The following is a 55,359-nucleotide window of genomic DNA, read 5'->3' on the forward strand; positions in this document are numbered from 1 at the left end:
CATGGACGATGTCATCGCGGCCGCCGAGGCTCCCGTCCACGTCGTGGAGCCGGCCCTCGCCGAGCAGGTCACGGGTTACCACGTGCATCGCGGTGCGCTCGCGTCGATGGAGCGCAAGCCGCTCCCGGAGGCGGCGGAGGTGCTGGCCGGGGCGCGTCGGGTGGCGGTGCTGGAGGGGCTGGTCGACCACACCAATCTCGGTGCGATCTTCCGTTCGGCGGCGGCGCTCGGGATGGATGCGGTCCTGCTCTCCCCGGACTGCGCCGATCCGCTGTACCGCCGGGCGGTGAAGACGTCGATGGGCGCCGTGTTCTCGGTCCCGTACGCGCGGTTGGAGCCGTGGCCGGCGGCTCTGGCGACGGTTCGGGAGGCGGGGTTCGAGCTGCTGGCGTTGACGCCGTCGGGCGCCGACGACCTGGCGGTGGCGGAGCCGCACCTGCTGCCCCGGGCGGCGCTGATGCTCGGCGCGGAGGGGGACGGCCTGACCGCGAAGGCGCTCGCCGCCGCGGACCGCCGGGTCCGGATCCCGATGGCGCACGGCATCGACTCGCTGAACGTCGGCGCGGCCGCAGCCGTCGCGTTCTACGCGGTCAACGCGGCCGGCCAGTAGAGACTCCCGCCCCTGCGCCCGTCAGATGTGTTCGACCACCATCACGGCGGAGGTGTCCGGCGCCAGGGCGGTGAAGATGTGCGGGGCGTCGCCGGGGTAGCTGACGTAGTCGCCGGGGCCGACCTCGACGGGTTCCTCGACGGGTCCGACCAGGGCGCGGCCGCTGCCGAGGACGACGTGCTCGGTGGTGCCGGGCATGTGCGGGTCGGAGAGCCGGGAGTCGCCGGGCTGGGCGTCGATCCGGTACACGTCGCGGCGGGCGCCGGGCGGGCAGGAGGCGAGCAGGGTGGCGGAGTAGGTCGCCTGCTCGGAGTGCATCACGGGGCCCTCGCCGAACCGGATGATTCGGACGTTCGGCCGCGGCGGGTCGACCAGGCGGCTGAACGGGACGCCGAGCGCGGCGCCGATCGCCCAGAGCGTCTCGACGCTCGGGTTGCCGGCGCCGGATTCCAGTTGCGAGAGCGTGGACTTGGCGATCCCCGCCCGCTTGGCGAGTTCGGTCATCGACAGGCCGGCGCGTTCGCGCTCCCGTCGGATGGACGCCGCGATCAGGCCGATCAGATCGGTCTCCACGTGTTCGCTCCAGACGTCGAATCGTTCGGCTTGACGAACGCCAGCCCAGGTGTTCATTCTAGTGGACATGAGTTCGTCATCGCGAACACCGGAGCTGGCCGCGTGGTCCCCGGCCCTGGACCGCCCCACGCTCCGGGCCATCGCCCTCGTCTGCCTCGCCGACGCCATCGTCGGCGCCTCGTTCGGCGCGATCAGCGTCTCCGGCGGCCTGCCCCTCTGGGTACCGGTCGTCCTGTCGGTGGTCGTCTTCGCCGGTGGCTCCCAGTTCGCGGCCGTCGGCGTCCTGCTGGCCGGAGGCAGCCCGCTCGCCGCGGTCGCCGCCGGTCTCGTCCTCAACGCCCGCCTGCTCCCGTTCGGCTTCGCGGTCGCCGACCTGCTGGACGGACCGTGGTGGCGCCGCCTGCTGCGGGCCCACCTGCTCACCGACGAATCGGTCGCGTTCGCCCTGCAGCAGTCCGACCCGCGCCGCCGCCGGGCGGCCTACCTGACCTGCGGCGCAACCCTGTTCGTCAGCTGGAACATCGCCGTTCTGCTGGGCGCTGCGGCCGGTACGGCGATCGGGGACACCGACGCCCTCGGCCTGGACGCCGCCTTCCCGGCGGTGCTGCTGGCCCTGGTCCTGCCCGTTCTGCGCACCGAACGCCCCACTCGCAACGCCGCCCTGCTCGGCGCCGCGCTGGCCGTCGCCGCCACGCCCTTCCTCCCGCCGGGCGTCCCGATCCTGCTCGCCCTCGCCGGTCTGCTCCTCGCCGGCGGACGGCGCGGGCCCGTCCCGGCGTCCTGAGCCCGCCCAGCAGTTGCAGTCACCCGCCCCCCACGCGCTCCGAGGAGGACCGCCGATGCCACTCTTCGCCATCGCCGCCCTGGCCGCAGGCACCCTCGCCCTGCGCCTGGCCGGCCCGACGCTCCGACAGCGGATGACCCTGCCGCCGCACATGGAGCGGCTGCTCACCGTCGCCGCCACCGTCCTGCTGGTGGCACTGGCGGCGACCGCCGCTCTCACCCAGGGCCACGGCTTCGCCGGCTGGGCCCGCCCGCTGGGCGTCCTGGTCGGCGGCGTCCTCGCCCTGCGCCGGGCGCCCTTCCCGCTGGTGATCGTCGCCGCCGCCGGGACGACCGCTCTCCTGCGCCTCTGCGGACTCTCCTGACCGACCGACCACGACCCACCGTCCGGCAGCCGCTACGCGGGCACCCGGCGGCTCCCGGCGAGCAGGGCGCGCAGCGGCGCGGTGTCGGGGGTGTCGGCCACCGCGGCGTCGAGGGCGTCGTCCATCTCCCGCTCCCAGGTCTCGGGGAGGGCGAGGCCGGGCCGTCCCGACCAGGCGATGTCCGGGGTGGCGTGCCCCTCCGCGATCAGGCGGAGGTGGACCAGGCCGGCGAGCCCGTCGAAGATCCGGGGCCGGATGAAGTTGCGGGCGGACGCCCCGGTCAGCCGTCCGGCCTGCGGCGGCTTGGGTATGCGGTCGGCGACGGCGCTCCACAGCAGTCCGCGGTCGAACGCGTCGAGCACCTCCTCCAACCCCGGCAACTCGCCGTCCGCCACCGGATCCGCCGTGCCCCTTGCCTCCCGGTCCGTCTCCCGACCTGCCGCACGCTCGGCGACGCGCACCGCCCGGACGACGGCCGTCTGCAGCGGCCGTGACCAGCCCTCGGCGTCGGCGACGGCGCGGGCCAGGACGAGTTCGTCCCAGCTCAGCCGCGGCAGCCGGGCCGCCTCCGGTGCGAGCGTGCGCGCCTCCAGCGCCGCGAACACCGACTCCGGGTCGCGCAGCAGGGCAAGGGCGAAAGGCCCGCCGGTTCCCCCGTCACTTCCCCCGTCGGCCCGGCTGTCGCCCGGCAGTTGCTCGATCAGGGCGACCCGCTCGGCCGTGGGCGGGTGGGAGTCGTACCGGTGCGGCCGCGGCGGGCGCCGCCCGGCGCAGAGCGCGGCGAGCTGCTCGTCGGTCCGGGCGGCGAGCATCCGCCGGAAGCCGCCGTGCACCTCGCCCTCGGGCGGCAGCGCCCCGACGGGTCCGCCCAGCGCGGCGTACGTGTCGAGGTAGTGGCTGTGGGCGGCGCCGAGCACGGGGACGGCGCGCAGCGCGGCGGCGGTCGCGTCGCGTCCGGCGTGCCGTGCAGCCACCCGGTCGGCGGCGAGTTCCTGGCAGCGGGCCACGGACTGCGAGGCGTTCAGGAACATCCGGGCGTACGCGGCGTACAGCCGGCCGACGGCGACGTGGTACCGGGTGCCGCCCCGGTCGAACGCCTCCACGGTGTGCAGGACCGCCGTCCGGCCGCGCATGGCGATGCCGCCGAGGCGGGTGTCGCCGTTGCCGAAGTGCCCGAACTCGTGGGCGAGGACGGCGCGCAGGTGGGGGACAGTCAGGCCGGCCAGCAGCGGAAGGCCGAGCAGCATGCGGCGCCGTCCGGGTATCAGCCCCAGCAGTCGGCTCCGTTCGGCGACGCCCGCGTTGACGTCGGCGACCAGCAGCAGCTCGTCCGGCGGACGCTCGCCCGTCACCTCGGCGGCGGCGCGGACCAGTTCCCACAGCTCGGGCTGGTCCTGCGGCGTGACCGCCACCGCGTCCGGCACCGGGCGGAGCCGTCCGGCGCGCAGGGCGGCGACCATGCCCCGGACGATCGCGGCCGCCAGCAGGACGGTGACGGTCAGGACGCCGCCCTCGAGCCAGGCGGCCCGCTCGGTGGCGAGCCGGGTGACCAGCAGCCAGTCGAGCCCCGCCATGGCCGCGAGCAGGACCGCGCCCAACAGGTAGAAGCCGACCAGCAGGACGAGCGCGCGGAGGGCGCGCAGGCGGAACGTCATCAGGGGAGTCTCCACGGGGACCGGCCGGCCCACCGGGCCGACGATGATCGCGGAGCCTACCGGTCACCCCTCCGGGCAGCCCCGGCACCCCCGGCATCCCCGGCCCCCCGGCACCCGCGCTGAACAGGGACGACCGGCCCGCCACGACCGACCTGTGACGGTGGAACAGTGAGCCAGCCCGCTCAGCCGCCGGTGGCCGCGCCGGTGACCCCGGCGCCCGGCCAGGACTCCTCCAGCCCGCCGTCGCCGCGGACGGTGTAGCGGGTGGACGAGCTCGCCCCGGTCAGGGCGACCCGCTCCTCGCGGATCAGCGCACCGTTCTCCACCCGCCAGCTGGCCACCCCCTGCGGGTCGGCCGCCGAGGCGCGCGACGCGAGCAGGACGGGCGCGTCGCCGGAGAACCCGAACAGCTGCACCAGGTCGACCGGTACGGAGCCCTCGACCCGGCGCAGCACCACCAGCGCCGCCTGGGCGTCGCGGTAGTGGGCGGGCAGCACGGTGGTGAGCGTGACGGTCGCCCCGCCGCCGGTGGTGTGGCCGCCGTTGAGCTTGATCGCCGGTCCGCCCGAGGGGTCGGTGTAGCTGCGGTTGGGCCAGTCGACCGCCGGCGGGGTGCCGACGGCCGGGCCGAGCCCGGAGTCGCCGTGGCCGCTCGCGGCGGCCGAGGGCGCGCCGTCGATGGACAGCGGCGGGCCGCCCGCCGCGGGGGAGGAGGCCGCCGGGAGCGGGTGGAGGCCCTGGCTGTCCCGGTTCTCGCAGCCCTGCGCGGCGGCGATGGCCAGCGCCACACCGATCGTCACGGTCACGAACACCACCAGGCGCTGGCGCATCAGCCGCCGGCGTGCACCGGCCGACCGGCCGGGCAGCGTGCCGTGCGGCCGCTCCCTGGACGTCCCCGGGCGGCCCGGGGCGGGCGTCCGCTCGCGCGCGGGCTCGCCGAACTCCTGACGGGGCATCCGCGCGGTCGTCGCCTGCCCGTGCGGCCGCCGTCCGGGCCGCTCGCCCGGCGCCGTCGGTCCGCCCGGCCGCCCCCGGCCGGCCGCCGAGGCGCCGGACGCGCTCGTGCCCCGGGCTCCACCGGCCGCGCCGCCGTGGCCGACCGGCGCTCCCGGCTGCGCCCCAGGTCCACCAGGTCCACCAGGTCCGGCGTGCCCAGCAGGTCCACCGGGTCCGGGCCGGCCGCCGTGGCCCACCCGGGTCGCCCCGTACGCCTGCGCACCGCGCCCACCGGCCGAACCGGCGGCCCCACCCGGAGCGGCACCGTACGGCCCGGCGGTCCGGTGCCCGTGCTGTCCGGCCCGTCCGCTCCCCGGCTCCGTCCGGCCGGCGCCCGGCCGGGAGCCGTACGGCTGCGCGCCGCGTCCGACCGGCTGGTCCGCCGCGCGGCCGGCCTGCTCCGGCCGACCCTCGGGCCGCTCGCGCCCGACCCGCTCGCCCCGGCCGCCAGCCGTACCGGCGCCCCGCTCGGCGGGGCGCCCGCCGTGCCACTCGGCGTCGTCGAACCCGGCGTCGTCGGCGGCGTGGCCGGGCGCGGGAACCCCCGCGCCCCCGCCCACGCCCGCGACCCCGCCTGCGAACCGGCCGCCGGCCGCCGCCGCTCCGGCCGGGTCCGCAGGGCCGGCGGGCTCCGCCGCGGCCGCGTTCGCGGTGCCGCCGCGCCCGCGCCAGCCGCCCGGCTGGGGCGCCAGGGCGGCGCCGCGGGCGGCCAGTTCGGACAGTCGCTCGTGCAGCGCCGCGGCCGGCGGACGCTCGGTCGGCTCCTTGGCCAGGCAGGCCCGGACCACCGGCGCCAGCACCGGCGGCACACCGGTGAGGTCCGGCTCCTCGTGGACGACCCGGTACAGCATCACCTCGGAGGACGCGCCGGAGCCGAACGGCGACTCCCCGGTCAGCGCGAAGGCCAGCGTGGCGCCGAAGGCGAACACGTCGGTGGCCGGGGTGACGGCGGCGCCGCGGACCTGCTCGGGCGCGAGGAAGCCGGGGGAGCCGACCGCCGTCCCGACGTGGGTGAGCGTGGAGGCGCCGCGCGACCAGGCGATGCCGAAGTCGATGATCCGCGGACCCTTGGGGGAGAGCAGGATGTTGGAGGGCTTGAGGTCGCGGTGGACCACGCCCGCCTCGTGCACCTTGACCAGCCCGTCGGCCAGCGCCGCGCCGACCTGGGCGGCCTCCGCCCAGGGGAGCGGGCCCTCGTCGCCGACCCGCTTGTAGAGCGAGGGGCCGGGGACGTACGCGGTCGCGAGCCAGGGGCGGTCGGCCTCGATGTCCGAGCCGACCACGCGTGCGGTGCAGGCCCCGCGGATCCGCGAAGCGGCCGCGATCTCGCGGGCGAAGCGGGTGCGGAACTCGGAGTCCCCGGCGAGCTCGGCGCGGATCAGTTTGAGCGCGACCCGCTGGCCCTTGCGGTCGGAGCCGAGGTAGACCACGCCCATCCCACCGGCGCCGAGCCGTCGGTGCAGGCGGTAGGGCCCGACGATGCGGGGGTCCTCACGCCGCAACCGCATCATCGCCATGCTCGTTCCCGTCAGCCTGTGGGGTGAGACCCCGTCGGAAATGGGGCATCGTCAAATACTGTCCCGCACAGCTTACGGACAGCGGGTACCGCTCCGCTGAATCGCAACACCCCAAGGACCGGTCCGATTGTCGTATTTCCACCGGGGGTGCGGACGGTCTCGGGGACGCCTCTCAGGGTTCCCTCGGGGATCCGCTCGACCCGGCCTCCCCCTGCGGTAGTACGCGGCGCGTCCGCAGGTCATCCTTCGGGAGGCCCGCGGACGGTACGCCGGCATGACGACCGCCGGCCCCGCCGTCCCTACTGTTGAGTGCAGCGGTGGGCGGACCGCTCGTCCCCCGAGAATCACCCCCGCCCTCCGCGCCCACGTAGCCCGCACAGCAAGCCAGGCAGGAGCAAGAGGATCATGGCACCGCAGCTCGACCGAGCCCTTCGACGCCTCCGGTCCTCCGCCGCGCAGGCCTCCGCCACGGAGACCAGGCACCCGGCGGTGGCACTCGCCATCGCCGTGCCCTTCGCGGTGCTGCTGCTGGCGCTCTTCGGCGGGTGGGAGCAGCTGGCGACCCAGACCAGGGCGGTCGCCGATCTGATCGGGCGCTGACCCCCCGGGGTAGGGGTCGACGCCGGCCGGGGCCGCGCGCCGCACGAACGTGGACGGGCGAGGCGGCCGCATCGAGCGGCTCCGGCACCGCGGTGGCCGGGTACGGAACGTCGGTGAGGGCGTCCGTACCCGGCGCCGTGCTTTCCGCACCCTTCCGGGCGGGTGAAACGACAGGAGCCGTGGTCCCGGAGGACCACGGCTCCCGTGGTGTGGTGCGCGATACTGGGATTGAACCAGTGACCCCTACCGTGTCAAGGTAGTGCTCTCCCGCTGAGCTAATCGCGCTCGGTACTGCTGACCCTGCTGACCTGCACTTACGCTTCGGATCTCGAAGATCCGAGTGCGCGATACTGGGATTGAACCAGTGACCCCTACCGTGTCAAGGTAGTGCTCTCCCGCTGAGCTAATCGCGCCGGGCTGCCGAGCCCCGAAGGGTTCGAGTGCGCGATACTGGGATTGAACCAGTGACCCCTACCGTGTCAAGGTAGTGCTCTCCCGCTGAGCTAATCGCGCGGGGAGGGCTCCCGGCGAACCGGGGGCACCTCTTGGAGGTGGAGACGGGATTTGAACCCGTGTACACGGCTTTGCAGGCCGTTGCCTCGCCTCTCGGCCACTCCACCAGGCAACTTCGAAGAACGATCTTACCCTGTTCTCCATCGAGCGGACGACGAGATTCGAACTCGCGACCCTCACCTTGGCAAGGTGATGCTCTACCAACTGAGCCACGTCCGCCTGTCTCCCGACCGCTTCCCCGTTTTTCTTCGGTTCCGCGTCCCGGCGACGTGTTGAACTCTAGCGGATTCCCGGGCCAGCTGAAAAATCCGTTCCCGCAGCGTGGCGAGGGGATGGCCGTCGGATGGTGATCCGTCAGCCGTCGAACGGCCCTCCGCGCCCCGGTCGCCGGGACGCCGGACGGCCGCCGATCACCCCGCCGACCTAGACTTTTCAGCACCGGGGCGAACCCCCGGCCCCCGCGCCCCGCCCGTGCGGAGCAGCACCCGATCCGTGCAGGAGAACCGTGTCCGGCCGCACCACCCCCCTCAGTCCCGCCCAGCCGATGGCCCGCCTCGGCGGCCGCCTCGCGACCGGACTGCGGGAGGTGAGCTCGGACCCGGCGGTGCTCGACACCGAGGGCTTCTGGGCCGTCGCGTACGACTTCGAGGGGCGCCTCACCTGTGCCCGCTTTGACGAGGTCCGCCCCGACCCGGCCCCGCCGGCCACCGCGGGCTGGCTCGGCCCGCGCGCCGACAGCTGGCACAGCTCGCTGGACCGGGACGGCTACCTGGCCGGCGTCCGGGCGGTCCGGGAGCACATCGCGCGGGGCGAGGTGTACCAGGCCAACCTCTGCCGGGTGCTCTCCGCGCCGCTGCCCGACCCCGACCGGTCCGACATCGACGCCCTCACCGGCCTGCTCGCCCTGGGCAACCCGGCACCGTACGCAGGAACGATTCGGCTGCCCGAGCAGGGGGTGGAGATCGCCACCGCCTCGCCCGAGCTGTACCTGAGACGCGACGGCCGTACCGTGCTCTCCGGCCCGATCAAGGGGACCGGCCGCACCGAGGACGACCTGCTGGAGAAGGACCACGCCGAGAACGTGATGATCGTCGACCTGGTCCGCAACGACCTGGGACGGGTCTGCGGTACGGGCACCGTCACCGTCCCCGACCTGTGCGTGGTGGAGAAGCACCCGGGCCTGGTCCACCTGGTCTCCACCGTCCAGGGCACCCTGCGGGACGGCGCCGGCTGGCCCGAGCTGTTCGCGGCGACCTTCCCGCCCGGCTCGGTGACCGGCGCGCCCAAGTCCAGCGCCCTGCGGATCATCGAGGCGCTGGAGACCGCCCCCCGCGGGCCCTACTGCGGCGCGATCGGATGGGTGGACGCCGACCGCGGCGAGGCCGAACTGGCCGTCGGGATCCGCACCTTCTGGATCGAACGGGACGCGGCCGGCGCCACCCTGCGGTTCGGCACCGGCGCCGGCATCACCTGGGGCTCCGACCCCGCCCGGGAATGGGACGAGACCGAGCTGAAGGCCGCCCGTCTGGTCGCGATAGCGTCGGGCAACAGCCCCCACTGACAGCCGGCCGCCACTGACTGCCGGACCCCACCCCCCACCGACACCCGGCCCCACCGAAGGAGCACGAAGTGATCTGGGTCAACGGATCCCTGGCCGACGGCGACGCCGCCACCCTGCCCGTCCTCGACCACGGGATCACCGTGGGCGACGGCGTCTTCGAGACGGTCAAGGCGGTGGACGGCCGGCTCTTCGCCCTCACCCGCCACCTCGACCGCCTGACCCGCTCCGCCCGCGGCCTCGGTCTGCCCGACCCGGACCACGACGAGATCCGCACGGCGTGCGCCGCGGTGCTCGCCGCCAATCCGATGCCGCTCGGCCGGATGCGGATCACCTTCACCGGCGGCACCGCCCCGCTCGGCTCCGAGCGCGGCGACAGCGGCCCCAGCCTGGTGGTCGCCCTCGGCAGCGCCAAGCACCGCCCCGACACCACCGCCGTGCTCACCGTCCCGTGGCGCCGCAACGAGCACAGCGCCGTCGCCGGACTCAAGACCACCTCGTACGCGGAGAACGTGGTCGCCCTGGCCGCCGCCCACCGGGCCGATGCCTCCGAGGCGCTGTTCGCCAACACCGCCGGACTGCTCTGCGAGGGCACCGGCTCCAACGTCTTCGTGGTGGTCGACGGCCGGCTGCTCACCCCGACCCTGGCCTCCGGCTGCCTGGCCGGCATCACCCGGCAGCTGGTCGTCGACTGGTGCGGCGCCGAGGAGACCGACCTGCCGTTCGAGGTGCTCGGGCGCGCCGAGGAGGTCTTCCTCACCTCCACCCTGCGCGATGTCCAGGCCGTGACCCGGATCGTCGGCTCCGAGGGAGACGAGCGCCAGCTGTCCGGACCCGGACCGGTCACCCTCAAGGCGATGGCCCAGTTCGCCGAGCGCGCCGCCGACGACCTCGACCCGTGAGCCCGCTCCCGGCGCCCCGCCGGCTCGCCCCGCGCCCGGTGACCGCCGGCCCGGTGACTGCCGGCCCGTGACTTAAGGCGGCCCCCACAGGGAATGGGAGCCGCATGACGACCACACTGCGCCCCGCGGGGCCCGAGGAGCCCGCCGCCGGCGGCGGCCGCACCAGACGCTGGCAGATCTGCGTCAACGGCCGTCCGGTCGGCGGCCTGCGCACCACCGCCCAGCCGCGCGGCGACCAGTGGTGGGGCGAGATCGCCGAACTCGAGGTGGTCGAGGGCCACCGGCGCGGCCGGGCCACCGTCGGCGCGCTGGCCGCCGAGGAGGTGCTGCGCGGCTGGGGCTGCACCCGGGTGGACGTCACCGTGCCCGCCGAGTCCACCGGCGGCCTGCGGCTGGCCGAGGCGCTCGGCTACACCGAGCGGATGCGCAACCTCGCCAAGCGCCTGGCCCGATTCCCGGAGCTGCGCACCGATGTGACGGTGCGTCCGATCGGCGAGGCGGACTACGCGCCCTGGCTGGAGCAGGCCAAGGCGGGCTACCGGCACGACCTGACCGCCTCCGGGCTCACCCCCGCCCAGGCGCGGGCCAAGTGCGACGCCGACCACCGCGTCCTGCTGCCGCAGGGACCCGCCACCGAGGGCGTGGCACTGCGGCAGCTGCTGGACGGCCGGGGGACCAGGCTCGGCAGCCTCTGGCTGGCGCTGCGCCAGGACCTGCTGCCGGACGGGCGCCCGCTGGCCTGGGTGATGGTGGTCGAGGTCGAGCAGGCCCACCGCGGCCACGGCTACGGCCGGACGCTGATGCAGGTGGCCGAGCGCGAGTGCCTGTCGGCGGGCGTCCACGACCTCGGCCTCAACGTGTTCAGTGCGAACCGGGTCGCCATCGCGCTCTACGACTCGCTCGGCTACCGGGTCACCCGGCGGACGCTCGGCAAGCCGCTGCTGTGATCCCGGTCCGCCGTCCGCCGGGGATGATGCGCAGGCTCAGCCGGCCGACTTCTCGATCAGCTCGATGATCCGCTCGCGCAGGCCCTCCTGGCTCTGCCCGCCGTCCAGGCGCTGCCCGGCGATCACGTAGGTCGGGGTGCCGGTGACGCCGATCGCCTTGCCCTCGGCCACGTCCGCGTCGACCACGAGCATGTTGCGGCCGTCGATCAGCGCGGTGTCGACCTCCTCGGCGTCCAGCCCGACCGCGGCCGCGATCTCCACCAGCACCTGCGGGCCGCCCTGCTCCACGTCCTCCAGCCGCGCCAGCACGGCCTCCACGTACTCCCAGCCCCGGCCCTGCTCGAAGGCCTCGGCAGCGGCCTCCGCGGCCGCGTAGGCGTGCTTGTGCTTCTCCAGCGGGAAGTGCCGCAGCTCGACGGTCAGCGCGTCGCCGTACCGCTCGCGCAGCGCCCGTACGTCGTCCAGGGCGGTGCGGCAGTCCGGGCACTGGAGTTCGCACCAGAGCTCGAGGCGGGGGAGGGGGGCATCGATCATGCCACCAGTTTCCCAGGTCTCCGGCGGTGCCGGGGACCGGTGCGGACCGTCAGGTCCCGGCCGGCACGGTCTCCGGCGCGGCGGTCTCCTGGGCCGAGGCCTCCTGCGCGGCGTCCGCCGAGCGCTGGCGGGCCCGGTAGGCGGCGACGTGCAGGCGGTTGCCGCAGGTACGGCTGTCGCAGTAGCGGCGGGAGCGGTTGCGGGAGAGGTCGACGAAGACCCGGGCGCAGTCCGGCGCCTCGCAGCGGCGCAGCCGCTCGCGCTCGCCGGCCATCACGATGAACGCCAGCGCCATGCCCAGCTCGGCCGCCAGGTGCCGGCCGATCGCGGCGTGCGGGGCGAAGTAGTGGATGTGCCAGCCGTGGTGGTCGTGGTTGACCAGGCGGGGGGTGGTGCCGGCCTCGGCGACCACCGCGTTGACCAGCTCGGCGGCCTGCTCGGTGGAGTCGGCCGAGAACACCTCGCGCAGCCGGCCGCGCAGGGCCTGGACGGCGGCCAGGTCGGCGGGACCGAGGGAGTCGATCTCGCTGATCGCCTGCTTGACCACGAACGCGCTCAGCGCGGGCACGTCGGCGAGCTGCTCGCTCCCGCACGCCTGGGGCGCGGTGTTGAGCAGCTCCACCAGAATGCTCAGTGCGCACTCGGTGTCATGGGTGATCAGCACGTGGGGGCTCCTCACGCGGCGGGGCCCAGCGGGCGCCCGCACCGGTCATCCCTCCGACTCTACCGGCACCGGACACAGCTGTGCCCCGGTTCGGACTCCGATCGGAGCCCGGACCGGGGCGTCACCCCGAGGCCGCGGAAGACGCGCGGCGGAGTAGGGCGTCCGTGCCCCCGAGTAGGACGGACGCGTCGAGCCTCGCCCCGCCGTCGCACGGGCGGCGGGCGGCTCGGCCGGGGTCAGCTTTCGGCGAGGATGTGGGACAGCTCCCTGTCGAGGTCGAAGTGACGGTGTTCGGTGCCGGGCGGCACCGCGGCGTCGGTGCGCTTGAGGAAGGACTCGAGCGCCCGCGCAGGGGCCTCCAGCAGTGCCTCTCCTTCCGGAGAGCTGAGGGCGATGCAGACCACCCCCTGACCGTGGCTCCGGGACGGCCAGACCCGGACGTCGCCGGTACCGGTGGGTCGGTGCAGCCCCTCCGCGAGGAGGTCTCGGGCGAACACCCATTCCACGGTCTCGTCGGCTCCGGTGTGGAACGTCGCGTGGACGGCGTAGGGGTCGGCGGTGTCGTAGCGCAGGCCCGCGGGGACGGGCAGTGAGGACTCGCTCGACACGATGAGGCGCAGGTGCAGCTCGCAGCTGACCGTGGTGTTCATAAGCGCCAGGGCCTTTCGCTCAGTGTGCGCTCGGGGAATCGCACGTCGGCGAACGGACCATCCCACCTGAAAGGCCCGGGTAAACCCGTACGTGCCGATTCGGGTGCGAGTCGTACCCCTTCCGGCGCATTGCGGAATCGACGCCGGGGCGGCCGCAGGCCCTCTGCGGCAGGGAACTCGGGTACTTTTCCAGGCATGGCTGTAGGAAGCGACGAACGGCGGGTGGAGTCGATGGACGGCGGACCGGGGAGCGACCGACCCGACGGTCTTGACCGGGCCGACGGAGTCGACGGGGCCGAGCCGGACGGGCGGCCGGAGCGCCCCGGGCAACCGGTCGGCTCGCGGGCGCCGCACTTCATCCGGCGCTCGCGCCCGCTGCACCTGAGCTGGCAGGTGTTGATCTTCCTGCTGGGCCTGGCCGTGGTCGGGCTCGGCGTGGTCCTGCTCCCGCTGCCGGGGCCGGGCTGGGTGGTCATCTTCCTGGGCATGGGCATCTGGGCGACCGAGTTCGTCTGGGCGCAGCTGGTGCTGCGCTGGACCAGGCGCAAGGTCACGGAGGCGGCCGAGCGGGCCCTGGACCCGAAGGTGCGCCGGCGCAACCTGGTCCTCACCGGGATCGGCCTGGCGGTGATCGCCGGGCTCGGCGCCTGGTACCTCGGCCGGTACGGGCTCACCGCGCCCTGGAACCTCGGCTGACGGAGTCGGCCGCCGGGGTGTTCGGAGCACCCCCGCCGATGGGGTAATGTTTTCCCTGCACCCGGGCGATTAGCTCAGCGGGAGAGCACTTCGTTCACACCGAAGGGGTCACTGGTTCGATCCCAGTATCGCCCACCGGAATGCAATGGCGTAGGGCTCCGATCAATTAATGATCGGGGCCCTTCGCCATTTCGGCGTGCGTTCCGGTAACTGCTGATGCCTATTCAGTCGACGTGCGCCGGGCGGGTTCTGGCGGGCGCGATCGGCCGGACGGGATCCGGCGGGCGACGGCGGAAGCGATTGGAGTCCGGTGCCCAAGTGGTGCTACAGTTCTTCTCGTTGCCCGGGCGATTAGCTCAGCGGGAGAGCACTTCGTTCACACCGAAGGGGTCACTGGTTCGATCCCAGTATCGCCCACCGAGCACAACACGCAGGCCCCGACGGAGAGTCGGGGCCTGCGGCGTTTTCCGGGCCGTGAGCTGCGCCGGCGCGGGGCCCGCTCAGGCCGCCAACTCGCAGCGGTGGCCGGGCTCCAGGCGTTCGCCGCAACCGCACCGCGCCGGGCGCAGCGGCCAGGAGAGGTCCACCCGCTCCGGCGTGCCGCTCCGGTCGAACCAGCGCTGCAGACCCTGGGCCTGCGCCGCATGCCAGACGGTCTGCCGGAGTTGGAGCTCCGCCGGGGTGAGCGTGCCGAGCCGCTCGGTGTACCGGGCGCCGATCGCACGGACCAGGTCCATCGCCGCGGTGGCGTCCGCGGCGGCGTCGTGGGCGCCCTCGAGCCGTACGCCGTAGTGCAGGCACAGATCGGTCAGGGTGCGCCGGCCGCGACGGTAGCGGTCCACGTACTTGTCCAGCACCCGCGGGTCCAGCACCAGGAGTTCGGCACCGGCCAGGCTCTCGGCGAGCGAACCGGCGCGGTGGCGGCGCAGTTCGCGGTCGAGCAGGGTCAGGTCGTACGGGGCGTTCATCACCACCACCGGAACGCCGGCCCGGGCCTGCTCGGCCAGCGCGCGGGCGACCTCGGCGACCACGGTGCGGGCGGGGCGGCCGTGGCTGCGCACCCGCTCGTTCGAGATGCCGTGGACGGCGCGGGCCTGCTCTGGGATCGGCACCCCGGGGTCGGCCAGCCAGGTGGCGGCCCGCGGTTCGGCGCCGGGAGCCGACTGCAGGACCAGGGCGGCGGAGACGATCCGGTCGGACTCCACGTCCACCCCGGTGGTCTCGGTGTCGAAGGAGGCGAGCGGACCGTCGTACCAGGCTCGAAGCTGCTGCATGACCGACCCCCTCGGCAGATCCCGCGCGGCGCGCCGCCGAGGACCGGTGGTGCGCCGCACTCTGCGGTGGTGATACCGCAGTTGACGCGTCCTCAATCGCTCCGCGCGCGGCGGCTCACGATTCGTGACCGATCGGTTACCGGAGCGGCCGTCCGGGCCCCGGCTCGGGTGCGCGGCCGGGGCCCGCGGCTCGGTACCATGCACAGGCAGCGACGTGTTGCGAAACAGTAGCCAGAGCGTCAGGAGAGACCGGTGACGGACGTCCGGATCATCATCAACCGCGAACCCGATCGGGAAGAGCGCGTGGTGACCACGGGCACTACGGCCGCCGACCTCTTCGCCGACGACCGCTCGATCATCGCCGCCCGGGTGGCGGGCCAGCTGAAGGACCTCGCGTACGCCGTCCAGGACGGCGACGAGGTCGAGCCGGTCGTCATCTCCAGCCCCGACGGCCTCGACATCCTGCGCCACTCGACCGCGCACGTGATGGCCCAGGCCGTGCAGGAGATCTTCCCGGAGGCCAAGCTCGGCATCGGCCCGCCGATCAAGGACGGCTTCTACTACGACTTCGACGTGGAGAAGCCGTTCCACCCCGACGACCTCAAGGCTGTCGAGAAGAAGATGCAGGAGATCATCAAGCGCGGGCAGAAGTTCTCCCGCCGGGTGGTCACCGACGAGGCCGCCCGCGAGGAGCTGGCCGGCGAGCCGTTCAAGCTGGAGCTGATCGGCCTCAAGGGCTCCGCCGCCACCGCGGGCGAGGGTGCGGACGTCGAGGTCGGCGCCGGCGAGCTGACCATCTACGACAACCTGGACCCGAAGACCGGCGAGGTGTGCTGGGGCGACCTCTGCCGCGGCCCGCACCTGCCCTCCACCCGGCACATCCCGGCGTTCAAGCTGATGCGCTCGGCCGCCGCCTACTGGCGCGGCAGCGAGAAGAACCCGCAGCTGCAGCGCCTGTACGGCACCGCCTGGCCGACCAAGGACGAGCTCAAGGCCCACCTCGAGTTCCTCGAGGAGGCCGCCAAGCGCGACCACCGCAAGCTGGGCAGCGAGCTCGACCTGTTCTCCATCCCGGAGGAGATCGGCTCCGGCCTCGCCGTCTTCCACCCCAAGGGCGGCATCATGCGCCGGGTGATGGAGGACTACTCGCGCAAGCGCCACGAGGAGTCCGGCTACGAGTTCGTCTACTCGCCGCACGCCACCAAGGGCACGCTCTTCGAGCTCTCCGGCCACCTGGACTGGTACGCCGACGGCATGTACCCGCCCATGAAGCTCGACGGCGACATCGACTACTACCTGAAGCCGATGAACTGCCCGATGCACAACCTGATCTACCGCGCGCGTGGCCGCTCGTACCGTGAACTGCCGCTGCGGCTCTTCGAGTTCGGCACCGTCTACCGGTACGAGAAGTCCGGCGTGGTGCACGGCCTGACCCGCGCCCGCGGTTTCACCCAGGACGACGCCCACATCTACTGCACCCGTGAGCAGATGGCGGACGAGCTCGACTCGCTGCTCACCTTCGTGCTGGACCTGCTGCGCGACTACGGCCTGAACGACTTCTACCTGGAGCTGTCCACCAAGGACCCGGAGAAGTACATCGGTTCGGACGAGGACTGGGCGGAGGCGACCGAGACCCTGCGGGCCGCCGCCGAGAAGCAGGGCCTGGAGCTCGTCCTCGACCCGGCCGGCGCCGCCTTCTACGGCCCGAAGATCTCGGTCCAGGCCAAGGACGCGATCGGCCGCACCTGGCAGATGTCCACCATCCAGGTCGACTTCCAGCTGCCGCAGCGCTTCGAGCTGGAGTTCCAGGGCCAGGACGGCAACCGCCAGCGCCCGGTCATGATCCACCGTGCGCTGTTCGGCTCGATCGAGCGCTTCTTCGCGGTGCTGCTGGAGCACTACGCTGGCGCCATGCCGCCGTGGCTGGCCCCGGTCACCGTGGTCGGCATCCCGATCACCGACGAGCACGTGCCGTACCTGCGCGAGGTCGCGGCCGAGCTGAAGAAGCACGGCATCCGGGTCGACGTGGACGCCTCCGACGACCGCATGCAGAAGAAGATCCGCAACGCCCAGAAGGCGAAGATCCCCTTCATGCTGATCGCGGGCAACGACGACGTCGAGGCCGGCGCGGTGTCCTTCCGCTACCGCAACGGCGAGCAGAAGAACGGCGTGCCGGTGGCCGAGGCCGTCGCGGAGATCGTGGACGCGGTGGAGCGTCGCATTCAGGTCTGACGACCGTCCGCAGTGGGGCAGGCTCGGCCGAGTCTGCCCCACTCCGGTTTGAACGGTGGCGGCTCCGAATATGCTGATCAGCATGATGAGTGAGCCGGAACTGCAGCAGGGCGTCGGCGAGCCGGACGGGTTCCGGCGCCTGTGGACCCCCCATCGGATGGCCTACATCCAGGGCGAGAACAAGCCCACCGGGCCGGCCCCGGACGACGGCTGCCCGTTCTGCTCGATCCCGAAGCTCAGCGACGAGGACGGGCTGATCATCGCCCGCGGCAGCTCGGTCTTCGCGGTCCTCAACCTGTACCCGTACAACGGCGGCCACCTGATGGTCGTCCCGTACCGGCACGTCGCCGACTACACCGACCTCGACGACGCCGAGACGGCGGAGCTGGCCGACTACACCAAGCGCGCGATGACCGCGCTGCGGGCCGCCTCCGGCGCGCACGGCTTCAACATCGGCATGAACCAGGGCGCCGCGGCCGGCGCCGGCATCGCCGCCCACCTGCACCAGCACGTGGTGCCGCGCTGGGGCGGGGACACCAACTTCATGCCCGTGGTCGGCCACACCAAGGTGCTGCCGCAGCTGCTGGCCGACACCCGCAAGATGCTCGCCGACGTCTGGCCGCAGGGCCGACAGTGACAGACGAAGGGGGGCGGGGACCGCGTAGGTCCCCGCCCCCCTTCGGTGTGTCCCGGCCTACCCGGCGTCGTAGCGGTCGACCCGGTACGGGCGGCTGCCCTGCATCTCCGACTTGAGGATGTTCGAGCGGTTGGTGAACCGCTCGATGCTCACGTCGTGCTCCGCCAGGAACTCCATCACCGCGGCGTGGATCACGTTCACCACCGGCGTCGACGCGTAGATCGCGTCGTCCGACTTGAACCGGCTGGCCCAGGTGGCGTCCGTCCACGCCTGGCGCAGGCAGAACGGCTCCGGCAGGCCGATCGACCCGCCCAGGTAGGTCAGCAGGGTGGGCATCTTGTGGAACGGCGCCCGGACCGCCTGGCGCACCACCTCGTCGTCGTCGACCAACGGCAGCTGGATCGTCTGGTTCTCCCAGCGCCGGAAGGTCTTCGGGATGTCCTTCTCCTTCGGCTTGGGCTTGGCCATGAACCACGGCACCAGCGGACCCAGCGCGTAGCCGGTCACGTGCACCTGCAGGTTGTTGTGCAGCACCACCACCTCGACCAGCATCGTGGTCACCAGCTGGCCCTTGTGCAGGACGTACTGGATCGCGATCCGGTGCCGCGGGTCGCTGCCGAAGGTCTGCTTGTTGGCCAACTCCTGGAGGGCGAAGTCGCGCATCCGGTAGTTGTCCATCTCGGGACCGCCGGGGCGGCCGATCTCGTCGGCCCCCTCCGGGATGTCCTGAACCATCCACTGGTTGATGGCCGCCTTCGGCATGCCACCGTTCGGGATCTCGCTTCCGGTGAGGCTGCCGAGCCGCTCGGTGATCTTGCGGGTGAGGTCGCCGGTGTGGAAGACCCGGAAGTCCTCGTGCCCCTCGGCCGGCTTGAGGTCCTCGCGCAGACCCCAGTCGCCCCACCGGGAGCCGACCCCGAGCACGCCCTTGGGGCCCGCGTAGTGCTGGACGTTGGTCTCCTGCTCGGCGGCCAGCCGGTCCAGCGAGTCCTTGAGGTCGACCGCCTTCTTGTCCAGGTGGTCGCGCGGGACGGCCTTGGGCACGGTCGCCGCCACCGGGTTGCCGCCGACCAGGTCGCCCCAGCGGGCGCGCTGCTCCAGCACCGAGCGCACCACGATCCGCTTGGCGAGCAGCCAGCCCACCACCGGCATCAGCATCATCACCCGGACGTACAGCGACCACAGCCCGCTCACCGGCGGGCGGAGCGCGAAGAGCAGTGCCAGACCGCAGGCCAGCAACAGCGAGAGCGTGCCGTAGAAGCCGTCCCGGGCGGCGCTGCGGTTGCGGCCGAGCCAGGCCTTGGCCTGGTAAGCGGCCAGCCAGATGAGCGTGCCGGGCAGGAAGAGCACCCCGAACACGAAGGTGATCGTGGACAGCTGCTTGTCACGGGCGTCGCGCAGGTCCTGGGCGGCGAGGCAGTGCTCGACCACCGCGCGGGCGTCGGTGCCGAACGACGGCACCAGCGGGTTGCGCTTGGCCGCCAGGGTGCGGTCGATCAGCGCCCGGCTGAACGCCTCGCCGGCACTCGGCCGGAACAGCTCGGACTTGCCGGGCTTCCACTTCACCCCGGCCAGGCCCTCGAGTTCCTTGTGCTCGCCGGTGCGGTACGCCGCGGAGGAGAGCGCCTGGGTGACCGCGGTCTGGTTTCCGACGTCCATCCGGGGAATCTGCGCACCCGGGGTCATGTCGAGCGTACTCATCGGTTGAGCTGCCCCTCCTCCCCTTGTCAGCGGCAGGCTACCGTGCGGCGGCCCCGCTGCGCGGATGATCGTCCGAACCGCAGTCACATCTCGGCCGTCGCCCGGCCTACCCGTGATGGTGCCCACGATGCGGCAGGATCAGACGCATGGCCGATGACATCTCGCGCGATCCGGTGCTGGTGTACGACGGGGACTGCGCCTTCTGTACCACCTGCGTCCGCTGGGCCGAGCGCTATCCGCGGGCGAGCCTGTCCTCCGCCGGCTGGGACGCCGTCCCGTTCCAGCGCGCGGACCTGGCCGGACTCGACGCCTTCACCGGCGGCCGCGGCCAGGTCACCCGGCAGCGGGCCGAACGCGAACTGCTCTGGATCACCCCCTCCCGCCGGGTGTACGGCGGCGCCCAGGCCGCCGCCCGGCTGCTGCTGCGCTCCGGCGGCGCCTGGGCGTGGGCCGGGGCGCTGCTCACCCTCCCGCCGGTCCGCCCGCTCGCCGAGGCGGTCTACCGGACGGTCGCCCGGCACCGCCACCAACTCCCCGGCGGCACCCCGGCCTGCGAGCTGCGCTGACCCTCACCCCTCCGGGACCCCGGCCGGCGGCATCGGGCTCCCCCTCGGTCGATGCGAGGGGGAGCCCGGTGGTGCGTCAGGAGGCGCGTTCGTACTGGCCGGCCAGGTTGGCGGGCATCGGGGAGTGGCGGACGTAGCTGCGGGTGAACTCGCCGGTGCCGTGGGAGAGGGAGCGCAGCTCGACGGGGTAGCGGGTGAGTTCGAGCTCGGGGACCTCGGCCCGGACCAGGCTCATGCCGGGCCCGCCGTTCTCGGTGCCGAGGACGTGGCCGCGGCGCGAGGAGAGGTCGTTGAGGACGGCGCCCTGGTACTCGTCGGGCAGCAGGATCCGCACCTCGTCGACCGGTTCCAGGAGTTGGACCTTGACCTGGGAGGCGGCCTCCCGCAGGGCGAGCGCGCCGGCGGTCTGGAAGGCGGCGTCGGAGGAGTCCACCGAGTGCGCCTTGCCGTCGGTAAGGGTGACCCGGACGTCGACCATCGGGTGGCCGTGGATGCCGTGCAGGAGCTGGGCGCGGACGCCCTTCTCCACCGAGGGGATGAAGTTGCGCGGCACCGAGCCGCCGACCACCTTGTCGACGAACTCGAAGCCGCCGCCGGGCAGCGGCTCCACGGTGAGGTCGCAGATCGCGTACTGCCCGTGGCCGCCGGACTGCTTGACGTGCCGTCCGTGCCCGCTGGCGGCGGAGCCGAAGGTCTCGCGCAGGGCGACCTCGTACGGGACGGAGTCGACGTGCACGCCGTAGCGGGTGCGCAGCCGGTCGAGGAGGACGCCGAGGTGGGCCTCGCCGGTGCACCAGAGGACGAGTTGGTGGGTGTCGGGGTTCTGCTCGACGCGCAGGGTCGGGTCCTGGGCGGCGAGCCTGGCCAGGGCCTGGGAGAGCTTGTCCTCGTCGGCCTTGGAGTGGGCCTCGACGGCGCAGGGCAGCAGGGCCTCGGGCAGCGGCCAGGGCGGGATCAGCGCGCCGTCGGTGGTGAGGGTGTCCCCGGTGCGGGCGCCGGTCAGCTTGGCGACCGAGACCAGGTCGCCGGGCAGGGCCAGCGGCATCGGGCGCTGCTGGCGGCCGAAGGGGGAGCTGAGCGCGGTGATCCGCTCGTCGGGGCGGTCGGCGAGGTGGACGGTGGTGTCGGGGCGCAGGGTGCCGGAGAAGATCCGCAGCAGGCTGAGCCGGCCGACGTACGGGTCCTCGCCGGTGTGCACGACCTGGGCGGCCAGGGTGGCGTCGGGGTCGCAGGCGGGCAGGTCGTCGGTGCGGTCGAGCGGGGAGGGGAAGGCGGCGGCGATCAGGTCGAGGAGTTCCTCGCAGCCGCCCGCCTCGGGGGCCGGGGAGACCGCCAGGACCGGGTGCAGGGTGCCCTGGACGACCTCGCGGTGGACGGCCTCGGTGAGGGCGCCGGTGTCCAGCTCCTCGCCGTTGAGGTAGCGCTCGAGCAGGGTGTCGTCCTCGCCGGCGATGGCCTCGGCGAGGCGGGCGCGGGCGTCGGCGAGGTCGCCGGGGTCCTCGGGGGAGCCGTAGTGGCGGCCGGTGAGCAGGTCGATCGAGCCGTGCAGGTGGCCCTCGCGCAGGTCCCAGTGGTGCAGCGGCAGGACGGTGTCGGGATGGCCGTCGCCGAAGGCGTCCTGGAGGGTGAGCAGTACCTCGTCCAGCTGGACGCGGGCGGTGTTGAGGTGGGTGAGCACGACGGCCCGGGGGATGCCGGCGGCGGCGCACTCGCGCCACAGGGCGAGCACCGGGCGGCTGACCTCGTCGGGGGCCGAGTGCACGAAGAGGACGGCCTCGGCGGCCCGCAGTCCGGCGTGGAGTTCGCCGCCGAAGTCGGCGTAGCCGGGGGCGTCCAGCAGGTTGATCTTGACGTCCTGCCAGGCCAGGGGGAGGAGCGAGAGCTGGACGGAGCGCTGCTGCTGGTGCTCGATCTCCTCGTGGTCGGAGACCGTGGTGCCCTCGGGGACGCTGCCGGCCCGGGTGAGGGCGCCGGCGGTCAGGGCGAGGGCCTCGGCGAGGGTGGTCTTCCCGGCTCCGCTGGCACCGACCAGGACCACGTTGCGGAGCCGGTCAGGTCGTTCGACGGTCGGTGCGGGGGTGTGGGTTGCTGCCCGGTCCGGCATGGCTGGCCTCCTGCCGTTGACTGCCGTGGACGCGCGGTGGGAGCCGTGAGCGCCGCGCGACGTCGGGGACCGGTGCGGCTCGGGGGCGTGGGGCGGCAGAGCTCACGATCAGCGTGGATACCATTGTCCAGCCGGGCGGGCCGATCCGCTCGGCCGCCCGCCGGCCGCCCGGGCCCGGGTGGAGACCGGTGAGATCGGAGCGGACCGGAAGGCCATGCTCAACAAGTACGCGCGTGCCTTCTTCACACGTGTCCTGACGCCGTTCGCCGCGCTGCTGCTGCGCTGGGGCGTGAGCCCCGACGCGGTGACGCTGATCGGCACGGCCGGATCGGTGGCCGGTGCGCTGGTGTTCTTCCCCCGGGGTGAGTTCTTCTGGGGCACCATCACCATCACCCTGTTCATCTTCTCCGACCTGGTCGATGGCAACATGGCCCGCCAGGCCGGGCGGTCCAGCAAGTGGGGCGCGTTCCTGGACTCCACCCTGGACCGGGTCGCGGACGCGGCCATCTTCGGCGGCCTCGCGATGTGGTACGCCGGTAAGGGAGACAACGACCTGCTCTGCGCGGTCGCGCTGTTCTGCCTGGCCAGCGGCCAGGTGGTGTCGTACACCAAGGCCCGGGGCGAGAGCCTGGGCTTCCCGGTGGACGTGTCGGGCCTGGTGGAGCGGGCCGAGCGGCTGGTGATCAGCCTGGTCGCGGCCGGTGTGGCGGGCCTGCACGAGTTCGGCCTGCCCTATGTGGAGTGGCTGCTGCCGTTCGCCCTCTGGGTGGTCGCGGCGGGCAGCCTGGTGACGGTGGCGCAGCGGATGCTCACCGTCCGCAGGGAGGCCTTCGAGCTCGAGGGCGCGGGGGCCGGAGTCGAGGGGGCGGAGAAGTCGTGAAGGAACGGTTGGTCGACGGCGCGTACGCGGCGGGCTGGGCGGGGCTGCGGCACCTGCCGGAGCCGGTGGCCCGCGGACTGTTCAACCTGATCGCGGACATCGCCTGGCGCCGCGAGGGCAAGGGCGTGCGCCAGCTGGAGGCCAACCTGGCCCGGGTCCACCCGGACGCGGACGCCGCGCGGCTGCGCGAGCTGTCCCGGGCCGGCATGCGCTCCTACCTGCGGTACTGGATGGAGTCCTTCCGGCTGCCCACCTGGAGCCTGGACCGGATCGCCGCCGCCATGCCGGTCAAGGGCCTGGAGCCGCTGCACGAGGCGATGGCGGCCGGCCGCGGCGCGATCCTGGCCCTGCCGCACATGGGCAACTGGGACCTGGCCGGCGCCTGGATCGCCTCGGCCGGCGGCTACCCGTTCACCACCGTCGCCGAGCGGCTCAAGCCCGAGTCGCTGTTCGACCGCTTCGTGGCGTACCGCGAGGGCCTGGGCATGGAGGTGCTGGCCCTGACCGGCTCGGACATCTCGGTGGTCGGCACCCTGGCCCGCCGGCTGCGCGAGGGCAAGCTGGTCTGCCTGGTCGGCGACCGCGACCTGTCCGAGCAGGGCGTGCCGGTCGACTTCTTCGGCGAGCAGACCCGGATGCCGGCCGGCCCGGCCGCGCTGGCCGTCCGTACCGGTGCCGCGCTGTTCCCGGTGACGCTCTGGTACGACGGCCCGGTGATGCACGCCGAGGTGCACCCGGAGGTCGCGCCGCCCACCGGGGACGACAAGAGCGAGCAGGCCGCCGCCATGACCCAGGCGATGGCCGACGTCTGGGCGGAGGGCATCCGCGAGCACTCGGTCGACTGGCACATGCTGCAGAAGCTGTGGCTGTCCGACCTGACGCCGAGGGGGCCGCAGCAGTGAAGATCGGCATCGTCTGCCCGTACGACTGGGACGTCCCCGGCGGCGTGCAGTTCCACATCCGGGATCTCGCCGAGCACCTGATCAAGCTCGGCCACGAGGTCTCCGTGCTCGCCCCGGCCGAGGACGACGACGCGCTGCCGCCGTACGTGGTGTCGGCCGGCCGCGCGGTGGCCGTCCCGTACAACGGCTCGGTGGCGCGGCTGAGCTTCGGCATCCTGTCCGCCGCCCGGGTGCGGCGCTGGCTGCACGAGGGCCGGTTCGACATCCTGCACGTCCACGAGCCGGCGTCGCCGAGCCTGTCGATGCTGGCCGCCTGGTCCGCCACCGGGCCGATGGTGGGCACCTTCCACACCTCCAACCCGCGCTCCCGCGCGATGATCGCCGCCTCGCCGATCCTCCAGCCCAGCCTGGAGAAGATGAGCGCCCGGATCGCGGTCAGCGAGTACGCCCGCCGGACCCTGGTCGAGCACCTCGGCGGCGACGCGGTGGTCATCCCCAACGGCGTCGACGTCCGCTTCTTCGCCGACGCCGAGCCCGAACCGCGCTGGCAGGGCGGCGCCCTGGACGGTGGCGCCGGGACGATCGGCTTCATCGGCCGGATCAACGAGCCCCGCAAGGGACTGCCGACCCTGCTCGCCGCGCTGCCGCGGATCCTGGCCGAGCGGCCGGGCGTGCGGCTGCTGGTTGCCGGCAAGGGCGACGAGGAGGAGGCGGTGGCCGGCCTCGCGCCGGAGGTCCGGGCCCAGGTGGAGTTCCTCGGCATGGTCTCCGACCGGGAGAAGGCCAGCCTGCTGCGCAGCGTCGACCTGTACGTGGCGCCCAACACCGGTGGCGAGAGCTTCGGCATCATCCTGGTCGAGGCCATGTCGGCGGGTGCGCCGGTGCTGGCCAGCGACCTGGACGCGTTCCGGCAGGTGCTGGACGGGGGATCGGCCGGCGAGCTGTTCCCGGTCGAGGACGCGGACGCGCTGGCCGACGCGGCGGTGAAGCTGCTGGGCAATCCGCAGCGGCTGCAGGAGCTGCGGGAGGCGGCCTCGCGGCACGTCCGTCGCTTCGACTGGGAGACGGTCGGGGCCGAGGTGCTCTCCGTCTACGAGACGGTCACCGACGGCCGCCCGCCGGTCGCCGACGTCGAGCCCACCGGCTGGCGCGGACGGCTCGGCCTCGGCGGCTGAGGGTCCGTCGTCCGGCGGACCCTCGCGTCACCGCTGCGGCCGCTCGATCATGATCAGGTCGCACTCCATGGTGACCGGGTCGCCGCTGGCGGGCGGCCGGTGGAAGCTGCCGTCGCTGATCGACAGGTTGAGGATCGGGTACGCGGCGAAGTCCGGTCCCACCCCGGTGTGGTCGGAGTACGCGGCGGTCAGCCGGTCCAGGTCGGGGCCGGCGTACCAGGTGGTGTTGTCGGCGCCGAACCGGGCGCCGATGTAGATCCAGCGGTCGGCGCCGACCGCTGGATCTACATCGGCGCCCGGTTCGGCGCCGACAACACCACCTGGTACGCCGGCCCCGACCTGGACCGGCTGACCGCCGCGTACTCCGACCACACCGGGGTGGGACCGGACTTCGCCGCGTACCCGATCCTCAACCTGTCGATCAGCGACGGCAGCTTCCACCGGCCGCCCGCCAGCGGCGACCCGGTCACCATGGAGTGCGACCTGATCATGATCGAGCGGCCGCAGCGGTGACGCGAGGGTCCGCCGGACGACGGACCCTCAGCCGCCGAGGCCGAGCCGTCCGCGCCAGCCGGTGGGCTCGACGTCGGCGACCGGCGGGCGGCCGTCGGTGACCGTCTCGTAGACGGAGAGCACCTCGGCCCCGACCGTCTCCCAGTCGAAGCGACGGACGTGCCGCGAGGCCGCCTCCCGCAGCTCCTGCAGCCGCTGCGGATTGCCCAGCAGCTTCACCGCCGCGTCGGCCAGCGCGTCCGCGTCCTCGACCGGGAACAGCTCGCCGGCCGATCCCCCGTCCAGCACCTGCCGGAACGCGTCCAGGTCGCTGGCCAGCACCGGCGCACCCGCCGACATGGCCTCGACCAGGATGATGCCGAAGCTCTCGCCACCGGTGTTGGGCGCCACGTACAGGTCGACGCTGCGCAGCAGGCTGGCCTTCTCCCGGTCGGAGACCATGCCGAGGAACTCCACCTGGGCCCGGACCTCCGGCGCGAGGCCGGCCACCGCCTCCTCTCTCGTCGCCCTTGCCGGCAACCAGCAGCCGCACGCCGGCCGCTCGGCCAGGATCCAGGCGGCAGCGCGGCGAGCAGGGTCGGCAGTCCCTTGCGGGGCTCGTTGATCCGGCCGATGAAGCCGATCGGTCTCCGGCGCCACCGTCCAGGGCGCCGCCCTGCCAGCGCGGTTTCGGGCTCGGCGTCGGCGAAGAAGCGGACGTCGACGGCCGTTGGGGATGACCCACCGCGTCGCCGCCGAGGTGCTCGACCAGGGTCCGGCGGGCGTACTCGCTGACCGCGATCCGGGCGCTCATCTTCTCCAGGCTGGGCTGGAGGATCGGCGAGGCGGCGATCATCGCGCGGGAGCGCGGGTTGGAGGTGTGGAAGGTGCCCACCATCGGCCCCGGTGGCGGACCAGGCGGCCAGAATCGACAGGCTCGGCGACGCCGGCTCGTGGACGTGCAGGATGTCGAACCGGCCCTCGTGCAGCCAGCGCCGCACCCGGGCGGCGGACAGGATGCCGAAGCTCAGCCGCGCCAACCGAGCCGTTGTACGGGACGGCCACCGCGCGGCCGGCCGACACCACGTACGGCGGCAGCGCGTCGTCGTGCCTCGGCCGGGGCGAGCACGGAGACCTCGTGGCCGAGCTTGATCAGGTGCTCGGCGAGAATCCCGGATGTGGAACTGCACGCCGCCGGGGACGTCCCAGTCGTACGGGCAGACGATGCCGATCTTCACTGCTGCGGCCCCCTTCGGCGTCAGGTCGGACAGCCACAGCTTCTCGGCAGCATGTGCCAGTCGACCGAGTGCTCGCGGATGCCCTCCGCCCAGGACGTCGGCCATCGCCTGGGTCATGGCGTGCGGCCTGCTCGCTCTTGTCGTCCCCGGTGGGCGGCGCGTACCTCCGGGTGCACCTCGGCGTGCATCACCGGGCCGTCGTACCAGAGCGTCACCGGGAACAGCGCGGCACCGGTACGGGACGGCCAGCCAGCGGCCGGGCCCGGCCGGCATCCGGGTCTGCTCGCCGAAGAGAGTCGACCGGCACGCCCTGCTCGGACAGGTCGCGGTCGCGACCAGGCAGACCAGCTTGCCCTCGCGCAGCCGGCGGCCAGGGTGCCGACCACCGAGATGTCCGAGCCGGTCAGGGCCAGCACCTCCATGCCCAGGCCCTCGCGGTACGCCACGAAGCGGTCGAACAGCGACTCGGGCTTGAGCCGCTCGGCGACGGTGGTAACGGGTAGCCGCCGGCCGAGGCGATCCAGGCGCCGGCCAGGTCCCAGTTGCCCATGTGCGGCAGGGCCAGGATCGCGCCGCGGCCGGCCGCCATCGCCTCGTGCAGCGGCTCCAGGCCCTTGACCGCGCATGGCGGCGGCGATCCGGTCCAGGCTCCAGGTGGGCAGCCGGAAGGACTCCATCCAGTACCGCAGGTAGGAGCGCATGCCGGCCCGGGACAGCTCGCGCAGCCGCGCGGCGTCCGCGTCCGGGTGGACCCGGGCCAGGTTGGCCTCCAGCTGGCGCACGCCCTTGCCCTCAGCGGGCGCCAGGCGATGTCCGCGATCAGGTTGAACAGTCCGCGGGCCACCGGCTCCGGCAGGTGCCGCAGCCCCCGCCCAGCCCCGCCGCGTACGCGCCGTCGACCAACCGTTCCTTCACGACTTCTCCGCCCCCTCGACTCCGGCCCCCGCGCCCTCGAGCTCGAAGGCCTCCCTGCGGACGGTGAGCATCCGCTGCGCCACCGTCACCAGGCTGCCCGCCGCGACCACCCAGAGGGCGAACGGCAGCAGCCACTCCACATAGGGCAGGCCGAACTCGTGCAGGCCCGCCACACCGGCCGCGACCAGGCTGAATCACCAGCCGCTCGGCCCGCTCCACCAGGCCCGACACGTCCACCGGGAAGCCAGGCTCTCGCCCCGGGCCTTGGTGTACGACGACCACCTGGCCGCTGGCCAGGCAGAACAGCGCGACCGCGCAGAGCAGGTCGTTGTCTCCCTTACCGGCGTACCACATCGCGAGGCCGCCGAAGATGGCCGCGTCCGCGACCCGTCCAGGGTGGAGTCCAGGAACGCGCCCCACTTGCTGGACCGCCACGGCCTGGCGGGCCATGTTGCCATCGACCAGGTCGGAGAAGATGAACAGGGTGATGGTGATGGTGCCCCAGAAGAACTCACCCCGGGGGAAGAACACCAGCCGACACGGCCACCGATCCGGCCGTGCCGATCAGCGTCACCGCGTCGGGGCTCACGCCCCAGCGCAGCAGCAGCGCGGCGAACGGCGTCAGGACACGTGTGAAGAAGGCACGCGCGTACTTGTTGAGCATGGCCTTCCGGTCCGCTCCGATCTCACCGGTCTCCACCCGGGCCCGGGCGGCCGGCGGGCGGCCGAGCGGATCGCCCGCCCGGCTGGACAATGGTATCCACGCTGATCGTGAGCTCTGCCGCCCCACGCCCCCGAGCCGCACCGGTCCCCGACGTCGCGCGGCGCTCACGGCTCCCACCCGCGCGTCCACGGCAGTCAACGGCAGGAGGGCCAGCCATGCCGGACCGGGCAGCAACCCACACCCCCGCACCGACCGTCGAACGACCTGACCGGCTCCGGCAACGTGGTCCTGGTCGGTGCCAGCGGAGCCGGGAAGACCACCCTCGCCGAGGCCCTCGCCCTGACCGCCGGCGCCCTCAACCCGGGCCGGCAGCGTCCCCGAGGGCACCACGGTCTCCGACCACGAGGAGATCGAGCACCAGCAGCAGCGCTCCGTCCAGCTCTCGCTCCTCCCCCTGGCCTGGCAGGACGTCAAGATCAACCTGCTGGACGCCCCCGGCTACGCCGACTTCGGCGGCGAACTCCACGCCGGACTGCGGGCCGCCGAGGCCGTCCTCTTCGTGCACTCGGCCCCCGACGAGGTCAGCCGCCCGGTGCTCGCCCTGTGGCGCGAGTGCGCCGCCGCCGGCATCCCCCGGGCCGTCGTGCTCACCCACCTCAACACCGCCCGCGTCCAGCTGGACGAGGTACTGCTCACCCTCCAGGACGCCTTCGGCGACGGCCATCCCGACACCGTCCTGCCGCTGCACCACTGGGACCTGCGCGAGGGCCACCTGCACGGCTCGATCGACCTGCTCACCGGCCGCCACTACGGCTCCCCCGAGGACCCCGGCGACCTCGCCGACGCCCGCGCCCGCCTCGCCCGAGGGCCATCGCCGGCGAGGACGACACCCTGCTCGAGCGCTACCTCAACGGCGAGGAGCTGGACACCGGCGCCCTCACCGAGGCCGTCCACGCGAGGTCGTCCAGGGCACCCTGCACCCGGTCCTGGCGGTCTCCCCGGCCCCCGAGGCGGGCGGCTGCGAGGAACTCCTCGACCTGATCGCCGCCGCCTTCCCCTCCCCGCTCGACCGCACCGACGACCTGCCCGCCTGCGACCCCCGACGCCACCCTGGCCGCCCAGGTCGTGCACACCGGCGAGGACCCGTACGTCGGCCGGCTCAGCCTGCTGCGGATCTTCTCCGGCACCCTGCGCCCCGACACCACCGTCCACCTCGCCGACCGCCCCGACGAGCGGATCACCGCGCTCAGCTCCCCCTTCGGCCGCCAGCAGCGCCCGATGCCGCTGGCCCTGCCCGGCGACCTGGTCTCGGTCGCCAAGCTGACCGGCGCCCGCACCGGGGACACCCTCACCACCGACGGCGCGCTGATCCCGCCCTGGCCGCTGCCCGAGGCCCTGCTGCCCTGCGCCGTCGAGGCCCACTCCAAGGCCGACGAGGACAAGCTCTCCCAGGCCCTGGCCAGGCTCGCCGCCCAGGACCCGACCCTGCGCGTCGAGCAGAACCCCGACACCCACCAACTCGTCCTCTGGTGCACCGGCGAGGCCCACCTCGGCGTCCTCCTCGACCGGCTGCGCACCCGCTACGGCGTGCACGTCGACTCCGTCCCGTACGAGGTCGCCCTGCGCGAGACCTTCGGCTCCGCCGCCAGCGGGCACGGACGGCACGTCAAGCAGTCCGGCGGCCACGGGCAGTACGCGATCTGCGACCTCACCGTGGAGCCGCTGCCCGGCGGCGGCTTCGAGTTCGTCGACAAGGTGGTCGGCGGCTCGGTGCCGCGCAACTTCATCCCCTCGGTGGAGAAGGGCGTCCGCGCCCAGCTCCTGCACGGCATCCACGGCCACCCGATGGTCGACGTCCGGGTCACCCTTACCGACGGCAAGGCGCACTCGGTGGACTCCTCCGACGCCGCCTTCCAGACCGCCGGCGCGCTCGCCCTGCGGGAGGGCCGCCTCCCAGGTCAAGGTCCAACTCCTGGAACCGGTCGACGAGGTGCGGATCCTGCTGCCCGACGAGTACCAGGGCGCCGTCCTCAACGACCTCTCCTCGCGCCGCGGCCACGTCCTCGGCACCGAGAACGGCGGGCCCGGCATGAGCCTGGTCCGGGCCGAGGTCCCCGAGCTCGAACTCACCCGCTACCCCCGTCGAGCTGCGCTCCCTCTCCCACGGCACCGGCGAGTTCACCCGCAGCTACGTCCGCCACTCCCCGATGCCCGCCAACCTGGCCGGCCAGTACGAACGCGCCTCCTGACGCACCACCGGGCTCCCCCTCGCATCGACCGAGGGGGAGCCCGATGCCGCCGGCCGGGGTCCCGGAGGGGTGAGGGTCAGCGCAGCTCGCAGGCCGGGGTGCCGCCGGGGAGTTGGTGGCGGTGCCGGGCGACCGTCCGGTAGACCGCCTCGGCGAGCGGGCGGACCGGCGGGAGGGTGAGCAGCGCCCCGGCCCACGCCCAGGCGCCGCCGGAGCGCAGCAGCAGCCGGGCGGCGGCCTGGGCGCCGCCGTACACCCGGCGGGAGGGGGTGATCCAGAGCAGTTCGCGTTCGGCCCGCTGCCGGGTGACCTGGCCGCGGCCGCCGGTGAAGGCGTCGAGTCCGGCCAGGTCCGCGCGCTGGAACGGGACGGCGTCCCAGCCGGCGGAGGACAGGCTCGCCCGCGGATAGCGCTCGGCCCAGCGGACGCAGGTGGTACAGAAGGCGCAGTCCCCGTCGTACACCAGCACCGGATCGCGCGAGATGTCATCGGCCATGCGTCTGATCCTGCCGCATCGTGGGCACCATCACGGGTAGGCCGGGCGACGGCCGAGATGTGACTGCGGTTCGGACGATCATCCGCGCAGCGGGGCCGCCGCACGGTAGCCTGCCGCTGACAAGGGGAGGAGGGGCAGCTCAACCGATGAGTACGCTCGACATGACCCCGGGTGCGCAGATTCCCCGGATGGACGTCGGAAACCAGACCGCGGTCACCCAGGCGCTCTCCTCCGCGGCGTACCGCACCGGCGAGCACAAGGAACTCGAGGGCCTGGCCGGGGTGAAGTGGAAGCCCGGCAAGTCCGAGCTGTTCCGGCCGAGTGCCGGCGAGGCGTTCAGCCGGGCGCTGATCGACCGCACCCTGGCGGCCAAGCGCAACCCGCTGGTGCCGTCGTTCGGCACCGACGCCCGCGCGGTGGTCGAGCACTGCCTCGCCGCCCAGGACCTGCGCGACGCCCGTGACAAGCAGCTGTCCACGATCACCTTCGTGTTCGGGGTGCTCTTCCTGCCCGGCACGCTCATCTGGCTGGCCGCTTACCAGGCCAAGGCCTGGCTCGGCCGCAACCGCAGCGCCGCCCGGGACGGCTTCTACGGCACGCTCTCGCTGTTGCTGGCCTGCGGTCTGGCACTGCTCTTCGCGCTCCGCCCGCCGGTGAGCGGGCTGTGGTCGCTGTACGTCCGGGTGATGATGCTGATGCCGGTGGTGGGCTGGCTGCTCGCCAAGCGGATCGTGGTGCGCTCGGTGCTGGAGCAGCGCGCCCGCTGGGGCGACCTGGTCGGCGGCAACCCGGTGGCGGCGACCGTGCCCAAGGCCGTCCCGCGCGACCACCTGGACAAGAAGGCGGTCGACCTCAAGGACTCGCTGGACCGGCTGGCCGCCGAGCAGGAGACCAACGTCCAGCACTACGCGGGCCCCAAGGGCGTGCTCGGGGTCGGCTCCCGGTGGGGCGACTGGGGTCTGCGCGAGGACCTCAAGCCGGCCGAGGGGCACGAGGACTTCCGGGTCTTCCACACCGGCGACCTCACCCGCAAGATCACCGAGCGGCTCGGCAGCCTCACCGGAAGCGAGATCCCGAACGGTGGCATGCCGAAGGCGGCCATCAACCAGTGGATGGTTCAGGACATCCCGGAGGGGGCCGACGAGATCGGCCGCCCCGGCGGTCCCGAGATGGACAACTACCGGATGCGCGACTTCGCCCTCCAGGAGTTGGCCAACAAGCAGACCTTCGGCAGCGACCCGCGGCACCGGATCGCGATCCAGTACGTCCTGCACAAGGGCCAGCTGGTGACCACGATGCTGGTCGAGGTGGTGGTGCTGCACAACAACCTGCAGGTGCACGTGACCGGCTACGCGCTGGGTCCGCTGGTGCCGTGGTTCATGGCCAAGCCCAAGCCGAAGGAGAAGGACATCCCGAAGACCTTCCGGCGCTGGGAGAACCAGACGATCCAGCTGCCGTTGGTCGACGACGACGAGGTGGTGCGCCAGGCGGTCCGGGCGCCGTTCCACAAGATGCCCACCCTGCTGACCTACCTGGGCGGGTCGATCGGCCTGCCGGAGCCGTTCTGCCTGCGCCAGGCGTGGACGGACGCCACCTGGGCCAGCCGGTTCAAGTCGGACGACGCGATCTACGCGTCGACGCCGGTGGTGAACGTGATCCACGCCAGCGGTGATGGAGTTCCTGGCGGAGCACGACGTGAGCATCGAGCGGTTCACCAACCGCTCGAACATCCTCAAGTCGGAGATGCAGGGCAGCCGCCCGTACCGGGTCGACCGCTACGACGCCGGGTAGGCCGGGACACACCGAAGGGGGGCGGGGACCTACGCGGTCCCCGCCCCCCTTCGTCCTCGTCACTGTCGGCCCTGCGGCCAGACGTCGGCGAGCATCTTGCGGGTGTCGGCCAGCAGCTGCGGCAGCACCTTGGTGTGGCCGACCACGGGCATGAAGTTGGTGTCCCCGCCCCAGCGCGGCACCACGTGCTGGTGCAGGTGGGCGGCGATGCCGGCGCCGGCCGCGGCGCCCTGGTTCATGCCGATGTTGAAGCCGGTGCGCGCCCGGAGGCGGCCCGCAGCGCGGTCATCGCGCGCTTGGTGTAGTCGGCCAGCTCCGCCGTCTCGGCGTCGTCGAGGTCGGTGTAGTCGGCGACGTGCCGGTACGGGACGACCATCAGGTGGCCGCCGTTGTACGGGTACAGGTTGAGGACCGCGAAGACCGAGCTGCCGCGGGCGATGATCAGCCCGTCCTCGTCGCTGAGCTTCGGGATCGAGCAGAACGGGCAGCCGTCGTCCGGGGGCCGGCCCGGTGGGCTTGTTCTCGCCCTGGATGTAGGCCATCCGATGGGGGGTCCACAGGCGCCGGAACCCGTCCGGCTCGCCGACGCCCTGCTGCAGTTCCGGCTCACTCATCATGCTGATCAGCATATTCGGAGCCGCCACCGTTCAAACCGGAGTGGGGCAGACTCGGCCGAGCCTGCCCCACTGCGGACGGTCGTCAGACCTGAATGCGACGCTCCACCGCGTCCACGATCTCCGCGACGGCCTCGGCCACCGGCACGCCGTTCTTCTGCCTCGCCGTTGCGGTAGCGGAAGGACACCGCGCCGGCCTCGACGTCGTCGTTGCCCGCGATCAGCATGAAGGGGATCTTCGCCTTCTGGGCGTTGCGGATCTTCTTCTGCATGCGGTCGTCGGAGGCGTCCACGTCGACCCGGATGCCGTGCTTCTTCAGCTCGGCCGCGACCTCGCGCAGGTACGGCACGTGCTCGTCGGTGATCGGGATGCCGACCACGGTGACCGGGGCCAGCCACGGCGGCATGGCGCCAGCGTAGTGCTCCAGCAGCACCGCGAAGAAGCGCTCGATCGAGCCGAACAGCGCACGGTGGATCATGACCGGGCGCTGGCGGTTGCCGTCCTGGCCCTGGAACTCCAGCTCGAAGCGCTGCGGCAGCTGGAAGTCGACCTGGATGGTGGACATCTGCCAGGTGCGGCCGATCGCGTCCTTGGCCTGGACCGAGATCTTCGGGCCGTAGAAGGCGGCGCCGGCCGGGTCGAGGACGAGCTCCAGGCCCTGCTTCTCGGCGGCGGCCCGCAGGGTCTCGGTCGCCTCCGCCCAGTCCTCGTCCGAACCGATGTACTTCTCCGGGTCCTTGGTGGACAGCTCCAGGTAGAAGTCGTTCAGGCCGTAGTCGCGCAGGCAGGTCCAGCACGAAGGTGAGCAGCGAGTCGAGCTTCGTCCGCCATCTGCTCACGGTGCAGTAGATGTGGGCGTCGTCCTGGGTGAAACCGCGGGCGCGGGTCAGGCCGTGCACCACGCCGGACTTCTCGTACCGGTAGACGGTGCCGAACTCGAAGAGCCGCAGCGGCAGTTCACGGTACGAGCGGCCACGCGCGCGGTAGATCAGGTTGTGCATCGGGCAGTTCATCGGCTTCAGGTAGTAGTCGATGTCGCCGTCGAGCTTCATGGGCGGGTACATGCCGTCGGCGTACCAGTCCAGGTGGCCGTGGAGAGCTCGAAGAAGCGTGCCCTTGGTGGCGTGCGGCGAGTAGGACGAACTCGTAGCCGGACTCCTCGTGGCGCTTGCGCGAGTAGTCCTCCATCACCCGGCGCATGATGCCGCCCTTGGGGTGGAAGACGGCGAGGCCGGAGCCGATCTCCTCCGGGATGGAGAACAGGTCGAGCTCGCTGCCCAGCTTGCGGTGGTCGCGCTTGGCGGCCTCCTCGAGGACTCGAGGTGGGCCTTGGAGCTCGTCCTTGGTCGGCCAGGCGGTGCCGTACAGGCGCTGCAGCTGCGGGTTCTTCTCGCTGCCGCGCCAGTAGGCGGCGGCCGAGCGCATCAGCTTGAACGCCGGGATGTGCCGGGTGGAGGGCAGGTGCGGGCCGCGGCAGAGGTCGCCCCCAGCACACCTCGCCGGTCTTCGGGTCCAGGTTGTCGTAGATGGTCAGCTCGCCGGCGCCGACCTCGACGTCCGCACCCTCGCCCGCGGTGGCGGCGGAGCCCTTGAGGCCGATCAGCTCCAGCTTGAACGGCTCGCCGGCCAGCTCCTCGCGGGGGCCTCGTCGGTGACCACCCGGCGGGAGAACTTCTGCCCGCGCTTGATGATCTCCTGCATCTTCTTCTCGACAGCCTTGAGGTCGTCGGGGTGGAACGGCTTCTACTACGACTTCGACGTGGAGAAGCCGTTCCACCCCGACGACCTCAAGGCTGTCGAGAAGAAGATGCAGGAGATCATCAAGCGCGGGCAGAAGTTCTCCCGCGCGGGTGGTCACCGACGAGGCCGCCCTGACGAGAGGGGCTGGCCGGCGAGCCGTTCAAGCTGGAGCTGATCGGCCTCAAGGGCTCCGCCGCCACGCGGGCGAGGGTGCGGACTCGAGGTCGGCGCGGCGAGCTGACCATCTACGACAACCTGGGACCCGAAGACGCGAGGTGTGCTGGGGCGACCTCTGCCGCGGCCCGCACCTGCCTCACCCGGCACATCCCGGCGTTCAAGCTGATGCGCTCGGCCGCCGCCTACTGGCGCGGCAGCGAGAAGAACCCGCAGCTGCAGCGCCTGTACGGCACCGCCTGGCCGACCAAGGACGAGCTCAAGGCCCACCTCGAGTTCCTCGAGGAGGCCGCCAAGCGCGACCACCGCAAGCTGGGCAGCGAGCTCGACCTGTCTCCATCCCGGAGGAGATCGGCTCCGGCCTCGCCGTCTTCCACCCCAAGGGCGGCATCATGCGCCGGGTGATGGAGGACTACTCGCGCAAGCGCCACGAGGAGTCCGGCTACGAGTTCGTCTACTCGCCGCACGCCACCAAGGGCACGCTCTTCGAGCTCTCCGGCCACCTGGACTGGTACGCCGACGGCATGTACCCGCCCATGAAGCTCGACGGCGACATCGACTACTACCTGAAGCCGATGAACTGCCCGATGCACAACCTGATCTACCGCGCGCGTGGCCGCTCGTACCGTGAACTGCCGCTGCGGCTCTTCGAGTTCGGCACCGTCTACCGGTACGAGAAGTCCGGCGTGGTGCACGGCCTGACCCGCGCCCGCGGTTTCACCCAGGACGACGCCCACATCTACTGCACCCGTGAGCAGATGGCGGACGAGCTCGACTCGCTGCTCACCTTCGTGCTGGACCTGCTGCGCGACTACGGCCTGAACGACTTCTACCTGGAGCTGTCCACCAAGGACCCGGAGAAGTACATCGGTTCGGACGAGGACTGGGCGGAGGCGACCGAGACCCTGCGGGCCGCCGCCGAGAAGCAGGGCCTGGAGCTCGTCCTCGACCCGGCCGGCGCCGCCTTCTACGGCCCGAAGATCTCGGTCCAGGCCAAGGACGCGATCGGCCGCACCTGGCAGATGTCCACCATCCAGGTCGACTTCCAGCTGCCGCAGCGCTTCGAGCTGGAGTTCCAGGGCCAGGACGGCAACCGCCAGCGCCCGGTCATGATCCACCGTGCGCTGTTCGGCTCGATCGAGCGCTTCTTCGCGGTGCTGCTGGAGCACTACGCTGGCGCCATGCCGCCGTGGCTGGCCCCGGTCACCGTGGTCGGCATCCCGATCACCGACGAGCACGTGCCGTACCTGCGCGAGGTCGCGGCCGAGCTGAAGAAGCACGGCATCCGGGTCGACGTGGACGCCTCCGACGACCGCATGCAGAAGAAGATCCGCAACGCCCAGAAGGCGAAGATCCCCTTCATGCTGATCGCGGGCAACGACGACGTCGAGGCCGGCGCGGTGTCCTTCCGCTACCGCAACGGCGAGCAGAAGAACGGCGTGCCGGTGGCCGAGGCCGTCGCGGAGATCGTGGACGCGGTGGAGCGTCGCATTCAGGTCTGACGACCGTCCGCAGTGGGGCAGGCTCGGCCGAGTCTGCCCCACTCCGGTTTGAACGGTGGCGGCTCCGAATATGCTGATCAGCATGATGAGTGAGCCGGAACTGCAGCAGGGCGTCGGCGAGCCGGACGGGTTCCGGCGCCTGTGGACCCCCCATCGGATGGCCTACATCCAGGGCGAGAACAAGCCCACCGGGCCGGCCCCGGACGACGGCTGCCCGTTCTGCTCGATCCCGAAGCTCAGCGACGAGGACGGGCTGATCATCGCCCGCGGCAGCTCGGTCTTCGCGGTCCTCAACCTGTACCCGTACAACGGCGGCCACCTGATGGTCGTCCCGTACCGGCACGTCGCCGACTACACCGACCTCGACGACGCCGAGACGGCGGAGCTGGCCGACTACACCAAGCGCGCGATGACCGCGCTGCGGGCCGCCTCCGGCGCGCACGGCTTCAACATCGGCATGAACCAGGGCGCCGCGGCCGGCGCCGGCATCGCCGCCCACCTGCACCAGCACGTGGTGCCGCGCTGGGGCGGGGACACCAACTTCATGCCCGTGGTCGGCCACACCAAGGTGCTGCCGCAGCTGCTGGCCGACACCCGCAAGATGCTCGCCGACGTCTGGCCGCAGGGCCGACAGTGACAGACGAAGGGGGGCGGGGACCGCGTAGGTCCCCGCCCCCCTTCGGTGTGTCCCGGCCTACCCGGCGTCGTAGCGGTCGACCCGGTACGGGCGGCTGCCCTGCATCTCCGACTTGAGGATGTTCGAGCGGTTGGTGAACCGCTCGATGCTCACGTCGTGCTCCGCCAGGAACTCCATCACCGCGGCGTGGATCACGTTCACCACCGGCGTCGACGCGTAGATCGCGTCGTCCGACTTGAACCGGCTGGCCCAGGTGGCGTCCGTCCACGCCTGGCGCAGGCAGAACGGCTCCGGCAGGCCGATCGACCCGCCCAGGTAGGTCAGCAGGGTGGGCATCTTGTGGAACGGCGCCCGGACCGCCTGGCGCACCACCTCGTCGTCGTCGACCAACGGCAGCTGGATCGTCTGGTTCTCCCAGCGCCGGAAGGTCTTCGGGATGTCCTTCTCCTTCGGCTTGGGCTTGGCCATGAACCACGGCACCAGCGGACCCAGCGCGTAGCCGGTCACGTGCACCTGCAGGTTGTTGTGCAGCACCACCACCTCGACCAGCATCGTGGTCACCAGCTGGCCCTTGTGCAGGACGTACTGGATCGCGATCCGGTGCCGCGGGTCGCTGCCGAAGGTCTGCTTGTTGGCCAACTCCTGGAGGGCGAAGTCGCGCATCCGGTAGTTGTCCATCTCGGGACCGCCGGGGCGGCCGATCTCGTCGGCCCCCTCCGGGATGTCCTGAACCATCCACTGGTTGATGGCCGCCTTCGGCATGCCACCGTTCGGGATCTCGCTTCCGGTGAGGCTGCCGAGCCGCTCGGTGATCTTGCGGGTGAGGTCGCCGGTGTGGAAGACCCGGAAGTCCTCGTGCCCCTCGGCCGGCTTGAGGTCCTCGCGCAGACCCCAGTCGCCCCACCGGGAGCCGACCCCGAGCACGCCCTTGGGGCCCGCGTAGTGCTGGACGTTGGTCTCCTGCTCGGCGGCCAGCCGGTCCAGCGAGTCCTTGAGGTCGACCGCCTTCTTGTCCAGGTGGTCGCGCGGGACGGCCTTGGGCACGGTCGCCGCCACCGGGTTGCCGCCGACCAGGTCGCCCCAGCGGGCGCGCTGCTCCAGCACCGAGCGCACCACGATCCGCTTGGCGAGCAGCCAGCCCACCACCGGCATCAGCATCATCACCCGGACGTACAGCGACCACAGCCCGCTCACCGGCGGGCGGAGCGCGAAGAGCAGTGCCAGACCGCAGGCCAGCAACAGCGAGAGCGTGCCGTAGAAGCCGTCCCGGGCGGCGCTGCGGTTGCGGCCGAGCCAGGCCTTGGCCTGGTAAGCGGCCAGCCAGATGAGCGTGCCGGGCAGGAAGAGCACCCCGAACACGAAGGTGATCGTGGACAGCTGCTTGTCACGGGCGTCGCGCAGGTCCTGGGCGGCGAGGCAGTGCTCGACCACCGCGCGGGCGTCGGTGCCGAACGACGGCACCAGCGGGTTGCGCTTGGCCGCCAGGGTGCGGTCGATCAGCGCCCGGCTGAACGCCTCGCCGGCACTCGGCCGGAACAGCTCGGACTTGCCGGGCTTCCACTTCACCCCGGCCAGGCCCTCGAGTTCCTTGTGCTCGCCGGTGCGGTACGCCGCGGAGGAGAGCGCCTGGGTGACCGCGGTCTGGTTTCCGACGTCCATCCGGGGAATCTGCGCACCCGGGGTCATGTCGAGCGTACTCATCGGTTGAGCTGCCCCTCCTCCCCTTGTCAGCGGCAGGCTACCGTGCGGCGGCCCCGCTGCGCGGATGATCGTCCGAACCGCAGTCACATCTCGGCCGTCGCCCGGCCTACCCGTGATGGTGCCCACGATGCGGCAGGATCAGACGCATGGCCGATGACATCTCGCGCGATCCGGTGCTGGTGTACGACGGGGACTGCGCCTTCTGTACCACCTGCGTCCGCTGGGCCGAGCGCTATCCGCGGGCGAGCCTGTCCTCCGCCGGCTGGGACGCCGTCCCGTTCCAGCGCGCGGACCTGGCCGGACTCGACGCCTTCACCGGCGGCCGCGGCCAGGTCACCCGGCAGCGGGCCGAACGCGAACTGCTCTGGATCACCCCCTCCCGCCGGGTGTACGGCGGCGCCCAGGCCGCCGCCCGGCTGCTGCTGCGCTCCGGCGGCGCCTGGGCGTGGGCCGGGGCGCTGCTCACCCTCCCGCCGGTCCGCCCGCTCGCCGAGGCGGTCTACCGGACGGTCGCCCGGCACCGCCACCAACTCCCCGGCGGCACCCCGGCCTGCGAGCTGCGCTGACCCTCACCCCTCCGGGACCCCGGCCGGCGGCATCGGGCTCCCCCTCGGTCGATGCGAGGGGGAGCCCGGTGGTGCGTCAGGAGGCGCGTTCGTACTGGCCGGCCAGGTTGGCGGGCATCGGGGAGTGGCGGACGTAGCTGCGGGTGAACTCGCCGGTGCCGTGGGAGAGGGAGCGCAGCTCGACGGGGTAGCGGGTGAGTTCGAGCTCGGGGACCTCGGCCCGGACCAGGCTCATGCCGGGCCCGCCGTTCTCGGTGCCGAGGACGTGGCCGCGGCGCGAGGAGAGGTCGTTGAGGACGGCGCCCTGGTACTCGTCGGGCAGCAGGATCCGCACCTCGTCGACCGGTTCCAGGAGTTGGACCTTGACCTGGGAGGCGGCCTCCCGCAGGGCGAGCGCGCCGGCGGTCTGGAAGGCGGCGTCGGAGGAGTCCACCGAGTGCGCCTTGCCGTCGGTAAGGGTGACCCGGACGTCGACCATCGGGTGGCCGTGGATGCCGTGCAGGAGCTGGGCGCGGACGCCCTTCTCCACCGAGGGGATGAAGTTGCGCGGCACCGAGCCGCCGACCACCTTGTCGACGAACTCGAAGCCGCCGCCGGGCAGCGGCTCCACGGTGAGGTCGCAGATCGCGTACTGCCCGTGGCCGCCGGACTGCTTGACGTGCCGTCCGTGCCCGCTGGCGGCGGAGCCGAAGGTCTCGCGCAGGGCGACCTCGTACGGGACGGAGTCGACGTGCACGCCGTAGCGGGTGCGCAGCCGGTCGAGGAGGACGCCGAGGTGGGCCTCGCCGGTGCACCAGAGGACGAGTTGGTGGGTGTCGGGGTTCTGCTCGACGCGCAGGGTCGGGTCCTGGGCGGCGAGCCTGGCCAGGGCCTGGGAGAGCTTGTCCTCGTCGGCCTTGGAGTGGGCCTCGACGGCGCAGGGCAGCAGGGCCTCGGGCAGCGGCCAGGGCGGGATCAGCGCGCCGTCGGTGGTGAGGGTGTCCCCGGTGCGGGCGCCGGTCAGCTTGGCGACCGAGACCAGGTCGCCGGGCAGGGCCAGCGGCATCGGGCGCTGCTGGCGGCCGAAGGGGGAGCTGAGCGCGGTGATCCGCTCGTCGGGGCGGTCGGCGAGGTGGACGGTGGTGTCGGGGCGCAGGGTGCCGGAGAAGATCCGCAGCAGGCTGAGCCGGCCGACGTACGGGTCCTCGCCGGTGTGCACGACCTGGGCGGCCAGGGTGGCGTCGGGGTCGCAGGCGGGCAGGTCGTCGGTGCGGTCGAGCGGGGAGGGGAAGGCGGCGGCGATCAGGTCGAGGAGTTCCTCGCAGCCGCCCGCCTCGGGGGCCGGGGAGACCGCCAGGACCGGGTGCAGGGTGCCCTGGACGACCTCGCGGTGGACGGCCTCGGTGAGGGCGCCGGTGTCCAGCTCCTCGCCGTTGAGGTAGCGCTCGAGCAGGGTGTCGTCCTCGCCGGCGATGGCCTCGGCGAGGCGGGCGCGGGCGTCGGCGAGGTCGCCGGGGTCCTCGGGGGAGCCGTAGTGGCGGCCGGTGAGCAGGTCGATCGAGCCGTGCAGGTGGCCCTCGCGCAGGTCCCAGTGGTGCAGCGGCAGGACGGTGTCGGGATGGCCGTCGCCGAAGGCGTCCTGGAGGGTGAGCAGTACCTCGTCCAGCTGGACGCGGGCGGTGTTGAGGTGGGTGAGCACGACGGCCCGGGGGATGCCGGCGGCGGCGCACTCGCGCCACAGGGCGAGCACCGGGCGGCTGACCTCGTCGGGGGCCGAGTGCACGAAGAGGACGGCCTCGGCGGCCCGCAGTCCGGCGTGGAGTTCGCCGCCGAAGTCGGCGTAGCCGGGGGCGTCCAGCAGGTTGATCTTGACGTCCTGCCAGGCCAGGGGGAGGAGCGAGAGCTGGACGGAGCGCTGCTGCTGGTGCTCGATCTCCTCGTGGTCGGAGACCGTGGTGCCCTCGGGGACGCTGCCGGCCCGGGTGAGGGCGCCGGCGGTCAGGGCGAGGGCCTCGGCGAGGGTGGTCTTCCCGGCTCCGCTGGCACCGACCAGGACCACGTTGCGGAGCCGGTCAGGTCGTTCGACGGTCGGTGCGGGGGTGTGGGTTGCTGCCCGGTCCGGCATGGCTGGCCTCCTGCCGTTGACTGCCGTGGACGCGCGGTGGGAGCCGTGAGCGCCGCGCGACGTCGGGGACCGGTGCGGCTCGGGGGCGTGGGGCGGCAGAGCTCACGATCAGCGTGGATACCATTGTCCAGCCGGGCGGGCCGATCCGCTCGGCCGCCCGCCGGCCGCCCGGGCCCGGGTGGAGACCGGTGAGATCGGAGCGGACCGGAAGGCCATGCTCAACAAGTACGCGCGTGCCTTCTTCACACGTGTCCTGACGCCGTTCGCCGCGCTGCTGCTGCGCTGGGGCGTGAGCCCCGACGCGGTGACGCTGATCGGCACGGCCGGATCGGTGGCCGGTGCGCTGGTGTTCTTCCCCCGGGGTGAGTTCTTCTGGGGCACCATCACCATCACCCTGTTCATCTTCTCCGACCTGGTCGATGGCAACATGGCCCGCCAGGCCGGGCGGTCCAGCAAGTGGGGCGCGTTCCTGGACTCCACCCTGGACCGGGTCGCGGACGCGGCCATCTTCGGCGGCCTCGCGATGTGGTACGCCGGTAAGGGAGACAACGACCTGCTCTGCGCGGTCGCGCTGTTCTGCCTGGCCAGCGGCCAGGTGGTGTCGTACACCAAGGCCCGGGGCGAGAGCCTGGGCTTCCCGGTGGACGTGTCGGGCCTGGTGGAGCGGGCCGAGCGGCTGGTGATCAGCCTGGTCGCGGCCGGTGTGGCGGGCCTGCACGAGTTCGGCCTGCCCTATGTGGAGTGGCTGCTGCCGTTCGCCCTCTGGGTGGTCGCGGCGGGCAGCCTGGTGACGGTGGCGCAGCGGATGCTCACCGTCCGCAGGGAGGCCTTCGAGCTCGAGGGCGCGGGGGCCGGAGTCGAGGGGGCGGAGAAGTCGTGAAGGAACGGTTGGTCGACGGCGCGTACGCGGCGGGCTGGGCGGGGCTGCGGCACCTGCCGGAGCCGGTGGCCCGCGGACTGTTCAACCTGATCGCGGACATCGCCTGGCGCCGCGAGGGCAAGGGCGTGCGCCAGCTGGAGGCCAACCTGGCCCGGGTCCACCCGGACGCGGACGCCGCGCGGCTGCGCGAGCTGTCCCGGGCCGGCATGCGCTCCTACCTGCGGTACTGGATGGAGTCCTTCCGGCTGCCCACCTGGAGCCTGGACCGGATCGCCGCCGCCATGCCGGTCAAGGGCCTGGAGCCGCTGCACGAGGCGATGGCGGCCGGCCGCGGCGCGATCCTGGCCCTGCCGCACATGGGCAACTGGGACCTGGCCGGCGCCTGGATCGCCTCGGCCGGCGGCTACCCGTTCACCACCGTCGCCGAGCGGCTCAAGCCCGAGTCGCTGTTCGACCGCTTCGTGGCGTACCGCGAGGGCCTGGGCATGGAGGTGCTGGCCCTGACCGGCTCGGACATCTCGGTGGTCGGCACCCTGGCCCGCCGGCTGCGCGAGGGCAAGCTGGTCTGCCTGGTCGGCGACCGCGACCTGTCCGAGCAGGGCGTGCCGGTCGACTTCTTCGGCGAGCAGACCCGGATGCCGGCCGGCCCGGCCGCGCTGGCCGTCCGTACCGGTGCCGCGCTGTTCCCGGTGACGCTCTGGTACGACGGCCCGGTGATGCACGCCGAGGTGCACCCGGAGGTCGCGCCGCCCACCGGGGACGACAAGAGCGAGCAGGCCGCCGCCATGACCCAGGCGATGGCCGACGTCTGGGCGGAGGGCATCCGCGAGCACTCGGTCGACTGGCACATGCTGCAGAAGCTGTGGCTGTCCGACCTGACGCCGAGGGGGCCGCAGCAGTGAAGATCGGCATCGTCTGCCCGTACGACTGGGACGTCCCCGGCGGCGTGCAGTTCCACATCCGGGATCTCGCCGAGCACCTGATCAAGCTCGGCCACGAGGTCTCCGTGCTCGCCCCGGCCGAGGACGACGACGCGCTGCCGCCGTACGTGGTGTCGGCCGGCCGCGCGGTGGCCGTCCCGTACAACGGCTCGGTGGCGCGGCTGAGCTTCGGCATCCTGTCCGCCGCCCGGGTGCGGCGCTGGCTGCACGAGGGCCGGTTCGACATCCTGCACGTCCACGAGCCGGCGTCGCCGAGCCTGTCGATGCTGGCCGCCTGGTCCGCCACCGGGCCGATGGTGGGCACCTTCCACACCTCCAACCCGCGCTCCCGCGCGATGATCGCCGCCTCGCCGATCCTCCAGCCCAGCCTGGAGAAGATGAGCGCCCGGATCGCGGTCAGCGAGTACGCCCGCCGGACCCTGGTCGAGCACCTCGGCGGCGACGCGGTGGTCATCCCCAACGGCGTCGACGTCCGCTTCTTCGCCGACGCCGAGCCCGAACCGCGCTGGCAGGGCGGCGCCCTGGACGGTGGCGCCGGGACGATCGGCTTCATCGGCCGGATCAACGAGCCCCGCAAGGGACTGCCGACCCTGCTCGCCGCGCTGCCGCGGATCCTGGCCGAGCGGCCGGGCGTGCGGCTGCTGGTTGCCGGCAAGGGCGACGAGGAGGAGGCGGTGGCCGGCCTCGCGCCGGAGGTCCGGGCCCAGGTGGAGTTCCTCGGCATGGTCTCCGACCGGGAGAAGGCCAGCCTGCTGCGCAGCGTCGACCTGTACGTGGCGCCCAACACCGGTGGCGAGAGCTTCGGCATCATCCTGGTCGAGGCCATGTCGGCGGGTGCGCCGGTGCTGGCCAGCGACCTGGACGCGTTCCGGCAGGTGCTGGACGGGGGATCGGCCGGCGAGCTGTTCCCGGTCGAGGACGCGGACGCGCTGGCCGACGCGGCGGTGAAGCTGCTGGGCAATCCGCAGCGGCTGCAGGAGCTGCGGGAGGCGGCCTCGCGGCACGTCCGTCGCTTCGACTGGGAGACGGTCGGGGCCGAGGTGCTCTCCGTCTACGAGACGGTCACCGACGGCCGCCCGCCGGTCGCCGACGTCGAGCCCACCGGCTGGCGCGGACGGCTCGGCCTCGGCGGCTGAGGGTCCGTCGTCCGGCGGACCCTCGCGTCACCGCTGCGGCCGCTCGATCATGATCAGGTCGCACTCCATGGTGACCGGGTCGCCGCTGGCGGGCGGCCGGTGGAAGCTGCCGTCGCTGATCGACAGGTTGAGGATCGGGTACGCGGCGAAGTCCGGTCCCACCCCGGTGTGGTCGGAGTACGCGGCGGTCAGCCGGTCCAGGTCGGGGCCGGCGTACCAGGTGGTGTTGTCGGCGCCGAACCGGGCGCCGATGTAGATCCAGCGGTCGGCGCCGACCGCCTCGTCGGTGTAGATGCTGCCGCCGGACCGGACGTGGTTGACGAACTCCAGATTGCCGGGGAAGTCGGCGTGCCACTCGAAGACGTCCACCTCGTTGTGGCCGTCCCGCCAGGTCCACAGGCCCGGCCAGGCGCCGGTGCCGGCGGCGGGCAGCCGGATGTGGGCCAGCAGCAGGTCGCCGGTGCGGACCTGGGCGCCGTTGCCGCCGCTCCGGCACGAGTCGCCGGTGGTGAGCAGGCCGGTGTCCCAGCGGCCGTCGGAGCGCGGGGTGGCGGTGATGACCAGGTGCCCGTCGGCGGTGTCGAGGGCGGAGCGGGCCAGCCGGTCCTTCTTCCAGGAGCCGGGATTGGTCGTGCAGTCGGCGTACGCGGAGCTCTGCCAGCCCCAGGTCCCGTCCGGCCCGGTGCTCAGCGAGTCGAACCGGTCGCTGAAGACCACCCGGTCACCGGGGACGGCGGGCGGTTCGGCAGCGGCGGCCGGGTGCCCCGCCAGCACCAGGCCGAGGGCCAGGAGTCGAGTGATGAACACGCGTTCGATCGTCGCCCGGCCCGCCGCCCCGGGCCATCGCGGCGGGCCGATCGGGCGACGCCCGGGGCCCGGGGCCGGGGCCGCAGCCGGACCCGTAGGGTGAGGCCATGCCTCAGATCTCCGTGGACTACTCCGAGCGCCTCGCCGACTCCTTCGACCGCCGCGGCTTCGGCCTCGCGCTCAACCGGCTCGCCGTGAAGCTGATCGACGCCACACCGGAGGCCTGCAAGGTGCGCTTCCGGCGGGTCGAGGAGCCGGTGGTGGTCGGCGCGGACTCCGACACGTACGCCCTCGTGTTCGTCGAGTTCCAGATCTTCCCGGGCCGTACGCCGGCGGCGAAGGCGGCACTGAGCGACGCCGTGCTGGCGGCGCTGCCCGAGTACCTGGCGTCCGAGGACGGCCACCTGCCGGTGCAGGCGGCGGTCAACATCGTGGACATCGACCGCGACTGCTACCGCGGCGCCACGCTGGCCGTCTGAGCGACCCGGTACCGTAACGCCCCGTGACTACCTGGATCTGGGCCATCGCGGCCGTCGTGCTGTTCGCCGTCTACCTGAGCTGGACGGCCGGACGCCTCGACCGCCTGCACGCCCGGATCGATGCCGCCCGGGCCTCACTGGACGCCCAGTTGGTCCGCCGCGCCGCGGTGGCGATGGAGCTGGCCACCTCCAACCTGCTCGACCCGGCGGCCTCGATCCTGCTGTACGAGGCCGCGCACGCTGCCCGGCAGACCGAGGACGAGCACCGCGAGGTGACCGAGAGCGAGCTGAGCCTCGCCCTGCGGGCGGTGTTCGCCGAGCCGGAGCAGGTCAGCGCGCTGCTGGAGGTGCCCGGCGGCGCGGAGGCTGTGAAGGATCTCACGGCCGCGGTGCGCCGGGTGCCGATGGCGCGGCGGTTCCACAACGACGCGGTACGCGCGGCGCGCGCCGTCCGCGAGCACCGGCTGGTCCGCTACTTCCGGCTGGCGGGGCGCGCGCCCTTCCCGATGGCCTTCGAAATGGACGACGAGCCCCCGGTCGCTTTCACTCCGGAAGGCGCTCCGGCGTAGTCTCCTGATTGCCTGTTTGTCGATTGCCAGGCACCTGTCTGGACCGGATGGAGCATCGGTAAGCACCGTTTCGGGCCTACGATAGGGCGATAGCACTGGTTCATTCTTCGAGTGAGGTCTTACGTGTCCACCACCCCCACCACCGCAGACCAGCCGCAGATCGGTACCGCCCGGGTCAAGCGCGGCATGGCCGAGCAGCTCAAGGGCGGTGTGATCATGGACGTGGTCAACGCCGAGCAGGCGAAGATCGCCGAGGACGCCGGTGCGGTCGCGGTCATGGCGCTGGAGCGCGTCCCCGCCGACATCCGCAAGGACGGCGGCGTGGCCCGGATGTCCGACCCGAACATGATCGAGGAGATCATCTCCGCGGTCTCCATCCCGGTGATGGCCAAGTCGCGCATCGGCCACTTCGTCGAGGCCCAGGTCCTCCAGTCGCTCGGTGTCGACTACATCGACGAGTCCGAGGTCCTCACCCCGGCCGACGAGATCAACCACTCGGACAAGTGGGCCTTCACCACCCCCTTCGTCTGCGGTGCCACCAACCTGGGCGAGGCCCTGCGCCGCATCGCCGAGGGCGCGGCCATGATCCGCTCCAAGGGCGAGGCCGGCACCGGCAACGTGGTCGAGGCCGTCCGCCACCTGCGCCAGATCAAGAACGAGATCGCCAAGCTGCGCGGCTTCGACAACAACGAGCTGTACGCCGCCGCCAAGGAGCTGCGCGCCCCGTACGAGCTGGTCCGCGAGGTCGCCGAGCTCGGCAAGCTGCCGGTCGTGCTGTTCTCCGCCGGTGGCGTCGCCACCCCGGCCGACGCCGCCCTGATGCGCCAGCTCGGCGCCGAGGGCGTCTTCGTCGGCTCCGGCATCTTCAAGTCGGGCGACCCGGCCAAGCGCGCCGCCGCCATCGTGAAGGCCACCACCTTCTACGACGACCCGAAGATCATCGCCGACGCCTCCCGCAACCTGGGCGAGGCCATGGTCGGCATCAACTGCGACACCCTGCCGGAGTCCGAGCGCTACGCCAACCGCGGCTGGTAACCACTCCGCTCCGACGGCCCGCCGCAGCGCTCCGGGCGCGCGGCGGGCCGCGCCACGTACTACGCATTCGACCGAACGAGGTAAGCAGACCGTGAGCAGCACCCCAGTCATCGGCGTCCTGGCCCTGCAGGGTGACGTGCGCGAGCACCTGGTCGCGCTCGCCGCCGCCGACGCGATCGCCCGCCCGGTGCGCCGCCCCGAGGAGCTCGCCGAGGTCGACGCCCTGGTGATGCCCGGTGGCGAGTCCACCACCATCTCCAAGCTGGCCGTGCTCTTCGGCCTGATGGACCCGCTGCGCGAGCGGGTCGCCGCCGGGATGCCGGTCTACGGCACCTGCGCCGGCATGATCATGCTCGCGGACAAGATCCTGGACGGCCGGGACGACCAGGAGACCGTCGGCGGCATCGACATGACCGTCCGCCGCAACGCCTTCGGCCGGCAGAACGAGTCGTTCGAGACCGCGATCCCGTTCCGGGGCCTGGCCGGCGAGCCGGTCAACGGCGTGTTCATCCGCGCCCCCTGGGTCGAGGCGGTCGGCGCCGGCGTCGAGGTGCTGGCCGAGGTCCCGGCCGCCGACGGTCCGGAGAGCCGGATCGTGGCCGTCCGCCAGGGAAACCTGCTGGCCACGTCCTTCCACCCCGAGCTCACCGGCGATCACCGCGTGCACGAGTACTTCGTGCGCATGGTCACCGGTTCCTGAGCGCCACCGGTAAGATCTCTTCTGTTCAATTCCCTTTGGCGACGTAAAGGAGCTGGCGATGTCCGGCCACTCTAAGTGGGCTACCACCAAGCACAAGAAGGCCGTGATCGACGCCAAGCGCGGCAAGCTCTTCGCCAAGATGATCAAGAACATCGAGGTGGCGGCTCGCACTGGTGGCGGCGACCCGGCCGGCAACCCGACGCTCTACGACGCCATCCAGAAGGCCAAGAAGAGCTCGGTCCCGATCGACAACATCAACCGCGCCGTCAAGCGCGGTTCGGGTGCCGAGGCCGGTGGCGCGGACTACTCGACCATCATGTACGAGGGCTACGGCCCGAACGGCGTCGCGGTGCTCATCGAGTGCCTCACCGACAACCGCAACCGCGCCGCCTCCGACGTCCGCGTCGCCATGACCCGCAACGGCGGCTCGATGGCCGACCCCGGCTCGGTGTCGTACATGTTCACCCGCAAGGGCGTCGTGATCGTCCCCAAGGCCGACGGCGTGGACGAGGACAAGCTCTTCGAGGTCGTGCTCGACCAGGACCCCGAGGAGATCAACGACCTCGGCGAGGCGTTCGAGATCATCTCCGAGGCGTCCAACATGGTCGCCGTCCGCACCGCCCTGGTCGACGCCGGCATCGACTACGACTCGGCCGAGGCCAACTTCGTCCCGAGCATGCAGGTCCAGCTGGACGCCGACGGCGCCCGCAAGATCTTCAAGCTGATCGACGCCCTCGAGGACAGCGACGACGTCCAGAACGTCTTCGCCAACTTCGACGTCTCCGACGAGGTCATGGCCGAGGTCGACGCCTGATCCCAGCTCTGCCCGCTCCGCCCGGTGGCCCTCGACGGCCACCGGGCGGAGGTGTGTTCGGAGCGCGGATTTGTCAGTGGCGGCCGGTACCCTGCGGGGGTCGTGGAAAGGCGGGGTTCGTCGTGGTGCGGGTGCTGGGTGTGGACCCTGGGCTGACCAGGTGCGGTGTCGGCGTGGTCGACGGCGCGCCCGGGCGTCCGCTGCGGATGGTCGGGGTCGGTGTGGTCCGTACCCCGGCCGACGCCGAGATCGGGCAGCGGCTGCTGCAGATCGAGCAGGGCCTGGAGCAGTGGTTCGACGAGCACCGGCCGGAGCTGGTCGCCGTCGAGCGGGTCTTCGCCCAGCACAACGTACGGACGGTGATGGGGACGGCCCAGGCCTCCGCCGTCGCCATGCTGTGCGCCACCCGCCGGGGGATCCCGGTCACCCTGCACACCCCCAGCGAGGTCAAGGCCGCCGTCACCGGGTCCGGCCGCGCCGACAAGGCGCAGGTCACCGCCATGGTCACCCGGCTGCTGCGGCTCGACGCGCCGCCCAAGCCCGCCGACGCGGCGGACGCGCTGGCGCTGGCGATCTGCCACATCTGGCGCGGCGGCGCGACGAACCGGCTGGAAGCGGCAATTCGGGCCAACCACGAGGGGCGCGAGGAACTGCGCGCCCAGCCCGGCAGTACGTGGGTGCATGGTCGGTCGCGCAGTTCCTCGCGCCCCTGAAAAGACATCGCCCGACCTGAAGGGAAACACTGGTGATCGCCTTCGTCCAAGGCCCCGTCGCTGCCATCTCCGGCGGAGTCGCCGTTGTCGAGGTGGGCGGCGTCGGCATGGCCGTCCAGTGCACGCCGACCACCCTCGCCGCTCTCCGCCTGGGTGAGCCCGCGCGGCTGGCGACGTCGCTGGTGGTCCGGGAGGACTCGCTGACGCTGTTCGGGTTCGCGGACGACGACGAGCGGGCCACCTTCGAGGTGCTGCAGGCGGCGCCCGGCGTTGGGCCGAAGCTGGCGCAGGCGATCCTGGGCGTGCACAGCCCCGACGCGCTGCGGCTGGCCATCGCGAGCGGCGACGAGAAGGCGCTGGTCGCGGTGCCGGGCATCGGCAAGGCGAAGGCGGCCAAGCTGCTGCTGGAGTACAAGGACAAGCTGGGCGCCCCGCACGGTGCGGTCCCCGCGCAGAAGCCGATCGCCACCGGCCCGGCGCCGTGGCACGAGCAGCTGCACGCGGCGCTGACCGGCCTCGGCTACGCTCCGCGCGAGGCGGACGACGCGGTCGCGGCGGTGAGCGCCGAGGCGGAGGCCCAGCCGACTCCGGACGTGGGCGCGCTGCTGAGGCTGGCCCTGCGCGGCCTCAACCGATCACGCTAAAGCAACCTGACGACCTGTCCTCTTGTCGACATTGGCATTGGAGCGAGCCCCGATGAGCCCGTACGAGTCCGACCCCGCCGACCGCATCGTCACGGCGGCCGCCGACGGTGAGGACCAGGCGGTCGAGGCGGCGCTGCGCCCCAAGCTGCTGGACGAGTTCATCGGCCAGGAGCGGGTCCGCGAGCAGCTCTCGCTGGTGCTGCAGGCGGCCCGCAAGCGCGGGACGGCGCCGGACCACGTGCTGCTCAGCGGCCCGCCCGGGCTGGGCAAGACCACGCTGTCGATGATCATCGCGGCCGAGCTGAACGCCCCGATCCGGATCACCTCGGGCCCGGCCATCCAGCACGCCGGCGACCTGGCGGCGATCCTCTCCTCGCTGAGCGAGGGGGAGGTGCTGTTCCTCGACGAGATCCACCGGATGTCCCGGCCCGCCGAGGAGATGCTCTACATGGCGATGGAGGACTTCCGGGTCGACGTGATCGTCGGCAAGGGCCCGGGGGCCACCGCGATCCCGCTGGAGCTGCCGCCGTTCACGCTGGTCGGGGCGACCACCCGGGCCGGCCTGCTGCCGCCGCCGCTGCGCGACCGGTTCGGCTTCACCGGGCACATGGAGTTCTACGCGCCGGCCGAGCTGCAGCGGGTGGTCCACCGTTCGGCGGACCTGCTGGACGTGGAGATCGACCCGGCGGGCGCGGCGGAGATCGCCGGCCGCTCGCGCGGCACGCCGCGGATCGCCAACCGGCTGCTGCGCCGGGTGCGCGACTACGCGCAGGTCAAGCACGACGGCGTGGTAACCCCGGAGATCGCGGCCCAGGCGCTGGACGTGTACGAGGTGGACGCCCGCGGCCTCGACCGGCTGGACCGGGCGGTGCTGGAGGCGCTGCTGAAGCTGTTCGGCGGCGGTCCGGTGGGCCTGTCCACGCTGGCGGTGGCGGTGGGCGAGGAGTCGGAGACGGTCGAGGAGGTGGCCGAGCCGTTCCTGGTGCGCGAGGGCCTGCTGGCGCGGACGCCGCGCGGGCGGATCGCGACCGCGGCGGCGTGGCACCACCTGGGGCTGACCCCGCCGGTGCCGTCGGGGCAGCCCGGCCGGGGCACGGCGTCGGCCCAGGGTGAACTGTGGGGCCCGACGGGCGGGAGGTGAGGAATCTGTGCATGCCAAGGGTCGCCACTTTCGGCGGCGCACTGGCATGCTTGGCGTTGTCCGATCAGTTCGGGTCGCCTAGACTCCGCCGGACCGCCCCTCTCACCCGACGGGCCGACGTACACGCACTGGCCGCCCGGCAGGCGGCCGAGAAGGACCCTGGCTGTGGCTAACCTCATCATTCTCGCCCTCCCGCTCGTCGCGATCTTCCTGATGTTCCGCTCGCAGAAGAAGCGACAGGCGCAGCAGCAGTCCATGCAGACCGCGCTGCAGCCGGGCTCGGGTGTGCGCACCATCGGCGGCATGTACGCGCTGGTCAAGGCGGTCAACGACGAGACCGTCGAGCTGGAGCTCGCTCCCGGTGTCGTCGCGCACTACAGCAAGGGCGCCGTCGCGGCCGTCCTGGAGCCGCTGGAGTACGACGCGATCATCAACGGTCGCCCGCTCGAGGAGGCCGAGGCCGAGGAGGCCGAGGCCGAGCAGAAGCTGAGCCTGGACAAGGACGGCGTTTCGGACTCGGCGCCCGCCGACGGTGAGGCTCCCGATACCAAGTAGTACGGTTCGGGGTCGTACCCCGGCCGCGCGGCAGCCGCCGCAAGCCCACAGGACCTCAGGGCCGCCGCGTGCCCGCCAGCTCAGCCGTCCCGCCACGAGCCGGACACGGGGGCAGGTGCGCGGTGGCATGGACAGGGAGAAACGAGCAAGGTGGCAACACCCAAGTCGCGCCCGCGCGACGGCTACCCCGGACGGGCGCTGGCGCTCATCCTGGTGGTGACCGTCGGACTGGTCGCCCTCATGTTCGGGACGGGCTACAAGAAGCCCCGTCTCGGAATCGACCTCGCCGGTGGCACCAGCGTGACGCTGACCGCCAAGTCGGACGACCCCTCCGCGATCAACAAGTCCAACATGGACATCGCCGTCGGGATCATCCAGAAGCGCGTCAACGGCATGGGCGTCTCCGAGGCGGAGGTCCAGACCCAGGGCAGCAGCAACATCATCGTCAACATCCCCGACGGTGGTGACTCGCAGGCGTCCGTGGAGAAGGTCGGCGAGACGGCGAAGCTCTACTTCCGCCCCGTCCTGGCGCTGGCCCCGACCGGCGTGACGCCGTCGCCCAACACCGCTGCCACCCCGAGCGGTTCGGCCGCCCCGAGCGGTTCGGCCTCGCCGAAGGCCACCGGCTCGGCCGCTCCCTCCACCCCGGCGACCGCTGCCTCCCCGAGCGCCAGCGCCTCCAAGGCCGGCCGTGCCGTCTCCGGCGCCCTGATGGCGGACCCGAGCTCCTCCGCCTCCGCGCCCGCCGGCTCCGCCGCCCCGAGCGCCCCGGCGAGCGCCGCGCCCTCCGCGCCGAGCGCCGCCGACATGACCGCCGCGCTCACCCAGGGCACCGTCCCGGCCGATCTGCAGCAGCAGTTCGCCTCGCTGGACTGCTCCGTTCCGGCGCAGCGGCAGAACTACCAGAAGAGCAACGACCCGAACGCCGCCACCGTGGCGTGCTCGTACGACGCCGAGAGCGGTGTCTGGTACAAGTTCGCGCTCGGCGGTGTCGCGGTGAACGGCCAGGACGTCGCCAAGGCGCAGGCCGCGTACGACACCCAGAACGGCACCGGCTGGCAGGTGCTGCTGAACTTCACCGACGCCGGCTCCAAGGCCTTCGCGGACACCACCGGCAAGCTGGCGGCCCAGCCGCAGCCGGCCAACCAGTTCGCCATCGTCCTGGACGGCAAGGTGGTCTCCCACCCGTACGTCCAGTCCGCGATCTCCGGCGGCAGCGCCCAGATCTCCGGCTCCTTCTCGCAGGAGGACGCCAAGGCGCTGGCCAACGTGCTGAGCTTCGGCGCCCTGCCGCTGGACTTCGTGCAGAGCGACGTCACCACCGTCTCCCCCCAGCTGGGTGGTGAGCAGCTGCAGGCCGGTCTGGTCGCCGGTCTGATCGGCATGGCCCTGGTGGTCGTCTACTCGCTGATCTACTACCGCGGTCTGGGCCTGGTCTCGATCGCCGGTCTGGTGGTCTCCGCGATCCTGACCTACGCGATCATGAGCCTGCTCGGCGCCGGCATCGGCTTCGCGCTGAACCTCCCCGCGGTCTGCGGTGCGATCGTGGCGATCGGTATCACCGCCGACTCGTTCATCGTGTACTTCGAGCGCATCCGTGACGAGGTCCGCGAGGGCGCCCCGCTGAAGGCGGCCGTCCAGCGTGCCTGGCCGCGCGCCCGCCGCACCATCCTGGTCTCGGACTTCGTGTCCTTCCTGTGTGCCGCGGTGCTCTACCTGGTGTCGGTCGGCAAGGTGCAGGGCTTCGCCTTCACGCTGGGTCTGACCACGCTGCTCGACGTCGTGGTGATCTTCCTGTTCACCAAGCCGATGATCACCCTGCTGGCCCGCACGAAGTTCTTCGCCAGCGGCCACCCGTGGTCCGGCCTGGACCCGAAGCGGCTCGGCGCCCGTCCGCCGATCCGTGGTGGTCGCCGCCGTTCCGCCACCGCCAAGGAGGCCTGACCCATGTCCCTGCGCAACATCGGTCACCGGCTCTACCAGGGCGAGGTCAGCTTCGACTTCGTCGGCAAGCGCAAGATCTGGTACTCGCTCTCCGGCCTGATCGTGGCGGTCGCCGCCATCGGTCTGGCGATGGGCCTGCACCTGGGCATCGAGTTCAAGGGCGGCTCGGTCTACACCGTGCACAAGCCCGACCTCACGATCTCGCAGGCGAAGGACATCGCCAACAAGATCACCAACTCGACCACCCCGGTGGTCCAGAAGACCGACAAGGGCGACATCCGCATCCAGGTGAGCGCGGAGAACTCGATCTCCTCCGCGACCTTCACCAAGGAGCTCTCGCAGGACATCGGTGTCCAGGAGAAGGACATCAACGCCCAGGTGATCGGCCCCTCCTGGGGTGACGAGATCTCCAAGAAGGCACTGCTCGGCCTGGTCATCTTCATGGTCCTGGTGACCGCCTACCTGGCGATCGCCTTCGAGTGGCGGATGGCGCTGGCCGCCCTGGTCGCGCTGATCCACGACCTCCTGATCACCATCGGCGTGTACGCCCTGGTGGGCTTCGAGGTCACCCCGGGCACCGTGATCGGCTTCCTGACCATCCTCGGTTACTCGCTCTACGACACGGTCGTCGTCTTCGACACCGTGAAGGAGAACACCAAGGGGATCACCAAGCAGAGCAAGCGCACCTACAGCGAGGCCGCGAACCTGGGCCTCAACCAGACCCTGGTGCGTTCCATCAACACCACGGTGGTCGCGCTGCTGCCGGTCTCGGCGCTGCTGTTCATCGGTGGCGGCATCCTCGGTGCCGGCACCCTGAACGACATCTCGCTGGCCCTGTTCATCGGTCTGGCCGCCGGTGCCTACTCCTCGATCTGCGTCGCCACCCCGCTGCTCGCGCAGCTGAAGGAGCAGCAGCCCGAGATGAAGGCCCTGGCCAAGAAGGTCGCGCTGCGCCGCGCCTCCGACGCCAAGGCCGCGGCCGAGGCCGCCGAGCGCGGTGAGACCCCGGACGGCGAGGACTTCGAGGACGAGGACCTCCCCACCGGTATGGTCGGTCAGCGTACGCAGCCGGTGAGCCGGTCC

46 protein-coding genes, 7 tRNA genes and 8 pseudogenes (2 of these 61 running past the window's edge) are annotated in these 55,359 nt (G+C 72.4%); 35 read left to right on the forward strand and 26 right to left on the reverse strand.

Translation table 11 applies throughout. The annotated features are described in order from the left end of the window. A protein-coding gene (locus FHR36_RS09740) for a TrmH family RNA methyltransferase (protein ID WP_253795717.1) crosses the window boundary here: on the forward strand, nucleotides 1-610 show its 3' portion. 200 nt of this gene lie to the left of the window's left edge; only the last 610 of its 810 coding nucleotides appear in the window; its start codon lies off the left edge, out of view; the stop codon is at nucleotides 608-610. A 21-nt stretch (nucleotides 611-631) separates the two neighbouring features. Here the strand turns inward: FHR36_RS09740 and FHR36_RS09745 are convergent, their stop codons facing one another. Next, nucleotides 632-1,183, reverse strand: a complete 552-nt coding sequence (locus tag FHR36_RS09745; protein WP_308199258.1) for a helix-turn-helix domain-containing protein — start codon at nucleotides 1,181-1,183, stop codon at nucleotides 632-634. Nucleotides 1,184-1,250: 67 nt separating this feature from the next. On the opposite strand from FHR36_RS09745, the gene FHR36_RS09750 reads away from it, so the two are divergent. Continuing rightward, entirely contained in the window at nucleotides 1,251-1,967 is a 717-nt protein-coding gene (locus tag FHR36_RS09750) for an AzlC family ABC transporter permease (protein ID WP_253795718.1), read from the forward strand. 55 nt (nucleotides 1,968-2,022) lie between these two features. Continuing rightward, nucleotides 2,023-2,331, forward strand: coding sequence for an AzlD domain-containing protein (locus tag FHR36_RS09755; protein ID WP_253795720.1), 309 nt, complete (start codon nucleotides 2,023-2,025; stop codon nucleotides 2,329-2,331). Nucleotides 2,332-2,363: 32 nt separating this feature from the next. On the opposite strand, the gene FHR36_RS09760 is transcribed toward FHR36_RS09755, so the two are convergent. Both FHR36_RS09760 and FHR36_RS40500 read right to left on the reverse strand, forming a co-directional pair. Then, nucleotides 2,364-3,986: a M48 family metallopeptidase gene (locus FHR36_RS09760; protein ID WP_253795722.1), complete on the reverse strand. Its 1,623-nt coding sequence runs from the start codon at nucleotides 3,984-3,986 to the stop codon at nucleotides 2,364-2,366. 1,688 nt (nucleotides 3,987-5,674) lie between these two features. Next, nucleotides 5,675-6,499: pseudogene (locus FHR36_RS40500) on the reverse strand (serine/threonine-protein kinase); the annotation flags it as partial. Between the two features lie 405 nt (nucleotides 6,500-6,904). Between FHR36_RS40500 and FHR36_RS09770 the strand changes: the two are divergent. After that, nucleotides 6,905-7,099, forward strand: coding sequence for a hypothetical protein (locus FHR36_RS09770; protein ID WP_253795724.1), 195 nt, complete (start codon nucleotides 6,905-6,907; stop codon nucleotides 7,097-7,099). 210 nt (nucleotides 7,100-7,309) lie between these two features. Here the strand turns inward: FHR36_RS09770 and FHR36_RS09775 are convergent. The 5 genes from FHR36_RS09775 to FHR36_RS09795 all read right to left on the reverse strand — a co-directional run bounded on the left by FHR36_RS09775 (nucleotide 7,310) and on the right by FHR36_RS09795 (nucleotide 7,831). Beyond that, nucleotides 7,310-7,384, reverse strand: a tRNA-Val gene (locus tag FHR36_RS09775). Between the two features lie 56 nt (nucleotides 7,385-7,440). Continuing rightward, nucleotides 7,441-7,512, reverse strand: a tRNA-Val gene (locus FHR36_RS09780). A 28-nt stretch (nucleotides 7,513-7,540) separates the two neighbouring features. After that, nucleotides 7,541-7,612 (reverse strand) — tRNA-Val (locus FHR36_RS09785). A gap of 33 nt (nucleotides 7,613-7,645) precedes the next feature. Continuing rightward, nucleotides 7,646-7,719: transfer RNA gene (locus FHR36_RS09790), tRNA-Cys, on the reverse strand. 39 nt (nucleotides 7,720-7,758) lie between these two features. After that, a tRNA-Gly gene (locus FHR36_RS09795) sits at nucleotides 7,759-7,831 on the reverse strand. Nucleotides 7,832-8,156: 325 nt separating this feature from the next. Here FHR36_RS09795 and FHR36_RS09800 point away from each other — a divergent pair. The 3 genes from FHR36_RS09800 to FHR36_RS09810 all read left to right on the forward strand — a co-directional run bounded on the left by FHR36_RS09800 (nucleotide 8,157) and on the right by FHR36_RS09810 (nucleotide 11,019). Continuing rightward, nucleotides 8,157-9,173 carry a chorismate-binding protein gene (locus FHR36_RS09800; protein ID WP_253796725.1) on the forward strand — a complete coding sequence of 339 codons (1,017 nt, stop codon included), beginning with the start codon at nucleotides 8,157-8,159 and terminating at the stop codon, nucleotides 9,171-9,173. Between the two features lie 68 nt (nucleotides 9,174-9,241). Next, complete coding sequence (locus FHR36_RS09805) at nucleotides 9,242-10,072, forward strand: aminotransferase class IV (protein ID WP_253795726.1); 831 nt, start codon at nucleotides 9,242-9,244, stop codon at nucleotides 10,070-10,072. Between the two features lie 104 nt (nucleotides 10,073-10,176). Continuing rightward, nucleotides 10,177-11,019, forward strand: a complete 843-nt coding sequence (locus FHR36_RS09810; protein WP_253795728.1) for a GNAT family N-acetyltransferase — start codon at nucleotides 10,177-10,179, stop codon at nucleotides 11,017-11,019. 36 nt (nucleotides 11,020-11,055) lie between these two features. On the opposite strand, the gene FHR36_RS09815 is transcribed toward FHR36_RS09810, so the two are convergent. The 3 genes from FHR36_RS09815 to FHR36_RS09825 all read right to left on the reverse strand — a co-directional run bounded on the left by FHR36_RS09815 (nucleotide 11,056) and on the right by FHR36_RS09825 (nucleotide 12,867). Continuing rightward, nucleotides 11,056-11,553, reverse strand: a complete 498-nt coding sequence (locus FHR36_RS09815) for a DsbA family protein (protein ID WP_253795730.1) — start codon at nucleotides 11,551-11,553, stop codon at nucleotides 11,056-11,058. A 49-nt stretch (nucleotides 11,554-11,602) separates the two neighbouring features. Continuing rightward, nucleotides 11,603-12,217: a CGNR zinc finger domain-containing protein gene (locus tag FHR36_RS09820; protein WP_253795732.1), complete on the reverse strand. Its 615-nt coding sequence runs from the start codon at nucleotides 12,215-12,217 to the stop codon at nucleotides 11,603-11,605. Between the two features lie 236 nt (nucleotides 12,218-12,453). Continuing rightward, complete coding sequence (locus FHR36_RS09825; protein ID WP_030056266.1) at nucleotides 12,454-12,867, reverse strand: SsgA family sporulation/cell division regulator; 414 nt, start codon at nucleotides 12,865-12,867, stop codon at nucleotides 12,454-12,456. Nucleotides 12,868-13,062: 195 nt separating this feature from the next. Here FHR36_RS09825 and FHR36_RS09830 point away from each other — a divergent pair, with 195 nt between their 5' ends. From FHR36_RS09830 to FHR36_RS09840, 3 genes are all read left to right on the forward strand, one after another. Continuing rightward, nucleotides 13,063-13,563, forward strand: a complete 501-nt coding sequence (locus tag FHR36_RS09830) for a TIGR02611 family protein (protein WP_301329970.1) — start codon at nucleotides 13,063-13,065, stop codon at nucleotides 13,561-13,563. 63 nt (nucleotides 13,564-13,626) lie between these two features. After that, a tRNA-Val gene (locus FHR36_RS09835) sits at nucleotides 13,627-13,698 on the forward strand. A gap of 210 nt (nucleotides 13,699-13,908) precedes the next feature. Next, nucleotides 13,909-13,980, forward strand: a tRNA-Val gene (locus tag FHR36_RS09840). Nucleotides 13,981-14,063: 83 nt separating this feature from the next. Here FHR36_RS09840 and FHR36_RS09845 read toward each other — a convergent pair. Further along, nucleotides 14,064-14,837, reverse strand: a complete 774-nt coding sequence (locus FHR36_RS09845; RefSeq protein WP_253795734.1) for an exonuclease domain-containing protein — start codon at nucleotides 14,835-14,837, stop codon at nucleotides 14,064-14,066. Nucleotides 14,838-15,089: 252 nt separating this feature from the next. Here FHR36_RS09845 and thrS (FHR36_RS09850) point away from each other — a divergent pair, with 252 nt between their 5' ends. Next, nucleotides 15,090-17,069 carry a threonine--tRNA ligase gene (thrS, locus tag FHR36_RS09850; protein ID WP_253795736.1) on the forward strand — a complete coding sequence of 660 codons (1,980 nt, stop codon included), beginning with the start codon at nucleotides 15,090-15,092 and terminating at the stop codon, nucleotides 17,067-17,069. A 70-nt stretch (nucleotides 17,070-17,139) separates the two neighbouring features. Further along, nucleotides 17,140-17,706 carry an HIT family protein gene (locus tag FHR36_RS09855; protein WP_253795739.1) on the forward strand — a complete coding sequence of 189 codons (567 nt, stop codon included), beginning with the start codon at nucleotides 17,140-17,142 and terminating at the stop codon, nucleotides 17,704-17,706. A 57-nt stretch (nucleotides 17,707-17,763) separates the two neighbouring features. On the opposite strand, the gene FHR36_RS09860 is transcribed toward FHR36_RS09855, so the two are convergent. Next, on the reverse strand, nucleotides 17,764-19,407 hold the full coding sequence (locus FHR36_RS09860; protein WP_253795741.1) for an AbeC-like domain-containing protein: 1,644 nt from the start codon (nucleotides 19,405-19,407) through the stop codon (nucleotides 17,764-17,766). 146 nt (nucleotides 19,408-19,553) lie between these two features. Here FHR36_RS09860 and FHR36_RS09865 point away from each other — a divergent pair, with 146 nt between their 5' ends. Continuing rightward, on the forward strand, nucleotides 19,554-19,973 hold the full coding sequence (locus FHR36_RS09865) for a thiol-disulfide oxidoreductase DCC family protein (protein ID WP_253795743.1): 420 nt from the start codon (nucleotides 19,554-19,556) through the stop codon (nucleotides 19,971-19,973). A 76-nt stretch (nucleotides 19,974-20,049) separates the two neighbouring features. Here the strand turns inward: FHR36_RS09865 and FHR36_RS09870 are convergent, their stop codons facing one another. Further along, entirely contained in the window at nucleotides 20,050-22,077 is a 2,028-nt protein-coding gene (locus FHR36_RS09870) for an elongation factor G-like protein EF-G2 (protein WP_253795746.1), read from the reverse strand. Nucleotides 22,078-22,291: 214 nt separating this feature from the next. On the opposite strand from FHR36_RS09870, the gene pgsA (FHR36_RS09875) reads away from it, so the two are divergent. From pgsA (FHR36_RS09875) to FHR36_RS09885, 3 genes are read left to right on the forward strand one after another with little or no spacing between them, the layout of a single operon-like run. Then, entirely contained in the window at nucleotides 22,292-22,957 is a 666-nt protein-coding gene (gene pgsA / locus FHR36_RS09875) for a phosphatidylinositol phosphate synthase (protein ID WP_253795747.1), read from the forward strand. Then, nucleotides 22,954-23,859, forward strand: a complete 906-nt coding sequence (locus FHR36_RS09880; RefSeq protein ID WP_253795748.1) for a phosphatidylinositol mannoside acyltransferase — start codon at nucleotides 22,954-22,956, stop codon at nucleotides 23,857-23,859. Before pgsA (FHR36_RS09875) ends, FHR36_RS09880 begins: the two co-directional genes overlap by 4 nt. After that, nucleotides 23,856-25,034 (forward strand): glycosyltransferase family 4 protein, encoded by a 1,179-nt coding sequence (locus FHR36_RS09885; protein ID WP_253796727.1) that lies wholly within the window; start codon nucleotides 23,856-23,858, stop codon nucleotides 25,032-25,034. The genes FHR36_RS09880 and FHR36_RS09885 overlap by 4 nt, the downstream gene beginning before the upstream one ends. Nucleotides 25,035-25,061: 27 nt before the next feature. Here the strand turns inward: FHR36_RS09885 and FHR36_RS09890 are convergent, their stop codons facing one another. After that, nucleotides 25,062-25,406, reverse strand: coding sequence for a hypothetical protein (locus FHR36_RS09890; protein WP_253795750.1), 345 nt, complete (start codon nucleotides 25,404-25,406; stop codon nucleotides 25,062-25,064). Between the two features lie 6 nt (nucleotides 25,407-25,412). On the opposite strand from FHR36_RS09890, the gene FHR36_RS39230 reads away from it, so the two are divergent. After that, the gene (locus FHR36_RS39230) at nucleotides 25,413-25,547 is read left to right on the forward strand and encodes a hypothetical protein (RefSeq protein WP_301329971.1); all 135 of its coding nucleotides are present in this window, start codon (nucleotides 25,413-25,415) and stop codon (nucleotides 25,545-25,547) included. A 27-nt stretch (nucleotides 25,548-25,574) separates the two neighbouring features. On the opposite strand, the pseudogene FHR36_RS09895 reads toward FHR36_RS39230, so the two are convergent. The 3 pseudogenes from FHR36_RS09895 to pgsA (FHR36_RS09905) all read right to left on the reverse strand — a co-directional run bounded on the left by FHR36_RS09895 (nucleotide 25,575) and on the right by pgsA (FHR36_RS09905) (nucleotide 28,343). After that, nucleotides 25,575-26,764 (reverse strand): annotated as a pseudogene (locus FHR36_RS09895) (glycosyltransferase family 4 protein). Nucleotides 26,765-26,773: 9 nt separating this feature from the next. After that, nucleotides 26,774-27,679: pseudogene (locus FHR36_RS09900) on the reverse strand (phosphatidylinositol mannoside acyltransferase); the annotation flags it as partial. Continuing rightward, nucleotides 27,676-28,343: pseudogene (gene pgsA / locus FHR36_RS09905) on the reverse strand (phosphatidylinositol phosphate synthase). The pseudogenes pgsA (FHR36_RS09905) and FHR36_RS09900, both read right to left, overlap by 4 nt. Before the next feature lie 215 nt (nucleotides 28,344-28,558). Between pgsA (FHR36_RS09905) and FHR36_RS09910 the strand changes: the two are divergent. Next, nucleotides 28,559-30,592 (forward strand): annotated as a pseudogene (locus tag FHR36_RS09910) (elongation factor G-like protein EF-G2). A 76-nt stretch (nucleotides 30,593-30,668) separates the two neighbouring features. Here FHR36_RS09910 and FHR36_RS09915 read toward each other — a convergent pair. The 5 genes and pseudogenes from FHR36_RS09915 to thrS (FHR36_RS09930) form a co-directional block, all read right to left on the reverse strand. Further along, entirely contained in the window at nucleotides 30,669-31,088 is a 420-nt protein-coding gene (locus FHR36_RS09915) for a thiol-disulfide oxidoreductase DCC family protein (RefSeq protein WP_253795743.1), read from the reverse strand. A gap of 589 nt (nucleotides 31,089-31,677) precedes the next feature. Further along, on the reverse strand, nucleotides 31,678-31,812 hold the full coding sequence (locus FHR36_RS39235; protein ID WP_301329972.1) for a hypothetical protein: 135 nt from the start codon (nucleotides 31,810-31,812) through the stop codon (nucleotides 31,678-31,680). Nucleotides 31,813-32,436: 624 nt separating this feature from the next. Continuing rightward, on the reverse strand, nucleotides 32,437-32,607 hold the full coding sequence (locus FHR36_RS09920; protein ID WP_253795753.1) for a hypothetical protein: 171 nt from the start codon (nucleotides 32,605-32,607) through the stop codon (nucleotides 32,437-32,439). A 331-nt stretch (nucleotides 32,608-32,938) separates the two neighbouring features. Further along, nucleotides 32,939-33,508 (reverse strand): annotated as a pseudogene (locus FHR36_RS09925) (HIT family protein). Between the two features lie 70 nt (nucleotides 33,509-33,578). Further along, nucleotides 33,579-35,237 (reverse strand): annotated as a pseudogene (gene thrS, locus FHR36_RS09930) (threonine--tRNA ligase); the annotation flags it as partial. Between thrS (FHR36_RS09930) and thrS (FHR36_RS09935) the strand changes: the two are divergent. Beyond that, a pseudogene (gene thrS, locus FHR36_RS09935) lies at nucleotides 35,230-36,910 on the forward strand (threonine--tRNA ligase); the annotation flags it as partial. The pseudogenes thrS (FHR36_RS09930) and thrS (FHR36_RS09935) overlap by 8 nt on opposite strands. Before the next feature lie 70 nt (nucleotides 36,911-36,980). Further along, nucleotides 36,981-37,547 carry an HIT family protein gene (locus FHR36_RS09940; RefSeq protein WP_253795739.1) on the forward strand — a complete coding sequence of 189 codons (567 nt, stop codon included), beginning with the start codon at nucleotides 36,981-36,983 and terminating at the stop codon, nucleotides 37,545-37,547. Between the two features lie 57 nt (nucleotides 37,548-37,604). Here the strand turns inward: FHR36_RS09940 and FHR36_RS09945 are convergent, their stop codons facing one another. Further along, nucleotides 37,605-39,248, reverse strand: a complete 1,644-nt coding sequence (locus FHR36_RS09945) for an AbeC-like domain-containing protein (protein ID WP_253795741.1) — start codon at nucleotides 39,246-39,248, stop codon at nucleotides 37,605-37,607. A gap of 146 nt (nucleotides 39,249-39,394) precedes the next feature. Here FHR36_RS09945 and FHR36_RS09950 point away from each other — a divergent pair, with 146 nt between their 5' ends. Further along, a complete protein-coding gene (locus tag FHR36_RS09950) occupies nucleotides 39,395-39,814 on the forward strand; it encodes a thiol-disulfide oxidoreductase DCC family protein (RefSeq protein ID WP_253795743.1) in 420 nt (139 codons plus the stop codon). Between the two features lie 76 nt (nucleotides 39,815-39,890). Here the strand turns inward: FHR36_RS09950 and FHR36_RS09955 are convergent, their stop codons facing one another. Then, nucleotides 39,891-41,918 carry an elongation factor G-like protein EF-G2 gene (locus FHR36_RS09955; RefSeq protein WP_253795746.1) on the reverse strand — a complete coding sequence of 676 codons (2,028 nt, stop codon included), beginning with the start codon at nucleotides 41,916-41,918 and terminating at the stop codon, nucleotides 39,891-39,893. Between the two features lie 214 nt (nucleotides 41,919-42,132). On the opposite strand from FHR36_RS09955, the gene pgsA (FHR36_RS09960) reads away from it, so the two are divergent. Genes pgsA (FHR36_RS09960) through FHR36_RS09970 form a run of 3 tightly spaced genes read left to right on the forward strand, consistent with a single transcriptional unit; the run spans nucleotide 42,133 to nucleotide 44,875 of the window. Next, nucleotides 42,133-42,798 carry a phosphatidylinositol phosphate synthase gene (pgsA, locus tag FHR36_RS09960; RefSeq protein ID WP_253795747.1) on the forward strand — a complete coding sequence of 222 codons (666 nt, stop codon included), beginning with the start codon at nucleotides 42,133-42,135 and terminating at the stop codon, nucleotides 42,796-42,798. After that, entirely contained in the window at nucleotides 42,795-43,700 is a 906-nt protein-coding gene (locus tag FHR36_RS09965) for a phosphatidylinositol mannoside acyltransferase (protein ID WP_253795748.1), read from the forward strand. The genes pgsA (FHR36_RS09960) and FHR36_RS09965 overlap by 4 nt, the downstream gene beginning before the upstream one ends. Beyond that, on the forward strand, nucleotides 43,697-44,875 hold the full coding sequence (locus FHR36_RS09970) for a glycosyltransferase family 4 protein (protein WP_253796727.1): 1,179 nt from the start codon (nucleotides 43,697-43,699) through the stop codon (nucleotides 44,873-44,875). The genes FHR36_RS09965 and FHR36_RS09970 overlap by 4 nt, the downstream gene beginning before the upstream one ends. Nucleotides 44,876-44,902: 27 nt before the next feature. Here the strand turns inward: FHR36_RS09970 and FHR36_RS09975 are convergent, their stop codons facing one another. Then, entirely contained in the window at nucleotides 44,903-45,682 is a 780-nt protein-coding gene (locus tag FHR36_RS09975) for a LamG domain-containing protein (RefSeq protein ID WP_253795754.1), read from the reverse strand. Nucleotides 45,683-45,789: 107 nt separating this feature from the next. Here FHR36_RS09975 and FHR36_RS09980 point away from each other — a divergent pair, with 107 nt between their 5' ends. From FHR36_RS09980 to secF, 11 genes are all read left to right on the forward strand, one after another. Next, on the forward strand, nucleotides 45,790-46,161 hold the full coding sequence (locus tag FHR36_RS09980; protein WP_253795755.1) for a 5-carboxymethyl-2-hydroxymuconate Delta-isomerase: 372 nt from the start codon (nucleotides 45,790-45,792) through the stop codon (nucleotides 46,159-46,161). 23 nt (nucleotides 46,162-46,184) lie between these two features. Further along, nucleotides 46,185-46,730 (forward strand): hypothetical protein, encoded by a 546-nt coding sequence (locus tag FHR36_RS09985; protein WP_253795756.1) that lies wholly within the window; start codon nucleotides 46,185-46,187, stop codon nucleotides 46,728-46,730. A gap of 123 nt (nucleotides 46,731-46,853) precedes the next feature. Continuing rightward, nucleotides 46,854-47,765: a pyridoxal 5'-phosphate synthase lyase subunit PdxS gene (gene pdxS / locus FHR36_RS09990; RefSeq protein ID WP_308199260.1), complete on the forward strand. Its 912-nt coding sequence runs from the start codon at nucleotides 46,854-46,856 to the stop codon at nucleotides 47,763-47,765. A gap of 91 nt (nucleotides 47,766-47,856) precedes the next feature. After that, on the forward strand, nucleotides 47,857-48,465 hold the full coding sequence (gene pdxT / locus FHR36_RS09995; protein ID WP_253795757.1) for a pyridoxal 5'-phosphate synthase glutaminase subunit PdxT: 609 nt from the start codon (nucleotides 47,857-47,859) through the stop codon (nucleotides 48,463-48,465). Nucleotides 48,466-48,523: 58 nt separating this feature from the next. Next, entirely contained in the window at nucleotides 48,524-49,279 is a 756-nt protein-coding gene (locus FHR36_RS10000) for a YebC/PmpR family DNA-binding transcriptional regulator (RefSeq protein ID WP_253795758.1), read from the forward strand. Between the two features lie 125 nt (nucleotides 49,280-49,404). Further along, a complete protein-coding gene (gene ruvC, locus FHR36_RS10005; protein WP_253796729.1) occupies nucleotides 49,405-49,992 on the forward strand; it encodes a crossover junction endodeoxyribonuclease RuvC in 588 nt (195 codons plus the stop codon). Between the two features lie 32 nt (nucleotides 49,993-50,024). Then, complete coding sequence (gene ruvA / locus FHR36_RS10010; protein ID WP_253795760.1) at nucleotides 50,025-50,636, forward strand: Holliday junction branch migration protein RuvA; 612 nt, start codon at nucleotides 50,025-50,027, stop codon at nucleotides 50,634-50,636. Nucleotides 50,637-50,688: 52 nt separating this feature from the next. After that, nucleotides 50,689-51,777: a Holliday junction branch migration DNA helicase RuvB gene (ruvB, locus tag FHR36_RS10015; RefSeq protein WP_253795762.1), complete on the forward strand. Its 1,089-nt coding sequence runs from the start codon at nucleotides 50,689-50,691 to the stop codon at nucleotides 51,775-51,777. Nucleotides 51,778-51,942: 165 nt separating this feature from the next. After that, nucleotides 51,943-52,332: a preprotein translocase subunit YajC gene (gene yajC, locus FHR36_RS10020; RefSeq protein ID WP_253795764.1), complete on the forward strand. Its 390-nt coding sequence runs from the start codon at nucleotides 51,943-51,945 to the stop codon at nucleotides 52,330-52,332. Nucleotides 52,333-52,482: 150 nt separating this feature from the next. Further along, on the forward strand, nucleotides 52,483-54,276 hold the full coding sequence (secD, locus tag FHR36_RS10025) for a protein translocase subunit SecD (RefSeq protein ID WP_380230435.1): 1,794 nt from the start codon (nucleotides 52,483-52,485) through the stop codon (nucleotides 54,274-54,276). A gap of 3 nt (nucleotides 54,277-54,279) precedes the next feature. Continuing rightward, nucleotides 54,280-55,359, forward strand: the 5' portion of a protein-coding gene (gene secF, locus FHR36_RS10030) for a protein translocase subunit SecF (protein WP_253795766.1). 33 nt of this gene lie beyond the right edge of the window; only the first 1,080 of its 1,113 coding nucleotides appear in the window; it begins with the start codon at nucleotides 54,280-54,282; its stop codon lies beyond the right edge, outside the window.

The organism is Kitasatospora cinereorecta (assembly GCF_024172095.1).
In the GTDB taxonomy this organism is placed as follows: domain Bacteria; phylum Actinomycetota; class Actinomycetes; order Streptomycetales; family Streptomycetaceae; genus Kitasatospora; species Kitasatospora cinereorecta.

What these genes read in the sequence shown, in the direction of transcription:
- FHR36_RS09860 (WP_253795741.1), bottom strand. Translation starts at nt 19,407, where the DNA reads ATGAGTACGCTCGACATGACCCCGGGTGCGCAGATTCCCCGGATGGAC.
- FHR36_RS09945 (WP_253795741.1), bottom strand. Translation starts at nt 39,248, where the DNA reads ATGAGTACGCTCGACATGACCCCGGGTGCGCAGATTCCCCGGATGGAC.
- FHR36_RS09865 (WP_253795743.1), top strand. Translation starts at nt 19,554, where the DNA reads ATGGCCGATGACATCTCGCGCGATCCGGTGCTGGTGTACGACGGGGAC.
- FHR36_RS09980 (WP_253795755.1), top strand. Translation starts at nt 45,790, where the DNA reads ATGCCTCAGATCTCCGTGGACTACTCCGAGCGCCTCGCCGACTCCTTC.
- FHR36_RS09845 (WP_253795734.1), bottom strand. Translation starts at nt 14,837, where the DNA reads ATGCAGCAGCTTCGAGCCTGGTACGACGGTCCGCTCGCCTCCTTCGAC.
- FHR36_RS09950 (WP_253795743.1), top strand. Translation starts at nt 39,395, where the DNA reads ATGGCCGATGACATCTCGCGCGATCCGGTGCTGGTGTACGACGGGGAC.
- FHR36_RS10000 (WP_253795758.1), top strand. Translation starts at nt 48,524, where the DNA reads ATGTCCGGCCACTCTAAGTGGGCTACCACCAAGCACAAGAAGGCCGTG.
- FHR36_RS09750 (WP_253795718.1), top strand. Translation starts at nt 1,251, where the DNA reads ATGAGTTCGTCATCGCGAACACCGGAGCTGGCCGCGTGGTCCCCGGCC.
- FHR36_RS09825 (WP_030056266.1), bottom strand. Translation starts at nt 12,867, where the DNA reads ATGAACACCACGGTCAGCTGCGAGCTGCACCTGCGCCTCATCGTGTCG.
- FHR36_RS09870 (WP_253795746.1), bottom strand. Translation starts at nt 22,077, where the DNA reads ATGCCGGACCGGGCAGCAACCCACACCCCCGCACCGACCGTCGAACGA.
- pgsA (WP_253795747.1), top strand. Translation starts at nt 42,133, where the DNA reads ATGCTCAACAAGTACGCGCGTGCCTTCTTCACACGTGTCCTGACGCCG.
- FHR36_RS09915 (WP_253795743.1), bottom strand. Translation starts at nt 31,088, where the DNA reads ATGGCCGATGACATCTCGCGCGATCCGGTGCTGGTGTACGACGGGGAC.
- FHR36_RS09760 (WP_253795722.1), bottom strand. Translation starts at nt 3,986, where the DNA reads ATGACGTTCCGCCTGCGCGCCCTCCGCGCGCTCGTCCTGCTGGTCGGC.
- ruvB (WP_253795762.1), top strand. Translation starts at nt 50,689, where the DNA reads ATGAGCCCGTACGAGTCCGACCCCGCCGACCGCATCGTCACGGCGGCC.
- FHR36_RS09810 (WP_253795728.1), top strand. Translation starts at nt 10,177, where the DNA reads ATGACGACCACACTGCGCCCCGCGGGGCCCGAGGAGCCCGCCGCCGGC.
- FHR36_RS09940 (WP_253795739.1), top strand. Translation starts at nt 36,981, where the DNA reads ATGCTGATCAGCATGATGAGTGAGCCGGAACTGCAGCAGGGCGTCGGC.
- FHR36_RS09815 (WP_253795730.1), bottom strand. Translation starts at nt 11,553, where the DNA reads ATGATCGATGCCCCCCTCCCCCGCCTCGAGCTCTGGTGCGAACTCCAG.
- FHR36_RS09830 (WP_301329970.1), top strand. Translation starts at nt 13,063, where the DNA reads ATGGCTGTAGGAAGCGACGAACGGCGGGTGGAGTCGATGGACGGCGGA.
- FHR36_RS09755 (WP_253795720.1), top strand. Translation starts at nt 2,023, where the DNA reads ATGCCACTCTTCGCCATCGCCGCCCTGGCCGCAGGCACCCTCGCCCTG.
- FHR36_RS09855 (WP_253795739.1), top strand. Translation starts at nt 17,140, where the DNA reads ATGCTGATCAGCATGATGAGTGAGCCGGAACTGCAGCAGGGCGTCGGC.
- FHR36_RS09770 (WP_253795724.1), top strand. Translation starts at nt 6,905, where the DNA reads ATGGCACCGCAGCTCGACCGAGCCCTTCGACGCCTCCGGTCCTCCGCC.
- pgsA (WP_253795747.1), top strand. Translation starts at nt 22,292, where the DNA reads ATGCTCAACAAGTACGCGCGTGCCTTCTTCACACGTGTCCTGACGCCG.
- FHR36_RS09955 (WP_253795746.1), bottom strand. Translation starts at nt 41,918, where the DNA reads ATGCCGGACCGGGCAGCAACCCACACCCCCGCACCGACCGTCGAACGA.
- FHR36_RS09800 (WP_253796725.1), top strand. Translation starts at nt 8,157, where the DNA reads ATGGCCCGCCTCGGCGGCCGCCTCGCGACCGGACTGCGGGAGGTGAGC.